The sequence below is a fragment of the Streptomyces sp. NPDC051987 genome (assembly GCF_040680735.1).
In the GTDB taxonomy this organism is placed as follows: Bacteria; Actinomycetota; Actinomycetes; order Streptomycetales; family Streptomycetaceae; genus Streptomyces.
The window spans coordinates 1-57671 of record NZ_JBFAXI010000049.1 but is presented as its reverse complement, the minus strand read 5'-3'; the positions used below and the strand labels follow the sequence as shown (position 1 = coordinate 57671).

The 57671-nt window shown below is 70.9% G+C and carries 49 protein-coding genes, 1 pseudogene and 1 riboswitch (1 of these 51 running past the window's edge); of the genes and pseudogenes, 30 read left to right on the top strand and 20 right to left on the bottom strand.

Going from position 1 to position 57671, the window contains the following annotated elements:
- Nucleotides 1-923: the end of a glycosyltransferase family 1 protein gene (locus AB0M11_RS25090; RefSeq protein WP_365709116.1), read on the top strand. Its footprint begins 1702 nt before the window's first position; 923 of the gene's 2625 nt are visible here — the last part of the coding sequence; its start codon lies off the left edge, out of view; it ends in the stop codon at nt 921-923.
- 91 nt (nt 924-1014) lie between these two features.
- Here AB0M11_RS25090 and AB0M11_RS25085 read toward each other — a convergent pair whose 3' ends face one another.
- The 7 genes from AB0M11_RS25085 to AB0M11_RS25055 all read right to left on the bottom strand — a co-directional run bounded on the left by AB0M11_RS25085 (nt 1015) and on the right by AB0M11_RS25055 (nt 13276).
- Nucleotides 1015-1530 carry a DUF1990 domain-containing protein gene (locus AB0M11_RS25085; protein WP_365709114.1) on the bottom strand — a complete coding sequence of 172 codons (516 nt, stop codon included), beginning with the start codon at nt 1528-1530 and terminating at the stop codon, nt 1015-1017.
- Between the two features lie 73 nt (nt 1531-1603).
- Nucleotides 1604-3250, bottom strand: a complete 1647-nt coding sequence (locus AB0M11_RS25080; RefSeq protein WP_365709112.1) for a M4 family metallopeptidase — start codon at nt 3248-3250, stop codon at nt 1604-1606.
- Nucleotides 3251-3500: 250 nt separating this feature from the next.
- Nucleotides 3501-5561 (bottom strand): M4 family metallopeptidase, encoded by a 2061-nt coding sequence (locus AB0M11_RS25075; RefSeq protein ID WP_365709110.1) that lies wholly within the window; start codon nt 5559-5561, stop codon nt 3501-3503.
- 329 nt (nt 5562-5890) lie between these two features.
- Nucleotides 5891-7678 (bottom strand): ABC transporter ATP-binding protein, encoded by a 1788-nt coding sequence (locus AB0M11_RS25070; RefSeq protein WP_365709108.1) that lies wholly within the window; start codon nt 7676-7678, stop codon nt 5891-5893.
- On the bottom strand, nt 7675-9480 hold the full coding sequence (locus tag AB0M11_RS25065; RefSeq protein ID WP_365709106.1) for an ABC transporter ATP-binding protein: 1806 nt from the start codon (nt 9478-9480) through the stop codon (nt 7675-7677). Before AB0M11_RS25065 ends, AB0M11_RS25070 begins: the two co-directional genes overlap by 4 nt.
- Before the next feature lie 23 nt (nt 9481-9503).
- Nucleotides 9504-11369, bottom strand: coding sequence for an ABC transporter ATP-binding protein (locus tag AB0M11_RS25060; RefSeq protein ID WP_365709103.1), 1866 nt, complete (start codon nt 11367-11369; stop codon nt 9504-9506).
- A complete protein-coding gene (locus AB0M11_RS25055; RefSeq protein ID WP_365709101.1) occupies nt 11366-13276 on the bottom strand; it encodes an ABC transporter ATP-binding protein in 1911 nt (636 codons plus the stop codon). The genes AB0M11_RS25060 and AB0M11_RS25055 overlap by 4 nt, the downstream gene beginning before the upstream one ends.
- Nucleotides 13277-13468: 192 nt before the next feature.
- Between AB0M11_RS25055 and AB0M11_RS25050 the strand changes: the two genes are divergently transcribed.
- From AB0M11_RS25050 to AB0M11_RS25035, 4 genes are read left to right on the top strand one after another with little or no spacing between them, the layout of a single operon-like run.
- A complete protein-coding gene (locus AB0M11_RS25050; RefSeq protein ID WP_365709099.1) occupies nt 13469-14377 on the top strand; it encodes an ABC transporter ATP-binding protein in 909 nt (302 codons plus the stop codon).
- Entirely contained in the window at nt 14374-15108 is a 735-nt protein-coding gene (locus AB0M11_RS25045; protein ID WP_365709097.1) for an ABC transporter permease, read from the top strand. The genes AB0M11_RS25050 and AB0M11_RS25045 overlap by 4 nt, the downstream gene beginning before the upstream one ends.
- 22 nt (nt 15109-15130) lie before the next feature.
- Nucleotides 15131-16387, top strand: a complete 1257-nt coding sequence (locus AB0M11_RS25040) for a sensor histidine kinase (protein ID WP_365709095.1) — start codon at nt 15131-15133, stop codon at nt 16385-16387.
- Nucleotides 16377-17021 carry a response regulator transcription factor gene (locus AB0M11_RS25035; RefSeq protein WP_365709093.1) on the top strand — a complete coding sequence of 215 codons (645 nt, stop codon included), beginning with the start codon at nt 16377-16379 and terminating at the stop codon, nt 17019-17021. The genes AB0M11_RS25040 and AB0M11_RS25035 overlap by 11 nt, the downstream gene beginning before the upstream one ends.
- 34 nt (nt 17022-17055) lie before the next feature.
- Here the strand turns inward: AB0M11_RS25035 and glgX are convergent, their stop codons facing one another.
- Nucleotides 17056-19227 carry a glycogen debranching protein GlgX gene (gene glgX, locus AB0M11_RS25030; RefSeq protein ID WP_365709122.1) on the bottom strand — a complete coding sequence of 724 codons (2172 nt, stop codon included), beginning with the start codon at nt 19225-19227 and terminating at the stop codon, nt 17056-17058.
- A gap of 336 nt (nt 19228-19563) precedes the next feature.
- Between glgX and AB0M11_RS25025 the strand changes: the two genes are divergently transcribed.
- From AB0M11_RS25025 to AB0M11_RS25000, 6 genes are all read left to right on the top strand, one after another.
- Nucleotides 19564-20799 carry an Ig-like domain-containing protein gene (locus tag AB0M11_RS25025; RefSeq protein WP_365709091.1) on the top strand — a complete coding sequence of 412 codons (1236 nt, stop codon included), beginning with the start codon at nt 19564-19566 and terminating at the stop codon, nt 20797-20799.
- 227 nt (nt 20800-21026) lie between these two features.
- Nucleotides 21027-22211, top strand: coding sequence for an Ig-like domain-containing protein (locus AB0M11_RS25020; protein ID WP_365709089.1), 1185 nt, complete (start codon nt 21027-21029; stop codon nt 22209-22211).
- Nucleotides 22212-22326: 115 nt separating this feature from the next.
- Nucleotides 22327-23094: an enoyl-CoA hydratase-related protein gene (locus AB0M11_RS25015; protein WP_365709087.1), complete on the top strand. Its 768-nt coding sequence runs from the start codon at nt 22327-22329 to the stop codon at nt 23092-23094.
- 287 nt (nt 23095-23381) lie between these two features.
- Nucleotides 23382-23885 (top strand): ATP-binding protein, encoded by a 504-nt coding sequence (locus AB0M11_RS25010; RefSeq protein ID WP_177232932.1) that lies wholly within the window; start codon nt 23382-23384, stop codon nt 23883-23885.
- A gap of 147 nt (nt 23886-24032) precedes the next feature.
- Nucleotides 24033-24791, top strand: a complete 759-nt coding sequence (locus AB0M11_RS25005) for a polysaccharide deacetylase family protein (protein ID WP_365709085.1) — start codon at nt 24033-24035, stop codon at nt 24789-24791.
- A complete protein-coding gene (locus AB0M11_RS25000) occupies nt 24791-25981 on the top strand; it encodes a beta-propeller fold lactonase family protein (protein WP_365709083.1) in 1191 nt (396 codons plus the stop codon). Before AB0M11_RS25005 ends, AB0M11_RS25000 begins: the two co-directional genes overlap by 1 nt.
- A 25-nt stretch (nt 25982-26006) precedes the next feature.
- On the opposite strand, the gene AB0M11_RS24995 is transcribed toward AB0M11_RS25000, so the two are convergent.
- Nucleotides 26007-26690, bottom strand: coding sequence for a GNAT family N-acetyltransferase (locus tag AB0M11_RS24995; protein WP_365709081.1), 684 nt, complete (start codon nt 26688-26690; stop codon nt 26007-26009).
- A 62-nt stretch (nt 26691-26752) separates the two neighbouring features.
- Between AB0M11_RS24995 and AB0M11_RS24990 the strand changes: the two are divergent.
- The 4 genes and pseudogenes from AB0M11_RS24990 (at nt 26753) to AB0M11_RS24975 (ending at nt 28711) form a co-directional block, all read left to right on the top strand.
- Nucleotides 26753-27426: pseudogene (locus AB0M11_RS24990) on the top strand (MerR family transcriptional regulator).
- Between the two features lie 60 nt (nt 27427-27486).
- Complete coding sequence (locus AB0M11_RS24985) at nt 27487-27699, top strand: EF-hand domain-containing protein (RefSeq protein ID WP_365709079.1); 213 nt, start codon at nt 27487-27489, stop codon at nt 27697-27699.
- Nucleotides 27700-27788: 89 nt separating this feature from the next.
- Complete coding sequence (locus AB0M11_RS24980; protein WP_365709077.1) at nt 27789-27977, top strand: FCD domain-containing protein; 189 nt, start codon at nt 27789-27791, stop codon at nt 27975-27977.
- Nucleotides 27978-28048: 71 nt separating this feature from the next.
- Nucleotides 28049-28711 carry an NAD(P)-binding domain-containing protein gene (locus tag AB0M11_RS24975; RefSeq protein WP_365709075.1) on the top strand — a complete coding sequence of 221 codons (663 nt, stop codon included), beginning with the start codon at nt 28049-28051 and terminating at the stop codon, nt 28709-28711.
- Between the two features lie 95 nt (nt 28712-28806).
- Here AB0M11_RS24975 and AB0M11_RS24970 read toward each other — a convergent pair whose 3' ends face one another.
- Both AB0M11_RS24970 and AB0M11_RS24965 read right to left on the bottom strand, forming a co-directional pair.
- The gene (locus AB0M11_RS24970; RefSeq protein WP_365709074.1) at nt 28807-29367 is read right to left on the bottom strand and encodes a glycoside hydrolase family 25 protein; all 561 of its coding nucleotides are present in this window, start codon (nt 29365-29367) and stop codon (nt 28807-28809) included.
- Nucleotides 29368-29467: 100 nt separating this feature from the next.
- On the bottom strand, nt 29468-30511 hold the full coding sequence (locus tag AB0M11_RS24965) for a phosphatidylinositol-specific phospholipase C domain-containing protein (protein WP_365709072.1): 1044 nt from the start codon (nt 30509-30511) through the stop codon (nt 29468-29470).
- 158 nt (nt 30512-30669) lie between these two features.
- On the opposite strand from AB0M11_RS24965, the gene AB0M11_RS24960 reads away from it, so the two are divergent.
- The 3 genes from AB0M11_RS24960 to AB0M11_RS24950 all read left to right on the top strand — a co-directional run bounded on the left by AB0M11_RS24960 (nt 30670) and on the right by AB0M11_RS24950 (nt 35533).
- Nucleotides 30670-31572, top strand: coding sequence for a PfkB family carbohydrate kinase (locus tag AB0M11_RS24960; RefSeq protein WP_365709070.1), 903 nt, complete (start codon nt 30670-30672; stop codon nt 31570-31572).
- Nucleotides 31573-32096: 524 nt separating this feature from the next.
- On the top strand, nt 32097-34994 hold the full coding sequence (locus tag AB0M11_RS24955) for a SpoIIE family protein phosphatase (protein WP_365709068.1): 2898 nt from the start codon (nt 32097-32099) through the stop codon (nt 34992-34994).
- Nucleotides 34995-35446: 452 nt separating this feature from the next.
- Complete coding sequence (locus AB0M11_RS24950; RefSeq protein ID WP_365709120.1) at nt 35447-35533, top strand: hypothetical protein; 87 nt, start codon at nt 35447-35449, stop codon at nt 35531-35533.
- A gap of 121 nt (nt 35534-35654) precedes the next feature.
- Here the strand turns inward: AB0M11_RS24950 and AB0M11_RS24945 are convergent, their stop codons facing one another.
- The 5 genes from AB0M11_RS24945 to gcvT all read right to left on the bottom strand — a co-directional run bounded on the left by AB0M11_RS24945 (nt 35655) and on the right by gcvT (nt 40786).
- Nucleotides 35655-36209 (bottom strand): Uma2 family endonuclease, encoded by a 555-nt coding sequence (locus tag AB0M11_RS24945; RefSeq protein ID WP_365709066.1) that lies wholly within the window; start codon nt 36207-36209, stop codon nt 35655-35657.
- A 222-nt stretch (nt 36210-36431) separates the two neighbouring features.
- Nucleotides 36432-37799, bottom strand: coding sequence for an L-serine ammonia-lyase (locus tag AB0M11_RS24940; protein ID WP_365709064.1), 1368 nt, complete (start codon nt 37797-37799; stop codon nt 36432-36434).
- A gap of 56 nt (nt 37800-37855) precedes the next feature.
- Nucleotides 37856-39118: a serine hydroxymethyltransferase gene (glyA, locus tag AB0M11_RS24935; protein WP_365709062.1), complete on the bottom strand. Its 1263-nt coding sequence runs from the start codon at nt 39116-39118 to the stop codon at nt 37856-37858.
- Nucleotides 39119-39157: 39 nt separating this feature from the next.
- The gene (gene gcvH, locus AB0M11_RS24930) at nt 39158-39535 is read right to left on the bottom strand and encodes a glycine cleavage system protein GcvH (RefSeq protein ID WP_365709060.1); all 378 of its coding nucleotides are present in this window, start codon (nt 39533-39535) and stop codon (nt 39158-39160) included.
- A gap of 123 nt (nt 39536-39658) precedes the next feature.
- On the bottom strand, nt 39659-40786 hold the full coding sequence (gcvT, locus tag AB0M11_RS24925; protein WP_365709058.1) for a glycine cleavage system aminomethyltransferase GcvT: 1128 nt from the start codon (nt 40784-40786) through the stop codon (nt 39659-39661).
- A 158-nt stretch (nt 40787-40944) separates the two neighbouring features.
- Nucleotides 40945-41042: riboswitch (glycine riboswitch) on the bottom strand.
- A gap of 188 nt (nt 41043-41230) precedes the next feature.
- On the opposite strand from gcvT, the gene AB0M11_RS24920 reads away from it, so the two are divergent.
- The 3 genes from AB0M11_RS24920 to AB0M11_RS24910 all read left to right on the top strand — a co-directional run bounded on the left by AB0M11_RS24920 (nt 41231) and on the right by AB0M11_RS24910 (nt 43834).
- Nucleotides 41231-41899, top strand: coding sequence for an AAA family ATPase (locus AB0M11_RS24920; protein WP_365709056.1), 669 nt, complete (start codon nt 41231-41233; stop codon nt 41897-41899).
- A 100-nt stretch (nt 41900-41999) separates the two neighbouring features.
- Complete coding sequence (locus AB0M11_RS24915) at nt 42000-42791, top strand: enhanced serine sensitivity protein SseB (protein WP_365709054.1); 792 nt, start codon at nt 42000-42002, stop codon at nt 42789-42791.
- Between the two features lie 245 nt (nt 42792-43036).
- Entirely contained in the window at nt 43037-43834 is a 798-nt protein-coding gene (locus tag AB0M11_RS24910; protein ID WP_365709052.1) for an enhanced serine sensitivity protein SseB C-terminal domain-containing protein, read from the top strand.
- A 50-nt stretch (nt 43835-43884) separates the two neighbouring features.
- Here AB0M11_RS24910 and AB0M11_RS24905 read toward each other — a convergent pair whose 3' ends face one another.
- Complete coding sequence (locus tag AB0M11_RS24905; RefSeq protein ID WP_365709050.1) at nt 43885-44448, bottom strand: hypothetical protein; 564 nt, start codon at nt 44446-44448, stop codon at nt 43885-43887.
- Between the two features lie 572 nt (nt 44449-45020).
- Here AB0M11_RS24905 and AB0M11_RS24900 point away from each other — a divergent pair.
- The 5 genes from AB0M11_RS24900 to AB0M11_RS24880 all read left to right on the top strand — a co-directional run bounded on the left by AB0M11_RS24900 (nt 45021) and on the right by AB0M11_RS24880 (nt 51353).
- The gene (locus tag AB0M11_RS24900; RefSeq protein WP_365709048.1) at nt 45021-46028 is read left to right on the top strand and encodes an ABC transporter permease; all 1008 of its coding nucleotides are present in this window, start codon (nt 45021-45023) and stop codon (nt 46026-46028) included.
- A 69-nt stretch (nt 46029-46097) separates the two neighbouring features.
- Nucleotides 46098-47891 (top strand): ABC transporter substrate-binding protein, encoded by a 1794-nt coding sequence (locus AB0M11_RS24895; protein WP_365709046.1) that lies wholly within the window; start codon nt 46098-46100, stop codon nt 47889-47891.
- A 110-nt stretch (nt 47892-48001) separates the two neighbouring features.
- The gene (locus tag AB0M11_RS24890) at nt 48002-49000 is read left to right on the top strand and encodes an ABC transporter permease (protein WP_365709044.1); all 999 of its coding nucleotides are present in this window, start codon (nt 48002-48004) and stop codon (nt 48998-49000) included.
- A complete protein-coding gene (locus AB0M11_RS24885) occupies nt 48997-50094 on the top strand; it encodes an ABC transporter ATP-binding protein (RefSeq protein ID WP_365709042.1) in 1098 nt (365 codons plus the stop codon). Before AB0M11_RS24890 ends, AB0M11_RS24885 begins: the two co-directional genes overlap by 4 nt.
- A gap of 23 nt (nt 50095-50117) precedes the next feature.
- A complete protein-coding gene (locus AB0M11_RS24880) occupies nt 50118-51353 on the top strand; it encodes a dipeptide ABC transporter ATP-binding protein (RefSeq protein WP_365709040.1) in 1236 nt (411 codons plus the stop codon).
- Nucleotides 51354-51440: 87 nt separating this feature from the next.
- Here the strand turns inward: AB0M11_RS24880 and AB0M11_RS24875 are convergent, their stop codons facing one another.
- Both AB0M11_RS24875 and AB0M11_RS24870 read right to left on the bottom strand, forming a co-directional pair.
- Nucleotides 51441-51740, bottom strand: coding sequence for a hypothetical protein (locus AB0M11_RS24875; RefSeq protein WP_365709038.1), 300 nt, complete (start codon nt 51738-51740; stop codon nt 51441-51443).
- A gap of 167 nt (nt 51741-51907) precedes the next feature.
- Nucleotides 51908-52432 (bottom strand): hypothetical protein, encoded by a 525-nt coding sequence (locus AB0M11_RS24870; RefSeq protein ID WP_365709036.1) that lies wholly within the window; start codon nt 52430-52432, stop codon nt 51908-51910.
- Nucleotides 52433-52736: 304 nt separating this feature from the next.
- On the opposite strand from AB0M11_RS24870, the gene AB0M11_RS24865 reads away from it, so the two are divergent.
- Together AB0M11_RS24865 and AB0M11_RS24860 are read left to right on the top strand one after the other, a co-directional pair.
- Nucleotides 52737-54128 carry a M1 family metallopeptidase gene (locus tag AB0M11_RS24865; RefSeq protein ID WP_365709034.1) on the top strand — a complete coding sequence of 464 codons (1392 nt, stop codon included), beginning with the start codon at nt 52737-52739 and terminating at the stop codon, nt 54126-54128.
- Nucleotides 54129-54175: 47 nt separating this feature from the next.
- Nucleotides 54176-54835: a trimeric intracellular cation channel family protein gene (locus tag AB0M11_RS24860; protein ID WP_351707400.1), complete on the top strand. Its 660-nt coding sequence runs from the start codon at nt 54176-54178 to the stop codon at nt 54833-54835.
- Here AB0M11_RS24860 and AB0M11_RS24855 read toward each other — a convergent pair.
- On the bottom strand, nt 54744-55967 hold the full coding sequence (locus tag AB0M11_RS24855) for an alpha/beta hydrolase-fold protein (protein WP_365709032.1): 1224 nt from the start codon (nt 55965-55967) through the stop codon (nt 54744-54746). The genes AB0M11_RS24860 and AB0M11_RS24855 overlap by 92 nt on opposite strands.
- A gap of 165 nt (nt 55968-56132) precedes the next feature.
- Here AB0M11_RS24855 and AB0M11_RS24850 point away from each other — a divergent pair, with 165 nt between their 5' ends.
- Nucleotides 56133-56984: a thioesterase family protein gene (locus tag AB0M11_RS24850; protein ID WP_365709030.1), complete on the top strand. Its 852-nt coding sequence runs from the start codon at nt 56133-56135 to the stop codon at nt 56982-56984.
- 203 nt (nt 56985-57187) lie between these two features.
- Nucleotides 57188-57550 carry a hypothetical protein gene (locus AB0M11_RS24845; protein ID WP_365709028.1) on the top strand — a complete coding sequence of 121 codons (363 nt, stop codon included), beginning with the start codon at nt 57188-57190 and terminating at the stop codon, nt 57548-57550.
- Nucleotides 57551-57671: the final 121 nt, after the last annotated feature.

Below are 57671 nucleotides of genomic sequence, written 5' to 3'. Positions count from 1 at the left end.
GGTTCGCCGACGATCCGCGGGTGCGCCACCGGATCGTCTTCCTGCCCGACTACGGCATGGCGATGGCGCAGAAGCTGCTGCCCGGCTGTGACATCTGGCTGAACAACCCGCTGCGCCCGCTGGAGGCGTGCGGCACGAGCGGAATGAAGGCGGCGCTCAACGGCGGCCTCAACCTCTCGGTGCTGGACGGCTGGTGGGACGAATGGTTCCAGCCGGACTTCGGCTGGGCGATCCCGACGGCGGACGGCGCCGGCACCGATCCCGACCGCCGGGACGACATCGAGGCGGCCGCGCTGTACGACCTGCTGGAGCAGCGGGTGACCCCGCGCTTCTACGAGCGCGGCCGCAGCGGTCTGCCGGACCGGTGGATCGAGATGGTCCGGCAGACCCTGACCCTGCTGGGGCCCAAGGTGCTGGCGGGCCGCATGGTCCGGGAGTACGTGGAGCGCCTCTACACCCCGGCGGCCCACGCCCACCGGTCGATGACCGCGGACACGGCCCGGGAACTGTCCGCCTGGAAGGGCAGGGTGCGGGCGGCCTGGCACGGCGTCTCGGTCGACCACGTGGAGACGGCCACGCCCACGGCCACCGCCGAACTGGGCACCACCCTCGTGCTGCGGGTCCGCGTCCGCCTCGGCGACCTCGGTCCCGACGACGTGGAGGTCCAGGCGGTCTCCGGCCGGGTCGACCCGGAGGACCGCATCACGGACGCGACGACCGTCCCGCTGAAGCCGGCCGCCGGCCCGGACCTGGAGGGCCACTGGACCTACGAGGGCCCGCTGTCCCTGGACCGCACCGGTCCCTACGGCTACACGGTCCGCATCCTCCCCTCCCACCGCCTGCTGGCGTCCGGCGCCGAGCTGGGGCTGGTGACGGCTCCGGCCGAGGGCGCGGTGGAGGGGGCGGGGGTGCTGCTGCGGTGAGGTCCCCGGGGGCGGGCGGTCTCCGTCCGTCCCCGTCTCCGTCCGCCGTTCGTGCGGCGCCCGCACGCCCGTGGGGCCGTCCGTCCCGTCGTCAGAATTCCGGCGCCGGGTCCGCGCAGAGGCGGCGCAGCACCTTGCCGCACCTGCGCGCGTACGCCTGCTGCAGCCCCCGGGTCGCCGGGCCGCCCGCGCGCGCGTACCACCGGGCGGGCCTGCTGAACGCCGCGACCGTGAGCCAGACCGTGCCGTCGCCCGTGCGGTCGACCACGAAGGCCTCCTCGCCGCTCTCGGGGTGGCCGGCGAGGGTGCCGTAGGCCCAGCCCGCGCGCCGGGACTCCTCGGCCGTCCAGACGACCCGGCAGGGAGCCTTGATGAGCCCGGCCAGGGTGACGGTGACGTCGACGCCGGGGGCCGCCCGCTCGGCGGCGGCCTCGATGCCCACGCCCAGGGCGCGGTGGAGTTCCCAGGTGAGGACCGCCTCGGCGGCCCGGTGGAAGACTTCCTGGCCCTCGCCTATGCGCGTGCGCACGTGCAGCGGGTGGAAGCCCGGCGGGCAGGCGGCGAGGTTCTCGCGGGTGGCGCCGACCGGCTCGTAGGTGAAGGACATGGGAGAGAGCGTAGGGCGGGCCCCCGGGGCAGCTGCTCCCCGGGGGCCCGCCCGTAGCGCTCGGCGCGCGGGGTCAGCTGACGTTGACCGCCGTCCAGGCCGCCGCCACCGCGTTGTACTCGGTGGAGCCGGAGCCGTACAGCGCGGCCGCCGCGGACAGCGTGCCGGTGCGGGCCGACTTGTAGTTCGTGGTCGACGTGAAGTACGTGGTCAGCGCCTTGTACCAGATCTGCAGCGCCTTGGCGCGGCCGATGCCGGTGACGGTGGAGCCGTTGTACGTCGGCGAGTTGTAGCTGACACCGTTGATCGTCTTGGAACCGCTGCCCTCCGAGAGGAGGTAGAAGAAGTGGTTCGCGACGCCCGACGAGTAGTGCACGTCGAGGTTGCCGACCGAGGAGGACCAGTAGTCGGCGCTGCCGCCGTCCTTGCTGGGCTTGTCCATGTAGCGCAGCGGGGTGCCGTCGCCGTTGATGTCGATCTTCTCGCCGATGAGGTAGTCACCGGGGTCCGAGGCGTTGTTGGCGTAGAACTCCACGCCGGTGCCGAAGATGTCCGAGGTGGCCTCGTTCAGGCCGCCGGACTCGCCGCTGTAGTTGAGGCCGGCGGTGTTGGCGGTGACACCGTGGCTCATCTCGTGGCCGGCCACGTCCAGCGAGGTGAGCGGGTGCGTGTTGCTGTCGCCGTCGCCGTAGGTCATGCAGAAGCAGCTGTCGTCCCAGAAGGCGTTGACGTACGAGCTGCCGTAGTGGACGCGGGAGTAGGCGCCGACGCCGTTGTTCTTGATGCCGCTGCGGCCGAAGGTGTCCTTGTAGAAGTCCCAGGTCTCCTGCGCGCCGTAGGCGGCGTCGGCGGCCGCGGTCACGTCGGTGCTGGAGCTGGAGGCGGTGCCGGTGCCCCACGTGTTGGTGGTGTTGGTGAACAGGGTGCCGGTGCCGGAGCTGGACGTGTGCTTCAGGTTGTACGTCTTGTGGCCGCCGCGGGAGGCGTCGGTCAGCGAGTACGTCGAGCCGGACAGCGTGGTGGTGAGGCTGACCGTGCCCGAGTACAGGGTCTTGCCGGTGCCGGTGGCGTTCTCGATGCCCTGGTACTCGAAGAGCTTCTTGCCGGTGGCGGCGTCGGTGATGACGTGCAGCTGGTTCGGGGTGCCGTCGTCCTGGAAGCCGCCGACGACCGTCTCGTAGGCGAGGACGGGGGTGCCGGAACCGGCCCAGATCACCTTGCGGGCGCCGTCGGCGGCCGACTTGGTGGAGCCGAGGGTCCTGGCGACGCTCAGCGCCGCCTTCTCCGCCTTGACGGTGCTGATCTGCGGCTTGAGGGAGGCCACCTTGATGGCGGCCTTCGTCGCCCTGGTGACGCCCTCGGTCTTGCCGGCCTTCGAGGTGTGCACGACGAGGTCGCCGCCGAGGACGGGCAGGCCCGCGTAGGTGCGCTCGTAGCGCGTGTGCACCGTGCCGTCGACGTCCTTCACGACGTCCTTGACGACCAGCTTCTCCTTGGCGCCGAGGCCTATCTCCTGAGCGGTCTCGGCGACGTTCGCCTGCGCCTTCTGGATCAGGGCGGTGCGGGCGGAGTTGGAGAGCAGAGTGGGTGCGGCGGCCAGCGGCTGCTTCGCGGCGGCGGTGGCGTTGGTGGTCAAGCCCGTGGTGAGGAGGGCGCCGGCGGCGACAGCGGTGGCGATGGCGAGCGTGGTGCGCTTGTGACGCGCGTAGAGGGGGCTCACTCAAGCTCCTTCAGGATGTGGGGAGTGCGGGGCGGTGTGGGGTTACCGGCCCGACTGTGGGGTGGTGAAGTTGCTGTGCTGTGCGACGGGTGAAGGAAGAGTGACATCAAGGTCGCGTACATGTCAGGACCCTGAAGTGATGTTGGCCGAAAAGCAGGTGTTGGGTGAACATTGCGGCCGTGTAAAACGGGCGCCGCCCGAGGGGATGTCCCCCTGGACGGCGCCCGGTGCGCACCTGTGTCACCTGTGCTTACGGGAAGGTCAGCTTCCACCCGTTGATCGTGCCGACGTCCTGCGCGGCCTGGTCCTGGACCTTCAGTTTCCAGGTGCCATTGGCCGATTCCGATGAGGCGTTCACCGTGTAGGTGTCCGTCACGTCGTCCGCGGAGTCGGACGAGCTGAAGTTCTTCAGGCGGTACGACGTCCCGGACGGACCGACGAGGTCGATCACCAGGTCGCCGCGCCACGTGTGGCTGATATTCGGCGTTACCTGGAGGTTGTTCGGCGCGTTCCCGGTGCGGCCGGAGACCGTGATCGACGAGGTGACCGCGGGCCCGTTGTCCGGGATCGACACCGGCGTGTTGCTCTCGTACGAGGTGCCCGTACCGCCGCCACCGCCGCCGGAGCGCGAGCCGACCGCGACGGCCGCCCAGGCGTCCTGCACCGCCTTGTACTCGGTGCTGGTGGTGCCATACAGCTCGCCCGCCGCGGCGAGGGTGCCGGTGCGGGCGCCCGCGTAGTTGGTGGTCGAGGTGAACTTGGTGGTGAGCGCCCGGTACCAGATCTGCAGCGCCTTGTCCCGGCCGATGCCGGTGACCGGAAGCCCGTCCTTCGTGGGCGAGTTGTAGCTGACGCCGTTGATGACCTTGGCGCCGCTGCCCTCGCTCAGCAGGTAGAAGAAGTGGTTCGCCACACCGGACGAGTAGTGCACGTCGAGGCCGCCGACCGAGGAGGACCAGTAGTCGGCGCTGCCGCCGTCCTTGCTGGGCTTGTCCATGTAGCGCAGCGGGGTGCCGTCGCCGTTGATGTTGATCTTCTCGCCGATGAGGTAGTCGCCGGGGTCGGAGGAGTTGTTGGCGTAGAACTCCACGCCGGTTCCCATGATGTCCGAGGTGGCCTCGTTCAGGCCGCCGGACTCGCCGCTGTAGTTGAGGCCGGCGGTGTTGGAGGTGACACCGTGGCTCATCTCGTGACCGGCCACGTCGAGGGCGGTCAGCGGGTCCGCGTTGCCGGAGCCGTCGCCGTACGTCATGCAGAAGCAGCTGTCGTCCCAGAACGCGTTCACGTACGAGTTGCCGTAGTGGACGCGGGAGTAGGCGCCGACGCCGTTGTTCTTGATGCCGCTGCGGCCGAAGGTGTTCTTGTAGAAGTCCCAGGTCACGGCGGCCCCGTAGTGCGCGTCGGCGCCCGCGGTGGCGGCGTTCGAGGTGGTGCCGTTGCCCCAGGTGTTGCTCGACTGGGAGAACAGCGTGCCGGTGCCGGACGTCCCGTGGTTCAGGTTGTACGTCTTGTGGCCGCCGCGGTCGCCGTCGGTCAGGTTGTACGTCGAGCCCGACTGGGTCGTCGACAGCGACACCGTCCCGCTGTACTGGGTGTTGCCGGTGCCGGTGACGTTCTCGACGCCCTGGTACTGGAAGAGCTTCTTGCCGGTCGTGGCGTCGGTGATGACGTGCAGCTGGTTGGGGGTGCCGTCGTCCTGGAAGCCGCCGACGACCGTCTCGTAGGCGAGGACGGGGGTGCCGGAGCCGGCCCAGATCACCTTGCGGGTGCCGTCGGCGGCCGACTTGGTGGAGCCCAGCGTCTTCGCGGTGGCGAGGGCGGTCTTCTCGGCGCTCGCCGCGCTCCTGGCCGGGGTGAGGCCGGCGACCTTGAGGGTGTGGCCGTTCGCCTTGATGACCCGCTCGGTGGCGCCCGACTTCGCGGTGTCGACGATCAGGTCGCCGCCGAGCACCGGGAGGCCGGCGTAGGTGCGCTCGTAGCGGGTGTGCAGGGTGCCGTCGGCGTCCTTGACGACGTCCTTGACGACCAGCTTCTCCTGGGCGCCGAGGCCTATCGCCTTGGCGGTGGCGGCCCGTGCGGCGCTCGCGTCGCGCAGCAGTTCGGCGCGCTGCGAGGGGGAGAGCCGGACGGCCGCGTGGGCCGGGTTGGCCCGGCCGGTCTGCGGGGCGGCCGGGGCGGCGCTGGCGGCGCCCGACTGGACGGCGGCCGTGATCAGGGCGGTGACGCCCGCGAGGGCGACGGCGGCGGTGCGCCGGTACGCGCGGTGGGGGGTGTTGTGGGGGGTGCGTCTGCGAGAGGAACTGCTTCTCAACACGGACTCCTTCTGCGTGGCCGCGGGTCGCACGGCCAGGGGAGATCCGGACGGCGGGTGGGCCGGCCGGGCAGAACTCGGCGGAACGCGGAACCATGTGCGGGTGCAGTGCAGTGCAGTGCAGTGCCGGGCTCGACAGCAGCGGTGGGGTGACTCTGTGGGGTTGCTGTGAGTCGGCCGTGGGAAGAGTGGCAGCAGAAAACGCCACCTGTCAGGACCGCGTCAGGAACTTGGCCGGAAATCGTCCGTTGACCGGATGTTCATGTTCGGTATGCGGAATGTTGAGGGGGTGTCCAGGGGGGTGGGGTGCTCGGCCGCGGGGCGGCGGCTCAGGGCGCCTTCTCGCCGTGCCAGGTCGCCCACAGCGCCGCGTACGCCCCGCCCGCCGCCACCAGCTCCTCGTGCGTGCCGAGTTCGGTGAGCAGGCCGTCCTCCATCACGGCCACCCGGTCGGCGTCGTGGGCCGTGTGCAGCCGGTGCGCGATGGCGATGACCGTACGGCCTTCGAGCACGGCGGCCAGGGCCCGCTCGGTGTGCCGGGCGGTCGCCGGGTCCAGCAGCGCGGTCGCCTCGTCCAGGATCAGCGTGTGCGGGTCGGCCAGCACCACGCGGGCCAGCGCCAGTTGCTGGGCGCGTGAGCCGTCGACGGCCGCACCGCCCGTGCCGCCGCTCGTGCCTCCGCCCGCACCGCCCGTGCCGCCGCCCGTGCCGAGCGGGGTGTCGAGGCCCGCGGGCAGGCCGCGCACCCAGTCGTCGGCGCCGACGGCGGCCAGCGCCGACCACAGGCCGGCGTCGGTCGCGGCCGGGTCGGCGATCAGCAGGTTGTCCCGGACCGTGCCGAGGAAGACGTGATGCTCCTGGGTGACCAGCACGATCTGGCGGCGCAGCCGCTCCGGTTCCAGTTCCGCGACCGGCACCCCGCCCACGGTCACCGTGCCCGAGCCCGGCGCGTCGACGCCCGCCAGCAGCCGGCTCAGTGTCGTCTTCCCGGCGCCGGACGGGCCCACCACCGCCAGCCGTTCCCCGGGCCGCACCGTGAGGTCCACCCCGCGCAGCACCTCGCCGCCGCGCTCGTAGGCGTACCGCACCCCGCGCACGTCGATCCGGTCGTCCGCCGGTGCGGGCGCCGCGCCGTCCAGCGTCGCCCGCGGGGCCTGCGCCAGCCCCTCCACGCGCGCGAACGAGGCGCTGCTCGACTGGAGTTGCTCCACCCGCATCAGGATCTGGTCCAGCGGTTCCGTGAACTGCCGCAGATACAGCGCCGCCGACACCGTCACGCCGACGCCGGCGTGCAGCAGTCCGCCGATCAGCAGCACCCCGGCCACCGGCACCGTGTACGACACCTCGACGGCCGGGAAGAACACGGTCCGCAGCCACAGGGTGTAGAACCGGGCCTTCCGGTTGGTCTCCAGCGCGTTGCGGCTCGCCGTGATCCGCTGCTCCTGGAGCCGGAACGCCTCCACCGTGCGGGCGCCCGCCACCGTGGCCGTGACGACCTCCGCGACCCCGGAGGTCGTCGCGCCCTCGGCGAGATAGCCGTCCCGGGCCCGGCGCAGGTACCAGCGCAGCGCGAACCAGACCGGGGCCAGCCCGAGCACCCCGAACCCGGCGAGCACCGGGTCCAGGACGAACACCGCGCCCATCACGAACAGCGCCTGCACGGTGTTGACCAGCAGCTCGGGGCCTGCGTCCCGCAGGGTGGTGCCGACGGTGCCCACGTCGCCCGTGCCGCGCGCGGTCAGGTCGCCGGTACCGGCCCGCTCCACGACCGACGCGGGCAGGGCGAGGGCGCGGTCCACGAACTCCTCGCGGACGCGGGCCAGGGTGCGTTCGCCGAAACGGTGGCCGAGGTAGCGGGCGGTGCGGGCGAGCAGCAGCTGGGCGAGGGAGCAGAGCAGGATCCACCGGGCGAGGTGGTCCACGGCGCCGACTCCGTGGCCGGCCCGTACCTCGTCCACGATCCGGCCGACCAGCCACGGGCCGGCGAGACCGGCGCCGGCGGCCGCGGCGTTCAGCAGCAGGGCGGCGGCGAACGGGCCGCGGTCCGCCTTCACCAGGCGGAGGGTGGCCCGGCGTACGTCGGCGCGGCCGGCGACCGGCAGCTGGCCCGTGGTCACCGTACGACCTCCTCGTCCTCCGTGTCCCGGGCCACGAGGGCCCGGTATCCGGGTGCGTGGTCGAGCAGCCCCTCGTGGGTGCCGGTCGCGGCGACCTTGCCGTCGACCAGGAAGAGCACGTCGTCGGCGTGGGCCAGCACCAGGGGGGAGGTGGTGGTGAGGAGGGTGGTGCGGCCGTCGCGGGCGGTGCGGAGGCGCTCCGCGACGAGGGCCTCGGTGAGGGCGTCGAGGGCGGAGGTGGGTTCCACGGCGAGCAGGACCTCGGGATCGGTGAGCAACGCCCTCACGAGGCGGATGCGTTGACGTTGCCCGCCCGAGAGGTTGCGGGCCTGGGCGGAGAGTTCGGAGTCGAGGCCGAGGGGGAGGGCCTGGACGATGTCGTCGGCCGCGGCCGTGTGGAGGGCTTGGGTGAGGTGCGCGTCAGCAGGTGCGGCTCGGGGTGCGTCGGCGGGTGCGGCGCCGCTGTGGCTGATCGCGCAGTGCCCCGCGCCCCTGTGGGGCGCGTCGTGGGCGCCCCTTTCATGCGGTCCCGCACCGATCGCATCGCGCAGGGCGCCGGCGAACAGGTCGGCATCGTTGTCGGCCACCAGGATGCGGGCGCGCACCTCCCGGAGCGGTACGGCGTCCAGACGTACCCCTCCCCAGGTCACGTCCGAGGGGGTGTAGCGGCCCAGGCGGTCCACCACCGCTCCTGCCTCTGCCGGGTCGGCGCTCACCAAAGCTGTCAGGCGGCCGGGGCGGACCCGTACGCCCGACTCCGGGTCGTGGAGCACGGCCGGGTCGGCCGGGGGCCGCTGGGTGCCCTCGTCCGGTTGCGGCTCGTGGCGCAGCAGGCGGACGACCCGGCGGGCGGCCACCACGCCCCGGCTGAGCTGGTAGCCCATGTCGAGGAAGAAGGCGACCGGGCCCACCAGGACCGCGACATAGCCGTAGACCGAGACCAGCTGGCCCACCGTGATCTCGCCGCGGGCCGCCATGCGGGCCGCGAGCCAGGTGACCACGGCGAGGAAGACCGTCGGCAGCCCCATGCCCAGGGCCTGGACCCAGCTGGCGACCGCGCCCACCCGGTACCCCTGGGCCCGCAGGTGCTGGGAGTCGCGGCGGAAGGCGTCCGCGAACAGCCCCTTCCCCCCGAGGCCGTTGAGGACGCGCAGGCCGCCCGCGAGGTCGCCGATGCGGGCGGTCAGCACGCTCTGGCGTTCCCGGTACTCGGTCTCCCTGCCCTGCAGCCGCCTGGCCAGCGGGCCCGCGATCAGGGCCACCACCGGCACCCCGAGCAGCACCACACCGGTCAGCAGCGGCGAGACCGTCAGCAGCAGTCCTGCCACCACCGCGTACACCACGACCGCGCCCACCCCCGGGCCGACCACGGTCAGCGCCTGGGCGATGGTGTGCACGTCGGAGACGCCGATGGTGACGATCTCCCCGGCGTCGGCCCGGCGCGGCAGTTCGGCGCCGAGCCGTACCGCCTGCCCGACGACCACCTTGACGGTGCGGAAGTAGGCGTCCATCCGCACCCGGGTCATGGTGCGGTGGCGCATGATGCTGAGCCAGGCGTTGACCGCGCCGAGGAGGAAGATCGCCGCCGTCCAGCCGGCCAGCACCGCCATGCGGCCCGGCACCAGGCCGTCGTCCACGGCCCGCGCCATCAGGTACGGCGTCCCGGCCATCAGCGTCAGCCAGACGCTGCCCAGCAGCGCCCCGGCGAGCGAGCGCCCCGGCTGACAGGCCACCAGCCACCACAGATACGACCACCCACCGCGCGCGTCGGGCGTACCCGGCTCCTCGTACGCGTCGATCACCCTGCGCACCCCTGTTCTGTCGGCTACGCCAGACTGTCCCGCCACGCGCGGTGCAGATCCGCGAAGCGGCCGGTGCCTGCGATGAGGGCGGACGGGGGGCCGTCCTCGACGATGCGGCCGTGCTCCATGACCAGTACCCGGTCGGCGATCTCCACGGTGGACAGCCGGTGCGCGATCACCACCGCCGTACGGCCCTTGAGGACGGTCGCCATCGCGCGCTGCACGGCCCGTTCGCCGGGGATGTCCAGGGAACTGGTCGCCTCGTCGAGGATCAGCACCGCCGGGTCGGCCAGCAAGGCGCGTGCGAACGCGACCAGTTGGCGCTGTCCGGCCGAGATGCGCCCGCCGCGCTTGCGGACGTCCGTGTCGTAGCCGTCGGGCAGCGCCGCGATGAACTCGTGGGCGCCGATGGCCTTGGCCGCCTGCTCGATCTCCTCGCGGGTGGCGTCCGGGCGGCCGATGGCGATGTTCTCGGCGACCGTGCCGGAGAACAGGAACGCCTCCTGGGTGACCATCACGACCCCGCGCCGCAGTTCGGGCACGGTCAGCTCGCGCAGGTCGACGCCGTCCAGGAGGACCCGGCCGTCGGAGGGGTCGTAGAAGCGGGCGAGCAGTTTGGCGAGCGTGGACTTGCCGGCGCCGGTGGAGCCGACGACCGCGACCGTCTGCCCCGCCGGGAGGGTGAGGTCGAAGGTGGGCAGCACCTCGCCGCCGGTGCGGTAGGCGAACCGGACGCCGTCGAAGACGACCTCGCGGCCGGGGAGTTCGGTCACCGGCGGGGGCAGTTCCCGCGGGACCGAGGGCTCCGGGACGGACGGCGTCTGGGCGAGCAGGCCCGCGATCTTCTCCAGGGAGGCCGCGGCCGACTGGTAGGAGTTGAGGAACATGCCCAGGCGGTCGATCGGGTCGTACAGCCGCCGCAGGTAGAGGACGGCGGCGGCCAGGACACCCAGTTCCAGCGAGCCGGACGCCACCCGGTAGGCCCCCCACAGCACGATCACCGCGACCGAGGTGTTGGCGACCAGCCGGGAGCCGACCACGTACCGCGCCATTTCGAGGAGCGCGTCGCCGTTCGTGCGCTCGTGGCGGCGGTTCAGGACGGCGAACTCGGCGTCGTTGGCGGCCTCCCGGCGGAACGCGCGCACCGGGCGGATGCCGTTCATCGTCTCCACGAACTTCACGATCACCGCCGCGATCGCCGTGGACCGCGCCTTGTACACCCGCACCGCGCGCCGCTGGTACAGCCGGACCAGCAGGTACAGCGGGACGAAGCTGGCCACCGCGACCGCGCCGAGCCCCAGGTCCAGCCAGAGCAGCATGGCCGAGATGTAGAGGAAGGAGAGGATGACCGTGACCAGTTCCTGCAGACCCTCGGTCAGCAGTTCGCGCAGCGACTCGACGTCCGTGGTGGAGCGGGAGATGAGCCGGCCGGACGTGTAGCGCTCGTGGAAGTCGATGCTCAGCGCCTGCGCGTGCCGGAAGATGCGGCCGCGCAGATCGAGCAGGACGTCCTGGTTGACGCGGGCGGAGGCCCTGACGAACGCGTACTGGAGGCCGCCGGAGAGCACCGCGCTCAGGCCGTAACCGGCCGCCACCGCGAACAGGGGACCGTGGTCGTGGCGGCGGAACGCCGGTACGGCCGTGTCGATGGCGTACGCCACCAGCAGCGGGCCCGCCTGGACCGCCGCCTGCTGGAGCAGCAGCAGGAGCGTGGTCACGGCGACCCGCGCCCTCATGGGGGCGAGGAGCGAGCGCAGCAGCGTGGCCGTGGCGCCCGGCGGGGTGGGCAGGACGTCCCGGTCGAAGGGGTCGCCCGGTCCGGCGGTGGGCTTCGGACCGGTGAGTTCGTCGTCCTCGTCGGGCGCGGGGAGGGAGGTGGCTGCGGTCATCGGCGGTGATCCTCCCCGGACATCAGGTGGGCGTACTCGGCGTTGCTGCGCAGCAGTTCGTGATGGGTGCCGACGGCGGTGACCCGGCCGCCGGAGAGCAGGGCGACGCGGTCGGCGAGCAGGACGGTGGAGGGGCGGTGGGCGACGATCAGCGCGGTGGTGTCGGCGAGCACGTCGCGCAGCGCCGCCTCCACGGCGGCCTCCGTGTGCACGTCCAGGGCGGAGAGCGGGTCGTCCAGCACGAGGAAGCGGGGGCGGCCGACGACCGCCCGCGCGAGCGCGAGGCGCTGGCGCTGGCCGCCGGAGAGGCTCAGGCCCTGCTCGCCGACCTGGGTGCCGGTGCCCTGGGGGAGGGCGTGCGCGAAGTCGGCCTGCGCGACGGCGAGGGCGCGGGCCAGCTCGGGTTCTCCGGCGCCGTCCGCGGCTCCCATGAGCACGTTCTCGCCGACGGAGGCGGAGAACAGGGTGGGCTCCTCGAACGCCACGGCCACCAGGGAGCGGAGTACCTCGCGGGGCATGGCGGTGATGTCCACGCCGTCGAGCGTGATCCGCCCGGAGGTGACCTCGTGCAGGCGGGGGATGAGCGCCGTGAGCGTGGTCTTGCCGCTGCCGGTGGCGCCGACCAGGGCCATGGACTCGCCGGGGCGGATGTGCAGGTCGACGCGTTCGAGGGTCGGGGCGGAATCGGGGGCGGCGTCGGGGTAGCGGAAGGAGACGGAGTGGAAGCGGATGCCGTCGGGTTCGGGGGCCGGTCCGTTGTCGGGTGCGGCGCCGTGGTGGCTGGTCGCGCCGTTCCCCGCGCCCCTTACGCCAGGGGCCGGTCGAGGAGCGCCCCGCAGGGGCGCGGGGAACTGCGCGCTCAGCCCCCGCGCACCCGCACCCGACAACGAACCGGCGTCCTCCTCCACCGCGTCCTCCTCCACCGCGTCCCGCACCTCGAAGTACCGCTCGGTGGCCGTGGCGGCCTCCTGACTCATCGCCAGCAGGAACCCGATCGACTCCACCGGCCATCTCAGCGCCAGTGCCGTCGACAGGAACGCCACCAGCGTCCCCGCGCTCAGCTCGTGCTCCGCGACCTGGATCGAACCCCACAGCAGCGCCGCCCCGATCGCCACCTCCGGCAGGGTGACGATGACGCCCCAGATCATCGCCAGCATCCGCGCCTTGCGCAGCTCCGTGCCCCGCAGGGTCCGTACCAGTTCGCGGAACGCGTGCGCCTGGCTGCGGTGGCGGCCGAAGCCCTTGATGATGCGGATGCCGAGCACGCTCTCCTCGACCACCGTCGTCAGGTCGCCGACCTGGTCCTGGGCGAGCCGGGCGACGTCCGCGTACCGCTTCTCGAAGATCACGCAGGTCCAGATCACCGGGATCGTGGGCCCGAGGATGACCAGGCCCAGCGTCCAGTCCTGGGCCAGCATGATCAGCACGCCGACGAGGATCGTCACCCCGTTGACCAGGAGGAAGGTCAGCGGGAAGGCGAGGAACATGCGCAACAGCATCAGGTCGGTGGTGGCCCGGGAGAGCAACTGGCCGGAGGCCCAGCGGTCGTGGAAGGCGACCGGCAGGCGCTGGAGGTGGCCGTACAGGTCCGCCCGCATGCCCGCCTCGACACGGGACAGCGGCCGGGCGACCAGCCAGCGGCGCAGGCCGAAGAGGAGCGCCTCCGCGATGCCGAGCAGCAGCAGGTACAGCGCGCCCAGCCACACCCCGGCCGGGTCGCGGTCCGCCACCGGGCCGTCCACCATCCACTTGAGGACGAGGGGGATGACGAGCCCTGTGCAGGAGGCGACGATCGCCACGAACGCGGCGACGGACAGCCGCACCCGCACCGGCCGTACGTACGGCCACAGGCGCAGCAGGGTGCGGACGGCGGAACGGTCCTTGGTGGTTGCACGTGTCGGAGGCATCAGGGGCGAGCCTACGGATCGCCACTGACAACGCCCACCGAGTTTTGGCCGGACCGGAATCCGTCGCTGGTCCTACGACCTGCGCGTTCGAGGCATCGTACAGGTGGATGCGGGACATCAGCCGATCGGTTGATGCCAGGACGAGCGGGGCGGGCGATGCGGCGGGCCGGGTCCGGACGGGACCCTCGGAGCATGCCAACCGTCATCGAAGTGACAGACCTGCGCAAGTCCTACGGCGGTCGCGCCGTCGTGGACGGGGTGAGTCTCGCCGTCGAGGAGGGCGAGATCTTCGGGATCCTCGGGCCGAACGGGGCCGGCAAGACCACCACCGTGGAGTGCGTGGAGGGGCTGCGGACGCCGGACGGGGGACGGGTCCGGGTGACCGGGCTCGATCCGGTCGCCGACCACGAGAAGGTCTCCCTCGTGCTCGGCGCGCAGCTCCAGCAGAGCGAGCTCCAGGCCAAGCTCACCGTCCGCGAGGCCCTTGAGCTGTACGCCTCCTTCTACCCGAACCCGCTCGACTGGGCGCCGCTCGCCGAACGCCTCGGCCTCGCCGACCGGCTCGCCACCCGGTTCGGCAAGCTCTCCGGCGGTCAGCGGCAACGCCTGTTCATCGCCCTCGCGTTGATCGGGAACCCGCGGGTCGTCGTCCTCGACGAGCTGACCACCGGACTGGACCCGCGGGCCCGGCGGGACACCTGGAAGCTGATCGAGGACGTCCGGGACCGCGGGGTCACCGTTCTCCTCGTCACCCACTTCATGGAGGAGGCGCAGCGGCTCTGCGACCGGATCGCGGTGATCGACAAGGGTCGGGTGGCCGCCCTGGACACCCCGGCCGGGCTGATCCGCCGCAGCGCCGGCGCCACCGTGATCAGCTTCACCCCGTCCGCCCCCCTGGACGACCACGACCTCGCCGCCCTCCCCGCCCTCGCCTCGGTCGCGCGCAAGGACGGCCGGATCACGCTCTCCGGCACCGACGAGACCGTCAACGCCGTCATCACCCTGCTCGCCCGGCACCGCGTCACCGCGCACCAGCTCCGGGTCGTGGACGCCACCCTCGACGACGCGTTCCTCGACCTGACGAAGGAGGAAGCAGCATGAACACCGCCGTCCTGCGCACCGAGTTCCGCCTGTTCCGCCGCGAACCCGGCGCCGTCTTCTGGGTCTTCCTGTTCCCGACCCTGCTGCTGGTGATCCTCGGTTCGATCCCGTCGTTCCGGGAGGCCGACACGTCCCTCGGCGGGCTGCGCCCGGTCGACGCGTACGTGCCCGTCGCCGTGCTGATCGCCCTGATCATGTCCGGGGTGCAGACCCTGCCCCAGGCGCTCACCGGCCACCGGGAGCGGGGCATCCTGCGGCGGATGCGGCTCACCCCCGTACGGCCCGGCGCGCTGCTGTCCGCGCAGATGACGGTGCAGGGCACGGTCGCCCTCGGCTCGGCGCTGCTGGCGCTCCTGGTCGGCCGGCTCGCCTTCGACGTACGGCTGCCCCGGCAGCCCGGCGGCTACCTGCTGGCCCTGCTGCTCGCGGCCGCGGCCGCCCTCGCCCTCGGCTCCGTCGTCTCGGCGCTGTCCCGCACCACGAGGATCGCGGGCGCGATCGGCTCGGCGGTGTTCTTCCCCATGATGTTCTGCGCGGGCGTCTGGATCCCGGTCCGGGAGATGCCGCACGCCATGGCCCGGGTGGTGCAGCTGACGCCGTTCGGCGCGGCGGCCCGTGCCCTGGACCAGGCGGCGGCCGGCCACTGGCCCGGCTGGGCGCACCTCGGCGTGCTCGCCGCCTGGACGATCCTGCTGACCGCCGGGGCCGCCCGCTGGTTCCGCTGGGAGTAGGCGGCCCGTGCAGACTGGGGACATGAGCGCGGTGGACACGCGGATCGAACGCCGCTGGGAGCAGTTGCACACCTGGGGGCCGTACGGGCTGCTCGGTGTCAGTGTCGTCCCCGCCCTCGCGACCGCCGACCCGCACGCCGGTCCGGCCAGGTGGTACTCCGCCTGGGCCCTGATCGGTGCCGCACTCGCCCTCCAGCTGTGGTGGCACAGCACCCGGCCCGGCGGGCCCGACCGCCGCCGCACCCCGTCGCGGGCCGGCACCGTGTACTACGTCGTCCGCTGGGGGCTGGCCTTCGCCCTCACCTGGCTCAACCCGTTCTTCGCGTTCTACGCCGCCGCCGGGTACATGGACGCCGACGAGACCCTGCCCGGCAGGTGGCACCGGCTCGGACTGTTCGCGAGCGCCGTCGTCGTGGCCGGTGCGCAGGCCGGCGGAATGCCGTTCGGGAGCCTGGTCCAGTGGACTGTCTTCGCCGTGCTCCTGGTGGTCAACTCCGCCCTGCAGTTCGTGGTGGGCCATCTCACCGAGGAGGAGACGCGGCGGTCCCGCGAGCGCACCGAGACCATCGCCGCCCTGCGGCAGGCCCTCGCCGAGAACGCGGCCCTGCACGCCCAGCTCCTGGTCCAGGCGCGGGAGGCCGGGGTCGCCGACGAACGCAGGCGGCTGGCCGCCGAGATCCACGACACCATCGCCCAGGGCCTGGCCGGGATCATCGCCCAGCTCCAGGTCGTCACCAACACCCCCGATCCGGAGGTGGCCGAGGAGCACGTGGGCCGGGCCCTGGCGCTGGCCCGGCACAGCCTGGGGGAGGCCCGCCGCTCCGTGCACAACCTGGCCCCCGTGGCCCTGGAGCACGACGGGTTGCCCGAGGCGTTGCAGAAGACGGTCGCCGAGTGGAGCGAACGGACCGGTGTCCGCGCCGACTTCACCGTCACCGGCACCGCCGAGCACCTGCACGAGGAGGTCGCGGCCACCCTGCTGCGCATCGTCCAGGAGGCCCTCTCCAACGCCGCCCGGCACGCCCGCGCCTCCCGCGTCGGCGTCACCCTCTGCTACCTGGGCGACTTCCCGGGCGGCGAGGTCATCCTCGACATCCGGGACGACGGCACCGGCTTCGACCCGCTCGCCGTGCCCGCCCGCAGCCGGGCCGGCGGCTTCGGCCTGGACGGCATGCGGGCCCGCGCCGAACGCATCGCCGGCTCCCTGACCGTGGAGTCCGAACCGGGGCTCGGCACCGCCCTGTCGGCGCGCGTACCGTTGGTCCGCCATGACACCTGAGTCCCCGATCTCGCTGCTCATCGTCGATGACCACCCCGTGGTCCGCGACGGGCTGCGCGGCATGTTCGAGTCCGCGCCCGGCTTCACGGTCCTCGGCGAGGCGTCCGACGGCGCCGAGGCCGTCACGCTCGCCGGCACCCTGGATCCCGACGTGATCCTGATGGACCTGCGGATGCCGGGCGGCGGCGGGGTCGACGCCATCCGCGAACTCACCCGGCGGGGCGCCCGCGCCCAGGTCCTCGTCCTCACCACGTACGACACGGACTCCGACACCCTGCCCGCGATCGAGGCGGGCGCGACCGGCTACCTGCTCAAGGACGCCCCGCGCGAGGAGCTGTTCACCGCCGTCCGCGCCGCCGCCCAGGGTCGCACCGTCCTCTCCCCGGCCGTCGCCTCCCGCCTGGTCTCCGCCGTCCGCACCCCCGGCGCCCCCGCCAACGAACCCCTCTCCGCCCGCGAACGCGAAGTCCTCACCCTCGTCGCCCGGGGCACCTCCAACCGCGAGATCGCCCGCGAGCTCTTCATCAGCGAGGCCACGGTGAAGACCCACCTCACCCACCTCTACGCCAAGCTGGGCGTCAACGACCGCGCGGCGGCGGTCGCGGCGGGGTACCAGCGGGGAATCCTCGGGTGACCCGTCATGGCCGGCTGACCCGTCGTGGCGCCCCTCAGCCGGCCACCCTCAGCAGCAGCACCGCCCGTGCCGGCACCGTGATCGTCGTCCCGGCCTCGTGCACCACCCCCGGCTCGGCGCCCTGTTCCTCCAGGGACGTGTCCACCAGCACCTCGTAGCGCTCCGCCCACGGCGGTCCGGGCAGGACGAACCGGACCGGGCGGTCGCCGGCGTGCAGGACCGTCAGGAAACTGTCGTCCAGGACCGGGGCGCCCCGCTCGTCGCGGCCCGGGATGTCCCGGCCCGAGAGGTACATGCCGAGGGTCGCGGCCGGCGCGTACCAGTCGCCCTCCGTCATCTCCGTGCCGCGGGCCGTGAACCAGGCCAGGTCGCGCAGCCCGTCCGCCGAGTGCGCGCGCCCGGAGAAGAAGGCGCGGCGGCGCAGCACCGGGTGGCGGTGGCGCAGCCGGATCAGGCGGGAGGTGAGGTCGAACAGCGGCCGCCAGGCCGGGTCGTCCAGCAGACTCCAGTCCAGCCAGCTGATGTCGTTGTCCTGGCAGTAGGCGTTGTTGTTGCCGCGCTGGGTGCGGCCCAGTTCGTCACCGGCGACCAGCATCGGCACGCCCGTCGACAGCAGCAGGGTGGTCAGCAGGTTCCGCAACTGGCGCCTGCGCAGCGCCCGTACGCCCTCGTCGTCGGTCTCGCCCTCCGCCCCGCAGTTCCAGGAGCGGTTGTCACCCGAGCCGTCGCGGTTGTGCTCGCCGTTCGCCTCGTTGTGCTTGTGCTCGTACGACACCAGGTCGCGCAGGGTGTAACCGTCGTGCGCGGTGACGAAGTTGACCGAGGCGTAGGGGCGGCGGCCGCCCCAGGCGTAGAGGTCGCTGGAGCCGGAGAGGCGGTAGCCGAGGTCGCGCACGTCCGGCAGGGCGCCGCGCCAGAAGTCGCGGACGGCGTCGCGGTAGCGGTCGTTCCACTCCGTCCACAGGGGCGGGAAGGCGCCGACCTGGTAGCCGCCCGAGCCCACGTCCCACGGTTCGGCGATCAGCTTGACCCGGCGCAGCACCGGGTCCTGGGCGATCACCGCGAGGAAGGGGGAGAGCATGTCGACGTCGTGCATCGAGCGGGCCAGCGCGGCGGCGAGGTCGAAGCGGAAACCGTCCACGCCCATCTCCGTCACCCAGTAGCGGAGCGAGTCGGTGATGAGCCGCAGCACGTGCGGTCGGACCACGTGCAGGGTGTTGCCGCACCCCGTGTAGTCGGCGAAGCGCCGGGCGTCGTGGTCCTGGAGCCGGTAGTAGCCCCGGTTGTCGATGCCCTTCAGGGACAGCGTCGGGCCCAGCTCGCCCGCCTCCGCGGTGTGGTTGTAGACCACGTCGAGGATGACCTCGATCCCGGCCGCGTGCAGCGCCCGCACCATCCGCTTGAACTCGCCGACCTGCTGTCCCGTCGTACCGGAGGCGGCGTAGGCCGCGTGCGGGGCGAAGTAGCCGATGGAGTTGTAGCCCCAGTAGTTCTTCAGGCCGCGCCGGAGCAGGTGGTCCTCGTGGGCGAACTGGTGGACGGGGAGCAGCTCCACCGCCGTGACGCCGAGGCCGACCAGGTGCTCGATCGCGGCCGGGTGGGCCAGTCCCGCGTACGTGCCGCGCAGCTCCTCGGGTATCCCGGGGTGCAGTCTGGTGAAGCCGCGCACGTGCAGTTCGTAGATGACGGAGTCCGCCCACGGGGTCTTCGGGCGGTGGTCGTCCGACCAGTCGTCGTCATCGTGGACGACCACGCCCTTGGGGACGAACGGCGCCGAGTCCCGGTCGTCGCGGACGGTGTCGGCGACCTGCTGGTCCGGCCAGTCCCGGACGTGCCCGTACACCTCGGGCGGCAGCGCGAACTCGCCGTCCACCGCCCGCGCGTACGGGTCCAGGAGCAGCTTCGCCGGGTTCCAGCGGGCACCGGTCCACGGGTCCCAGCGGCCGTCGACGCGGTAGCCGTACCGCTGTCCGGGCAGCACACCGGGGACGAACCCGTGCCAGATCTCGTGCGTGAGTTCGGTCAGCGGGATGCGGGTCTCCCGCCCCTGCTCGTCGAAGAGGCACAGCCGGACCGCCTCCGCCCCGGCCGCCCACAGCGCGAAGTTGGTGCCCGCCACCCCGTCCGGACCCACCCGGAACCGGGCGCCCAGCGGTGTCGACGCCCCCGGCCACGCCGACGGGACGGGCAGCGCCGTCCCGGTCACGGCGGGCCCGTCCACCGCGGGGGCGGGCACCGCGGCGCCGTCCGCCCGCGGGGCCCGCGCCCGTGCCCCCTGCTGCTCGGCTGCGCTCGTCACCTGTCGGCCCCTTTTTGTGTCCCGCGGCTCGCCGACCACCGGGGCGCACGCACCCGCGTCCGAGCGGCCGACGGCGCCCGGACTCCCGGTCCCGGGCACGGTCGGCGGCTCCCTACGGACGTGTCCGCGACGGCTCGCGCGCGGGCACGGCGGCTCCCCAGCTCGTCGTCCTTCCCTCTGTTCTGCCCAGTGCCGGCGTCGCACTCACGTTTCCCAGGGGCATGCCCGCTCGTTGAGCCGCGCGTGAGGCATGCACAAGGGCGCGCACGGCGCGCGGGGGCCGCGTTGACCGCGGTACTGACATGGGCGGGGCTGCTGGCGGGAGCCGCCGGCTGCTCCTCGGACAGCACGGACGGGCTCGGCATCGACCGCGTGCTCGGCGGTAGACCCCCGGCACCCGCGGACGTCATCCGCGTCTCCCCGGACGACGGCACCAAGACCGTACGGCCCGGCGACCGGCTGACGGTACGCGTGCCGAGCGGTCACCTGGAGTCCGTCAGCGTCGTCAGATCCCAGGACGCCCAGGACTCCCCGGTCCCCGGCCACATCGCCGCGGACGGCAGGAGATGGCGGCCCGACGACCCGAAGCTCGCGCTCGCCGCCAAGTACACCGTCGACGCGGTCGCCGTGGACGGCGAGGGCCGCCGCTCCGCCCGCCACACCACCTTCACCACGCTCGTCCCCGGCGAACGCTTCATCGGCTACGTCACCCCCGAGAACCGGGCCACCGTCGGCACCGGCATGATCGTCTCCCTCGCCTTCAGCCGGGACGTCGACAACCGCGCCGCCGTCGAACGCGCGATCTCGGTCACCGCACGGCCCGCGGTCGAGATCCGCCCGCACTGGTTCGGCAAGAACCGCCTCGACTTCCGGCCCGAGCGCTACTGGCGGCCCGGCACGGTCGTCACCGTCGGCCTGAACCTGCGTGACGTCGAGGGCGCCCGCGGTGTCTACGGCCTGCAGTCCAAGACGTTCACCTTCACCGTCGGCCGCAGCCAGGTCTCCCTCGTCGACGCGGCCGCCCACACCATGGAGGTCCGCCGCGACGGCGCGTTGCTCGCCACCGTGCCCATCACCGCGGGCGCGCCCGCGCACACCACCTACAACGGGAAGATGGTGGTGATGGAGATGCACGACGTGACGCGCATGAACAGCCGCACGGTCGGCTTCGGCGGCGAGTACGACATCCCCGACGTCCCGCACGCCCTCAAACTCACCGACTCCGGCACCTTCCTGCACGGCAACTACTGGGCGCCGGACGCCCCCGGACACGTCAACGTCAGCCACGGCTGCGTGGGTCTGCGCGACGTGAAGGGCGGCAGCTCGGACACGCCCGCGGGCTGGTTCTACGACCGCAGCCTCATCGGTGACGTGATCGAAGTCGTGAACAGCCAGGACAAAATGGTCGCTCCCGACAATGGCCTCGGGGGATGGAACATGGGGTGGAAGGAGTGGAAGGCGGGCAGCGCGGTCAAGTAACCAGGTGGGAGGCGGTCCCGTGGGGGCGGGAAGTTGCGACTCAACGGTGACATTCGCCCAACACCAACCTCAAAACCCTGCGGTTACGATGCGCCAATGCGCGCGGCTGACGCGCCAGGGTGGGCCTGACCTGGCCCTGGGAGGGGAGTACGACTGTGAACGAGCGGCCGATATCGGGGGCGTCGGTTCGGGGGGCGTCGGTTGGGGGGACGCGGAGGAAGCAGGGCATGGCGGTCGTCGCCGGCGTGCTGCTCATGGCCGTCACCGCCTGCGGCGGGGGCGGCTCCTCCGCCAAGGGGGCGGACGGCGGCGACGGCAAGGCCAAGGACGCCACCACCCAGGCGAGCAAGCAGTCCGTGGCCACCGTCAGCATCAGCCCCAAGTCCGGTGCGACCGGCGTGGACACCAGCGGGGCGCTCAAGGTCACCGCGGCCAAGGGCAAGCTGACCGACGTCGAGGTCAAGGACGCCAAGGGCAAGGAGATAGCCGGGGCGATCGCGGCGGACGGCGCCAGTTGGACGCCCGCCACGCACCTCGCCAACTCCACGAAGTACACGGTGCACGCGGTCGCCAAGGACGCCGACGGCCGTGAGGCGGCGGAGGACTCCAGCTTCACGACGCTCACCCCGAAGAACACGTTCATCGGCTACTTCACGCCGGAGGACGGTTCCACGGTCGGCGTCGGCATGCCGTTCTCCATCCACTTCACCCGGGGCATCACCGACCCGGCCGCGGTGGAGAAGGCGATCACCATCAAGACGGAGCCCGCGGTCGACGTCGAGGGCCACTGGTTCGGCAACGACCGGCTCGACTTCCGCCCCGAGAACTACTGGAAGTCCGGCACGAAGGTCTCCGTCTCCCTCAACCTCAACGGCGTCGAGGGCCGTGACGGCGTCTACGGCGAGCAGGCCAAGACCGTGAAGTTCACCATCGGCCGCAACCAGGTGTCCGTCGTCGACGCCAAGAAGCACACCATGAAGATCATGCAGGACGGCAAGGTCGTGAAGACCCTCGCGGTCACGACCGGCAAGCCGGGCTACGACACGTGGAACGGCCAGATGGTCATCAGCGAGAAGCTGCGCGTCACGCGCATGAACGGCGAGACGGTCGGCTACGGCGGCGAGTACGACATCAAGGACGTCCCGGACGCGATGCGGCTGACCACCTCCGGCACCTTCATCCACGGCAACTACTGGGGCGGCGACGCCTTCGGCAACTACAACGCCAGCCACGGCTGCGTCGGCCTGCGCGACATCCGGGGCGGCGGCGACCGGTCGGTGCCGGCCGCCTGGTTCTTCGACCACTCCATCATCGGCGACGTGGTGACGGTGAAGAACTCGCACGACCGGACGGTGTCGCCGGACAACGGCCTCAACGGGTGGAACATGTCCTGGGCCGAGTGGACCAAGTAGTCCGTCGGCCGGCGGGTGCGTGGGGGCTGGTCGCGCCCGCGCGCCGGCAGCCGCACATCGATACGGCCCCACGCCCCTGAGGCAGGGGGCGTGAACGCCCGCTAACCTGCGGGGCATGACTGTGACCCTCGAAGTCTCCGCAGGTGTCGGCACGCTCCGTCTCGACCGGCCGCCCATGAACGCGCTCGACGTCGCCACCCAGGACCGGATCAGGGAACTGGCCGGCGAGGCCACCCGGCGCGAGGACGTCCGCGCCGTCGTCATCTACGGCGGCGAGAAGGTCTTCGCGGCCGGGGCCGACATCAAGGAAATGCAGCACATGGACCACGCCGCCATGGTTCTGCGCGCCCGCGACCTCCAGGACTCCTTCAGCGCCGTCGCCCGGATCCCCAAGCCGGTCGTCGCCGCCGTCACCGGCTACGCGCTCGGCGGCGGTTGCGAACTCGCCCTCTGCGCGGACTACCGGATCGCCGCCGACAACGCCAAGCTCGGGCAGCCCGAGATCCTGCTCGGGCTCATCCCGGGAGCCGGCGGCACCCAGCGGCTGCCCCGGCTGGTCGGCCCGTCCAGGGCCAAGGACCTGATCTTCACCGGCCGTATGGTCAAGGCGGACGAGGCGCTCGCCATCGGCCTCGTCGACCGGGTGGTGCCCGCCGCCGACGTCTACACCGAGGCGCACGCCTGGGCGGCGAAGCTGGCGCAGGGGCCGGCGATCGCGCTGCGGGCCGCCAAGGAGGCGATCGACACCGGCGTCGAGACCGACCTGGAGACCGGGCTCGCCGTCGAACGGAACTGGTTTGCCGGGCTGTTCGCCACCGAGGACCGGGAGCGCGGGATGCGCAGCTTCGTGGAGGAGGGGCCGGGCAAGGCCAAGTTCCTGTGATCTTCGCCCTGCTGTGAAAGCCCGGAATCACTTGCAGTTGACGCGGTGTCTGATTCCAGGTCCCTCGATGGGGCGGTTCGCGGGAGCCTCGCGGCGCCCTGGGTCCGCCCGGTCGAGGGGGCCTGGCGACTGCCCGAGAGGGGACGTCTTCGCAGGTCGGCCCTGGTTCCGAAACCCCTTTCATGCCTACGGCATATGCCGTTCGCCGGGTGTTCGGTGGAGGCTTTGCGGGGGCGTATTCCTCAGGAACGGCCCCGGAGGGCGCGTGAGGCGGCCATGATGGGGGCATGGCGGGGCTGGAGGGCATCGAACAGCCGCGGGGACACAGCCGTGCGGCCGCGGCGCGCTGGTCGCCTGCGGTCGAGGACGAGCGGGCACTCAAGGCGATCGAACTGTTCGGCAACCCGACGGACGCGGAGGTTCCGCTCCCGTCCCGCCCCGAGTCCGCGGCGACCGCCCGCCGGCTGGCCCAGGTCGTGGTCCTCCGCCAGTGGCGGCTCAGCCCCAAGATGACCGAGGACGCGGTCTTACTCGTCTCGGAACTGGTGGGCAACGCCGTACGGCACACGGGCGCCCGGGTGTTCGGCCTGCGCATGCGCCGCCGCCCCGGCTGGATCCGGGTAGAGGTGCGCGATCCCTCGCGGGGGCTGCCCTGCCTGATGCCGGTTCAGGAGACGGACATCAGCGGCCGCGGCCTGTTCCTGGTGGACAAACTCGCTGACCGGTGGGGCGTGGACCTGCTGCCCCGCGGCAAGACGACGTGGTTCGAGATGCGGGTGGCTGACCGCTAGGGGCCCGAGAAGGCGCCCTGTCAGGGCCGCGGGCTGTGTCCGTCCGCTACTGCCGCCGCGTGGGCGCGACCAGCCCTCACCGGCCACGACTTGCAAAGACATCCCTTTTCGGGTCAATGGCCCACTTTCTTACCTGTGCACCCTTAAATGGTGCGAGTGACCCCTACCAACCGCCGCGACCTCCTCCGCGCAGGCGCCGCCCTCACCGCCGGTGGCACCCTCGCCGCCGGATGCGGCACCCCAGGTACGGCCACGGCAGCACCGCCCACCACCAGCCCCACCTCACCGTCGGCTTCCCCCCGCCGGCTCCCCTTCCAGGTCACCCACGGCCCCCGCACCACCGCGTCCGTCGCCCTCACCTTCCACGGGCAGGGCGACCCCGCCCTCGCCGAAAAGCTCCTCGCCACCGCCGAGCAGCACGGCGCCCGCCTCACGGTGCTGGCCGTCGGCAGCTGGCTCGACGCGTATCCCACCATGGCCCGCCGCGTCCTGGACGGCGGCCACGACCTGGGCAACCACACCCAGCGGCACGTCTCCATCAACGCCATGGCGGAGACGGACGCCCGCAAGGAGATCACCGACTGCGCGGACCGGCTGAAGCGGCTCACCGGATCGATCGGGAGCTGGTTCCGCCCCTCCAGGGCGCCGACCGCCTCCCCGCTCGTCGCCCGGCTCGCGGCCGAGGCCGGCTACCCGCACGTGCTGTCGTACGACGTCGACTCGCTCGACTACACCCGGCCCGGCGCGCCGGCCATCACCCGCAAGGTGCTCGCGGAGGTCACGGGCGGCTCGGTGGTGAGCATGCACTTCGGATGTCCCGACACGGTCGCCGCCCTCCCCGCCGTCCTCCAAGAACTGCACCGCCGTGGACTGCGCGCGGTCACCACCACGGAGCTGCTCAGCTGATGCGAACCACCAACGCCGTCCGTCTGCTGTCCACCGGTGCCGTCCTCGCCGCCCTGGCGCTGCTGCCTGCCTGCAGCGGCGGATCCGAGAACCCCGGAACGGCCGCCGGCACCACCGCGGCCGTGCAGCCGCCGGCGAAGAAGGCGGAGCCGGTCGTCGACGGACTGCCGGGCATGCCCCCGGTCCTCGATCCGAAGGACGTGTACGCCGCCGACCGCCCCGGCAACCTCTCGCCCGTGGTGAAGGGCTTCCCGTCCCTGGTCTACGTCCCGAACACCAACTCCGACACGGTCTCGGTCATCGACCCGAAGACCTACCGGGTGATCGGGACCATCCGGGTCGGCCGGCAGCCGCAGCACGTCGTGCCCTCCTGGGACCTGAAGACCCTGTGGGTCAACAACGACCTCGGCAACAGCCTCACCCCCATCGATCCGCGGACCGGCAAGGCGGGCAAGCCGGTCGCCGTGCACGACCCGTACAACCTGTACTTCACGCCCAACGGCAAGTACGCGATCGTGATGGCCTCCAACGACCGCCAGCTGGTCTTCCGGGACGCGCACACCATGCGGACCGTCAAGGCCGTCCCGGTCAGCTGCTACGGCGTCAACCACGCCGACTTCTCCCTGGACGGCCGGTACTTCATCGTGTCCTGCGAGTTCAGCGGCGAAGTGCTCAAGGTGGACACCGAGCAGATGAAGGTGCTCCGGCAGGAGAAGCTGCCGTACCACGGCGCCATGCCGCAGGACGTCAAGGTCTCGCCGGACGGCAAGCGGTTCTACATCGCCGACATGATGGCCGACGGGGTGTGGGTCCTGGACGGCGACGCCTTCACCAGGCCGACCTTCCTGGCCACCGGCAAGGGCGCCCACGGGCTGTACGTCAGCCGGGACTCCCGCGTGATGTACGTCTCCAACCGGGGCGAGGGCACCATCTCCCTCTTCGACTTCGCCCAGAACCGGCTGACCGGCAAGTGGCGGCTGCCGGGCGGCGGCAGCCCCGACATGGGCGGGGTCTCGGCGGACGGCAAGGTGCTGTGGCTGTCCGGCCGGTACAACTCCGAGGTGTACGCCATCGACACCCGCACCGGCACCGAACTGGCCCGCATCCACGTCGGCAGCGGTCCGCACGGCCTCGCCGTCTACCCGCAGCCGGGCCGCTACTCGCTCGGGCACACGGGCATCTTCCGCTGACCGGCTTCCGCCGGCCTGTGCGAGGTCAGGTCTTGAGCAGCAGCGCCTCGGCGCCCACCGGCACATAGCCGGCCGCCTGGAACGCCCGCAGGCTGCGGGCGTTCCCCGGCGCGACCTGCGCCCACAGGGGTTCGTCCGCGAGCTGCCGGGCCGCCGACACCAGGGCCCGGCCCAGCCCTCGCTGCCGTACCCCCTCGTCCACCTCCACCGAGACCTCCAGGCGTCCCGCGACCCCCCGGCCGAGCACCACCACCCCGCCGTCCGCCGCCCAGGCACGCACCTCGTCGCGCCGGTCGCGGGCGTAGGCGACCCGGGAGTGGTCCGGCCCGGTGAGCGCGGTCAGCGGGAGCTCCGGGCGGCCGGGGAGCGGGTCGGCGACCAGCAGCGCGTCGATCGTCTCGTGCTCCCGGCCCGTGCGGTCCATCAGGGCGGTGAGGAAACGCGCGTTCATCGTCGCGCACAGGGGGTCGCAGGGGACCGCGCGCAGGGTGTCGTACACCCACCCGGGGTCCTCGTCGACGAAGACGACCGAGTGGGCGGTGAAGGAGAGAACCCCGGCGTCCCGGGGGGAGGGCTGCGGCACGACCGTCGTACGGCCGTCGGGCGGCGGGAAGACACCCCGGGCCGCCGCCTCCAGTATGTCCCGCAGGGTCGCTGTCACCGTGCTCCTTGAGTCTCCACCCACTGGAAGGCCCACACTCGCAGACATGCTGCACTACCCGGGGGGCGGCCCCCCAGACCCCCCGGGTCGACGGCACCGGACTTTTCACCATCGGCGAGCTGGCGAAGGCCACCGGGCTGACCGTGCGCACCATGCGCTACTGGTCCGACGAGGGCGTGCTCACCCCGGTGACCCGCTCCGCGGGCGGCTACCGGCTCTACGACGCCGAGTCGTTCGCCCGCCTGGAGCTGATCCGCACCCTGCGCGAGCTGGGGCTCGGCCTCGGGCACGTGCGTGCGGTGCTCTCCGGTGAGCAGACCGTGGCCGAGGTCGCGGCCGCGCACGTGGCGGCGCTGGACGCCCAAATCCTCCCCCAGAGGGGGGACCCCCACCTCAAGGTGACCCGAGCGGTGCTGTCGACCGTGGCGCGACGCGGTTCGAACGGGCGGCGATGCGCAGGGTGATCGAGTTCAACGCGGCCGACCGGGGGCCGGACACCCCGGCCGGCGCCTCGCAGTGGTTCTTCCGCAAGCTGGTCGACGTCGTCGGCGCGGCCCGGGAGCGCGGGGTGACGCCCGAGTCGCGGGAGGCGGACGCCGTGCTGACCGAGGTGTTCGGCGAGGGCACCGACCGGGCGGCGGTGCTGCGCCGGATCGACCTGGGCAACGAGGTCGCCCGCTACCGGGAGTTGGTGAACGCGATCAAGGGCGCTCCGGCGCCGCCGCAGTACCAGGAGGAGTTCGACTGGGTGGTCGCCGCGCTGAAGGCCTGGCCGGGCCGTTAACCTGACCTGCGGCACTACGCCGGTACGGCAATGGAAACACGGACATAAAGGGGCGGATCGGTGGCGGACATCGACGAGGCACGCGAGCACTTCCAGCGGATCGACGCGGACGGTGACGGTTTCATCACCGCTGCCGAGTTCAAGACCGCTCTCGCGCAGGGGGGCGACTGGAACGTCACCGAGGCGGTGGCCGAGGCCATCATCAAGACCCGCGACCTCAACGGCGACAAGGTCCTGTCGTTCGACGAGTACTGGGCCTACCTGAACAAGTAGGTTCCACGAGCGGAGGGGCGCCCGGCACCCGGAGTGCGGGCGCCCCTTTCTCATGCCCCGGCTTCGACACGGACCGTCCAGTGGCCGCCGTGCCGTTCCAGGATCAGCGGCAGGCCGAAGCACGTGCCGACCTGGCCGCCGGGCCCTGGAGGATCGGCCGTCCGGCTTTCGTCGACGCCGACATCGCCTTCCACGCGGCCGTGGTCGCCGCGGCGCACAACCCGGTGCTCAGCGATCCGTTCGCGAACCCTCACTCGTCCGGCCCGGCTGCGGAATAGGTCGCGCAGCCCCGAGGTTGTCGCCGCACAGCAGCGTGCATGCAAGTGCATGAACTCTCGAAAGGCATGTCATGAAGATCGGCATCATCGGCGCGGGCAACATCGGCGGCAACCTCACCCGGCGGCTGACCGCCCTCGGCCACGACGTGTCCGTGGCGAACTCGCGGGGCCCCGAGACGCTCGCCGGGCTGGCCGAGGAGACGGGAGCGACGGCGGTACGGGCCGAGGAGGCGGCGCGCGGTGCGGAGGTCGTCGTGGTCACGGTCCCGGTGAAGGCCGTCCCCGACCTGCCGTCCGGTCTCCTGGACGGGGCCGCGGAGAACGTCGCGGTGATCGACACCAACAACTACTACCCGCGGGAGCGGGACGGCCGGATCGCCGGCATCGAGGACGAGGGCATCACCGAGAGCCGGTGGACCGAGCGGCAGATCGGCCACGCCGTGATCAAGGCGTTCAACGGCACCTTCGCCCAGGACATCCTGGACCGCGGCCGCCCCGCCGGTGAGCCCGGCCGCCAGGCCCTCCCGGTCTCCGGCGACGACGAGGCCGCCAAGCGGGTCGTCCGCGCCCTGATCGACGAACTGGGCTTCGACACGGTCGACAACGGCGGCATCGACGACTCCTGGCGCCAGCAGCCGGGCACCCCGGTGTACGGCCTGCGCGGGGACGTCGAGGCGGTCCGCAAGGCCCTGGCGGAGGCGTCCCCGGAGCGCCCGGAGAACTTCCGCGGCTGACGGCTCCGCGATCCGCCGCGCCGCGGCTGACGGCTCCGCGGGGTGACCGGCGGTGGGACCGAAGCGGGGAACCCGGTCCCGCCGTCGCGCCCGGCTCAGTCCTCCTTCGACGCCCAGGCCTTGAGGGCGGCCTTGCCGGCGAAGTGCGCCACGTTCTTGTCGTACGGATCGCTGGTGTACTGGTGGAACACCCAGTCGGCCTTGATGCGGGGGTGGCCGGCGGCGACGTAGTCGGCGATCCAGAGGCCGTCGCCGGCGTACGAGGTCCTGTCGACGGTGAGCCAGTAGTCGCGATTCGTGTAGAGAACCACCCGGTTGTTCGGCCGGAGCGCCTTCACCTTGCGGATGAAGGAGTCCTTCTCGGCGTTGCTCGCGTGGGTGCCGTCGCCGGTGGTCTCCCAGTCGACGGCCAGGATCTCGCCCGCCTTCTCGGGGGCGTGCCGGACGAAGTACTCGGCCTGGGCGGTGAGGTTGCCGGGCCAGAGGAAGTGGTAGAAGCCGACGACCAGTCCGGCGTCCCGTCCGGTCTTCGTCTGGGCGGCCAGCTTGGGGTTGACGTACGAACGCCCCTCCGTCGCCTTGATGAAGACGAAGGAGAGGCCGTCCGTGTCGTAGGCCGATGACTGGTACGCGCTCACGTCGATTCCGTGCAGCATGTGCGGGGGCTCCCTGGTGCCAGTGGGGTGACACGAATTGCAACTGCGTATGTCGTATTCCCCGACACGCCGGGAGGGATCCGCGTGGGCGCGTGAATTGTCAGCCGCGGGCCGCCACTTCGCCGAGCACGGCCGCCGACTTCGCCGACCAGTCGGAGGTGATGATGCTGGCGTGGTCCGCGGCGAGCAGCGCCAGCCGGGCGGCCACCTCGGCGTCGGTCGGAGCGGTCGACGAGATCGCCGGGGAGACGTTGTTGGCGTCCGTCATGATCAGGATGTAGTGGTTCCTGGCGTAGAACGACGTGTCGTAGCCGTTGTTCACGTACGTCGCCGCGTCGCCGTCGAAGAACACGAACCAGGGCTGGATGGAGGCGTCGTACCTGCTGGTCCGCGGATCCCCGGCGGCGGCGCCCAGGACCGCCGGGAAGGCCTGGGCCTGGGAGATGTTCCCCGCCGCGTACAGGTCGCGCAGGTGGTCGCCGTACTCCTCGTCCGTCCAGTAGTGGTCGAACGGGTTGGCCTTCTCCACCGTGCCCGGGATCAGTTCGAAGATGAACTTGCCCTTGAGCTGGTCACGGGTCGGCCAGGCGTCGGCCTTGGCGGCGGCGTCCAGGGTGGCGTACGAGGAGCCGAGCAGGTCGGCCGGCCTGTAGACGCTGCTGCCGAGCTTCTGGGAGACGAGCGTGTCGAACGCGCTGGGTCCGAGGCCGATGGTCTGGTTGAAACCGACCTTCATCTCGACCTTGACGACGACGGGTGCGTGGTTCGGGTGCAGTTGCTCCCAGGCCGCCATGTTGTCCAGGCAGCTGCCGAGGTCCTGGCTGGTGCTCTGGCTGTACAACTGGCTCGGACTGCTGGTGTGTTCGCAGTTGTTGTCGTCGCCCCACGGGTTGCTGTGGCTGACCCGCCACCGCTTGCTGATGCTGTCGACGTACACGTCCAGCTCCAGCAGCGAGGCTCCGGAGTCCAGGGCCTGCGCCCAGTAGGTGTACTTGGCTCTGTCGTACGCGTTGTGCGTGCCGATGGCGGTGGTCGCGGAGAACTTCGCCGCGCTCGGGTCCGTGTCCGCGTGCGCGGTGGGGCCCGCCATCAGGAACAGGACACCGGCCCCCAGTACTGCCGCCAGCCGTCTCCGTACCCGCATGACCCAACTCCCTTGGGTTGGTGGTGAGTTGGCGGCAGCGTAGGAGCAAGTGGTTACTGAGCGGTAGCCCCTGGGGGAACATCGGTCTCCGGAACTTCCGCAGGAGTCGGCAGGTCGCACGTACGCTGACCGCATGCCGAGGCCGTGAGGAGGCGCTGGTGGGGACGGGTCCGGTGGCGGGGCGGCGGCCTGCGGGCCTCTTCGTGGGGCTGTGCACCCTGGACGTCGTCCAGCTGGTGGACCATGTGCCCGGTCCGGACGAGAAGCTGACGGCGCGGGACCAGGTGGCCGCCGCGGGCGGCCCGGCCACCGGCGCGGCCGTCGCCTTCGCCCGTCTGGGCGGCCTGCCCCGGCTGCTCACGGGTCTCGGCTCCCATCCGCTGGCGCACGGGGTCCGGGCGGACCTCGACGCGCTCGGCGTCCGGATCTCGGACCTGGCCGCCGAGCGGGTGGAGCCGCCCGCCGTCTCCTCGGTCCTGGTGACCGCGTCGACCGGCGAGCGCGCGGTCGCCTCGACCAACGCGACCGGGCACCGGCTGCGGGCCCCGGCGGACCTGGCCGAGCTGGTGGCGGCGTGCGACATCGCCGAGTTCGACGGGCACCACATGGACCTGGCCGTCGACGTCGCCGCCGCGGCGCGGTCGGCGGGCCGGCCCACCCTCCTCGACGCCGGCAGCTGGAAGGACGGCACGCGGCGGCTGCTGGCCTGGACCGACGTCGTCGTCTGCTCGGCGGACTTCCACCCGCCCGGCACCGCCACGCCGGCCGAGACCCTGGAGTTCCTCCGGGACCACGGGGTGACCTGGGCGGCGGTCACGGCGGGCGGCGCGCCGATCGTATGGGCGGGGCCCGGCACCGGCGGCCGTGTCCCCGTTCCGGAGACCCGCGTGGTGGACACACTGGGCGCGGGCGACGTCCTGCACGGTGCCCTCGCCTACCACCTGAGCGGACTCGCCCCCATCGACGGCCCGGCCTTCGCCGACGCCCTGTCCCGAGCCGCCGCGGTGGCCTCCCGCGCCTGCGCCTCCTTCGGCACGCGCGCGTGGCTGACGGCGGGCTGACCGGCGGCCACGCGCTGACGGGCAGGTCAGCGGCCGTCCGTCAGCACTCGATGATGTTCACCGCCAGCCCGCCCCGGGCCGTCTCTTGTACTTGACGGACATGCGGTCGGCTGTTGATCAGGTGGTTGACCTGCAGTTTTGACATGCCCGGAGTTGCCTTGGATCACGTCGGGGACTTTTTGGGGGGACTTCCTGTCGAGAGCTGATGGCAACGCATCCCATGCCACCCCGCTCGGCCGGAGGTTCGGCAAAGTCCGACGTTTCCTGGGCCGGGCGAGCTCGTGATCACACGCTTGGTGATGTTACTCAATGTGGTCGTCCGTGCACCGAAGGCTTCCCGGGGCTCTCTTGAGCGGCTACCGGGACCGTGCCCGGCGGAGCGGTACCGCCGGTTTCGCGAGGACCTTCGGTCTCCGCGTCTTCCACCGCGATCCGCGCATAATGGGATTAACGACACAGCGGTGGGAGGGCATCCCTGAAGCGGCCCGAAAGGCGGCCCGCGACAGGGCCTCCAGGTGAGGGAAGTGAGCACGGTGTCGGTCGCCTGGGACGACATCGGCGGACTCGCCGATGCCCATGAGCGTTTTCTGGCCGGTGCACGAGTCGAGACGAACGTACGGGGCTCGGTCCTCGAATCCTGGATGCGGTCCAGGTCCGAAGGGGTCGAACCGCACCGGGTGCAGCTTCCGTATGCCTCTGGCCTGACGCTGGACGACCGCCTCATGCGTGCGAGCGCCCCGGTGCTGAAAGACCTGACCGGGGTGCTCGCCAACGTGAGCATGGCGGTCGCGCTCTGTGACGCCCAGGCCCGCATGGTCCATCGGTACGGCACTGGCCGGCAGCTGCTCGAACGCCTCGACGACATCAACTTCGCCCCCGGTTTCGACGCCTCGGAGCGGGTCGCGGGCACCAACGGTGTCGGCACGGCGCTGGCCGGGCGGGGCCCGATCTATCTTGCCGGCCGTGAGCACTTCGCCGACTGCCTGCAGCCGTTCACCTGCGCGGGCGCGCCCATCCGCGACCCCCTCAGCGGGCGTATCGAGGCCGTCCTCGACCTCACCTGCCTGCGTGGCGACGGCGACCCCGCCATGCTGGCACTGGTGCGGAAGGCTGCCCGCGACATCGAGGCGCGGCTGTTGGAACAGGCCACGGAACGGGAACGGGCGCTTCTCGCGGCGTACCGGCGGGCCCGTCGCGACACGTGCGCCGGTGGCCTACCGCAGCAGCCCCCGCAGGCACTCCCGGGGCCTGGCCCCGAGGGCGGCGGCCTCGGGGCGATCGATCTGGCCGTGCTGCGGGAGAAAGCCGAGGAGCTCATCGCCTCACCGAAGCGCACCCTCGACGAGGTGGTCCTCTCGGGCGGGCGGGTCGCCACACTGCTGAGCCGCCAGGTCACGGGAGCGGCGGGTGAGACGGGTACGGTCGTGGAGGTCCGTGTCCTCGGCGGCCCGAACCTGCGTCATGTCGGACTCACCGCGCCGGCCGAGCGGACCCAGCCGGCGCCGGTGACCGTGTCGCCCCTGACCATCCCGCTGGGGCCGGTCTCCGCGGTATCGAGGCAGACGGGGACATACCCGGCCCACCCGCATGCTGCCGGACCACCGCTCCCACAGACGGCAGCGGCGACGCCCGTGGTCGGCACGCAACCCCGGATCCAGGCCGGAACCGACGGGAACGGCAGCGGCCCCGGCACAGCAGACGGCTGGGTGTTGCTCGTCGGCGAGCCCGGCGTCGGCAGGCTGGCCGTACTGGCCCGCAAGCGGCTGGAACTGCTGCACGACGCCAGTGTGCGTATCGGCACCACCTTGGAGGTCACCCGCACCGCGGAGGAACTGGTGGAGGTGGCGGTTCCCCGGTTCGCCGACCTCATGGTCGTCGATCTGCCCGACCCCGTGCTGCTCGGCGAGGAGCCCGGGCCGCTCGGTGGGGATACTCCGCTGCGCCGTGTCGCGATCGGCACCGTGCGTGCGGAACTGCCCGTGTACGGCATCGGCGACTCCGTCGAGTACGTTCCGTCCACCCCGCAGGTCCGCTGCCTGGAGACCGGGCAGTCTGTGCTCGAACCCGTCCTGGCCGACGCCGAGGGCTGGGTCGCCCAGGATCCGGCACGGTTCGGGCAGGCCCTCGCGCAGGGCATCCACTCCCTGATCACGGTGCCCCTGCGGGCCCGTGGCACGATCCTCGGCGTGGCGAGCTTCTACCGCTCCGAGAAGCCCGCCCCCTTCGAGGACGACGACCTGTCCCTCGCCCAGGAGCTGGTCGGCCGCGCCGCGATCTGCATCGACAACGCCCGCCGTTACACGCGCGAGCACAACACCGCCCTGGCGCTGCAGCGCAGCCTGCTGCCCCGGGGTCGGCCCGAGCCGACCGCCGTCGAGGTCGCCTGCCGCTACCTGCCCGCGCAGGCCGGGGTGGGCGGCGACTGGTTCGACGTCATTCCGCTGTCCGGCGCCCGCGTGGCGTTCGTGGTCGGCGACGTGGTCGGGCACGGCCTGCACGCCGCGGCCACCATGGGCCGGCTGCGCACCGCCGTGCACAACTTCTCCTCCCTGGACCTGCAGCCCGACGAACTCCTCACGCAGCTGGACGACCTGGTCGGGGGGCTCGACCGGGGCGAGGGCTGGGCGGTGGAGCCCAGTTACCAGGACTCCGGAATCGTCGGTGCGACCTGCCTGTACGCCGTGTACGACCAGGTGTCCCGGCGCTGCACCCTCACTCGTGCCGGTCACCCGGCCCCTGCGGTGGTCACACCCGACGGCGCGGTGGACTTCGTCGATCTGCCGTCGGGACCGCCGCTCGGGCTGGGCGGGATGCCCTTCGAAACAGTCGAGTTGGAGCTGGCCGAGGGCAGTCAACTGGTGCTGTACACCGACGGCCTGATCGAGGACAGGGGCCGCGACATCGACATCGGCCTGGACAAGCTTCGCGCTGTCCTGGCCTGTGCCGACCGGGCGCCGGAAGACACCTGCGACGCGGTCCTGGACGCACTGCTCCCGTCCCGCCCGAGTGACGACGTGGCCTTGCTCGTCGCCCGTACGCACGCCCTGGGGCCGGAGCAGGTCGCCGAGTGGGAGTGGCCCAGCGACCCGGCGATCGTCTCCCGCTCCCGCGCGGCCGTCACCAAGCAGCTGGCCGCCTGGGGGCTGGACCAACTGGCCTTCACCACCGAACTCGTCGCCAGCGAACTGGTCACCAACGCCATCCGGCACGCGAGCGGCCCGATCCGGCTCCGGCTGCTCTGCGACCGCGCACTGATCTGTGAGGTCTCCGACGGCAGCAGCACGTCGCCTCGGCTGCGCCGCGCCCGGAACACGGACGAGGACGGACGAGGACTCTTCCTCATCGCCCAGTTCACCCAGCACTGGGGAACCCGCTACACCACGGACGGCAAGATCATCTGGACCGAACAACCCCTGCCGTGACGGGCAGGGATGGTTCGCCACCTGGCTGGACAGGATCGCCGCCGACGGCACCCTCACCCGTCTCGTACGCCGGGGGACGCGCCGTTCCTCGACGCGGCGGTACGCATGCTCGAAAGGCTGGCCGACGACTTGGAACGGATCCCCGGACACGCGGCCGGCGCCCTGCCGCTGCGGGTCCTCGCCGGGGGTGGGCCAACGGTGACACCAAAGCCCTCGTCCCCGGCACCCCGCTCGAAAAACTGCTCGGTGACGCCGCACGCGCGGGAGCCGGCCGAACTGGCGCGCCGACTTCGACCGGGCCGGCCTGAGCATCACCGCGGACGCCGTGGCCCACCACGGTGCCCGCCCCTGGCGGATGACGGCCGCCGACTACCGATTACACGGCGGCACTCGGCGAGGGCGAGTCCACACCGCTCGCGGGACCGCCCGCGGCCAGCCCCTGGGATCCTGGACTGGCCCGCGCCACGGAGGCGTCGGGAAGCGCGGTCCTGGAGGAACGCCTCCTGCTCGCGCTCCTGTCCGACCTCACCCGCACCTGACCCGGCGTCCGGTGGTGGTCGGATCGATCTGTCCACCACCACGGTGCGTCGTTCGGCATCCGCCGCGAGTCGGTGGCGGTTCCCGGGCCCCCGGGGCCGACCGGAACGGGGCCCCGTCTTCTCAGCGAGCGTCGGCTTCCGGTTCCGGTACGGGGAGTTCGTCGAGGTCGAGGGTGAAGGTGCGGCCGTCGGCCAGGGGGATGGGGAGCTTGCCCGTGCCGTATGCGCGGGTGTGTGCGGTGCTGTAGCCGCTCGAGGTGGGCTCGGTGTGCAGGACGACCTCCCGGGCGTAGGGGTCCACGACGAGGTAGACGGGGATGCCGTACCGGCCGTACTTCGCGGTGCAGTCGTCGTAGTCCTTGCGGGCGGAGGACGTGGAGACGACCTCCGAGATCAGCAGGACATCCTCGAAGCTGTAGCGCTTGCCTTCCTTGCGCGCGTCCTCGCGCAGGATGGCCAGGTCGGGGGCGGAGTTCTCATCTGCGGGGAAGTCGATGTAGACGTCCGAGGGTGTCTTCGCGTGTCGTCCGAGCGACAGGATCGTGTCGTACTGCATCGACTTGATCGTGCTGGAGTGCTCGAAGCTCTGCGGGGTCAGGATCACCTTTCCCTCGGCCCCGAACAGGACCGTGTACCCCTTGGGGAACTCGGTGTGCATGATCGAGTCGACGCTCATGGAGGGCTCCTTCCCGTGTGCCGCCATGATACGGCGGTGGACGCCGCACAACTGGACGGAACGGCAGGTGGGCGGATCCGGCGCCGCGGGGTACGGACCTCCTCCGCCCGCCGTGATCGACAATGGCGACTTCGACGCGTACCGGGAAGTTCACGGTCAACTCAGCAGGGAAGGCCCTGACAGCACTGAAAGGCGCCAACGCGCTGGTCAGGGTCCTTTTCCCTAGCACTCGATGATGTTCACCGCCAGCCCGCCCCGGGCCGTTTCCTTGTACTTGACGCTCATGTCGGCGCCCGTGTCCTTCATGGTCTTGATGACCTTGTCCAGAGACACCTTGTGGGAGCCGTCGCCGCGCATGGCCATGCGGGCCGCGGTGACCGCCTTGACCGCGGCCATGCCGTTGCGTTCGATGCAGGGGATCTGGACCAGGCCGCCGACCGGGTCGCAGGTCAGGCCGAGGTTGTGCTCCATGCCGATCTCGGCGGCGTTCTCCACCTGTTCCGGGGAGCCGCCGAGGACCTCGGCGAGCGCGCCCGCCGCCATCGAGCAGGCCGATCCGACCTCGCCCTGGCAGCCGACCTCGGCGCCGGAGATGGAGGCGTTCTCCTTGAAGAGCATGCCGATCGCGCCGGCGGCGAGGAGGAAGCGGACCACGCCGTCCTCGTCGGCGCCCGGGACGAAGTTGATGTAGTAGTGCAGGACCGCCGGGATGATGCCGGCCGCGCCGTTGGTGGGGGCGGTGACCACGCGGCCGCCCGCCGCGTTCTCCTCGTTCACGGCCATCGCGTAGAGCGTGATCCACTCCATCGCGTGGGCCAGCGGGTCGCCCTCGGCCCGCAGCTGGCGGGCGGTCACGGCGGCCCGGCGCTTGACCCGCAGTCCGCCCGGCAGGATGCCCTCGCGGGACATGCCGCGCGTCACGCACGCCTGCATCACCCGCCAGATGTCCAGCAGCCCCGCGCGGATCTCCTCCTCGGTGCGCCAGGCCCGCTCGTTCTCCAGCATCAGCGCGGAGATCGACAGACCCGTGTCCTTCGTCAGGCGCAGCAGCTCGTCGCCGGTGCGGAAGGGGTACTTCAGGACCGTGTCGTCCAGCACGATGCGATCCGCGCCGACCGCGTCCTCGTCGACGACGAACCCGCCGCCGACCGAGTAGTACGTCTTGGAGAGGAGTTCGGCGCCCTGCGCGTCGCGGGCCCACAGGGTCATGCCGTTCGCGTGGTAGGGCAGGGCCTTGCGGCGGTGGAGTTTGAGGTCTTCGTCGAAGGAGAAGGCGATCTCGTGCTCGCCCAGCAGGGACAGACGGCCGGTGCTCCTGATCGCCTCGACGCGGTCGTCGGCCGTCTCCACAGCCACCGAGCGCGGCGAGGCGCCCTCCAGGCCGAGCAGCACCGCCTTCGGGGTGCCGTGGCCGTGGCCGGTCGCGCCGAGGGAGCCGTACAGCTCGGCGCGTATCGAGGCGACGGACTCCAGCAGCCCCTCGTTGCGCAGGCGGCGGGCGAACATGCGGGCCGCGCGCATCGGGCCGACGGTGTGGGAGCTCGACGGGCCGATGCCGATCGAGAACAGGTCGAAGACCGAGATGGCCACGGGAACTCCTCCGAAAAGGGTGGGGGCACACGTCCTCGGGTGCCCCCACCAGGGAACTACTTGTTCAGACCCGGGTACAGCGGGTGCTTGTCGGTCAGCGCCACCACGCGGGCCCGCAGCGCCTTCGCGTCGTACGACGGCTTGAGCGTCTCGGCGATCACGTCCGCGACCTCCGCGAAGTCCTCGGCCGTGAAGCCGCGCGTGGCCAGCGCCGGGGTGCCGATCCGCAGACCCGAGGTCACCATCGGGGGCCGCGGGTCGTTCGGGACGGCGTTGCGGTTGACCGTGATGCCGACCTCGTGGAGCCGGTCCTCGGCCTGCTGCCCGTCCAGCTCGGACTCGCGCAGGTCGACGAGGATCAGGTGCACGTCCGTGCCGCCGGACAGGACGTTCACCCCGGCCTCGCGGGCGTCGGGCGCCGTCAGCCGCTCGGCGAGGATGCGCGCCCCGTCCACCGTACGACGCTGCCGCTCCTTGAAGTCCTCGCTCGCCGCGACCTTGAAGGAGACCGCCTTCGCCGCGATCACGTGCTCCAGGGGACCGCCCTGGAAGCCCGGGAAGACGGACGAGTTCAGTTTCTTCGCGAAGGCCTGGCGGGCCAGGATGATGCCGCCGCGCGGGCCGCCGAGGGTCTTGTGGGTGGTGGAGGTGACCACGTCGGCGTACGGCACCGGGTTCGGGTGCAGCCCCGCCGCCACCAGGCCGGCGAAGTGCGCCATGTCGACCCACAGGTACGCCTCGACCGCGTCGGCGATCCGGCGGAACTCCGCGAAGTCCAGCTGCCGCGGGTACGCCGACCAGCCCGCGATGATCACCTTCGGGCGGTGCTCCTTGGCGAGCCGCTCCACCTCGGCCATGTCGACGAGACCGGAGTCGTCCACGTGGTAGGCGACCACGTCGAACTGCTTGCCGGAGAAGTTCAGCCGCATGCCGTGGGTCAGGTGGCCGCCGTGCGCGAGGTCCAGGCCCAGGATGGTGTCGCCGGGCTGGGCCAGCGCGAACAGGGCCGCCTGGTTGGCGGAGGCACCGGAGTGCGGCTGCACGTTGGCGTACTCGGCGCCGAACAGCTCCTTCACCCGGTCGATGGCGATCTGCTCGGTGACGTCGACGTGCTCGCAGCCGCCGTAGTAGCGGCGGCCCGGATAGCCCTCGGCGTACTTGTTGGTGAGGACCGAGCCCTGCGCCTCCATGACCGCGAGCGGAGCGAAGTTCTCCGAGGCGATCATCTCCAGGGTGGACTGCTGGCGCTCCAGCTCGGCGTCGACCGCGGCGGCTACCTCCGGGTCGAGTTCGTGCAGGGGCGTGTTCAGAACGGACATCTGTTTCTACGACTCCTAGGCCGGGGTCCGCGGCGGCTCTCAGCCGGCGGTGAAGGCGGTGTACTCGTCGGCGGAGAGCAGCTCGGCCGGCTCCTCCGTGACGCGCACCTTGAACAGCCAGCCGCCCTCGAAGGGGGCCGAGTTCACCAGCGAGGGGTCGTCGACGACGTCCTCGTTGACCGCGGTGATCTCACCGGTGACCGGCGCGTACAGGTCGGACACCGACTTGGTCGACTCCAGCTCGCCGCAGGACTCGCCCGCGGTCACCGTGTCGCCGACCGCCGGGAGCTGGACGAAGACGACGTCACCGAGCGCGTTGGCCGCGTGCTCCGTGATGCCGACCGTGGCCACGCCGTCCTCGGCGGCCGTCAGCCACTCGTGCTCCTTGCTGTAACGCAGCTGCTGGGGGTTGCTCATGGCCTGAATTCTCCTGTACGCGGGGGAGTGCTGGTGAATGGGGGACTGCTGGGAACGCTTGTGACCAGCGGCGATGTGCGCCAGGTCACGCCCGGTGGCGGGTGCCGACGCCGGTAGCGGCGGTCACTTCTGACGCTTGTAGAAGGGCAGCGGCACGACCTCGTACGGTTCGTGACTGCCCCGGATGTCCACGCCGACGCCCGCCGTGCCCGGCGCCGAGTGCGCCGCGTCGACGTACGCCATGGCGATCGGCCTGCCCAGAGTGGGGGAGGGGGCACCGGAGGTGACCTCGCCGACGACCTCGCCGCCGGCCACCACCGAGTACCCGGCGCGCGGCACCCGGCGCCCCTCGGCGACCAGGCCGACGAGCACCCGCGGCGGGTTCTGCGCCGCACGGGCGGCGGCCTCGGCGAGCGCCGCGCGCCCCACGAAGTCGCCCTCCTTCTCGAACTTCACCACCCGGCCGAGCCCGGCGTCGAAGGGGGTCAGCTCCGTGGTCAGTTCGTGGCCGTACAGCGGCATGCCCGCCTCCAGGCGCAGGGTGTCCCGGCAGGACAGCCCGCACGGCACCAGGCCCACCGGGGCGCCCGCCTCGGTCAGCGCCTGCCACAGCTCCACGGCGTGCTCCGGCTTCACGAACAGCTCGAAGCCGTCCTCGCCGGTGTAGCCGGTGCGCGCGATCAGCGCCGGCACGCCCGCGACCGTGCCGGGCAGGCCGGCGTAGTACTTCAGGCCGTCCAGGTCGGCGTCGGTCAGCGACTTCAGGATCCCCGGCGCCTCCGGTCCCTGGACCGCGATCAGGGCGTACGCGTCCCGGTCGTCCCGCACCTCGGCGTCGAACCCGGCGGACCGCTCCACGAGCGCGTCGAGGACGACCTGGGCGTTGGAGGCGTTGGCGACGACCAGGTACTCGGCCTCGGCGAGCCGGTAGACGATCAGGTCGTCCAGGATGCCGCCGTCCGCGCGGCAGATCATGGTGTAGCGGGCGCGGCCGACGCCCACGGCGGCGATGTCGCCGACCAGGGCGTGGTTCAGCAGCTGGGCCGCCTGGGGCCCGGTCACGGTGATCTCGCCCATGTGGGAGAGGTCGAAGAGCCCGGCCCTGGTGCGCACCGCGACGTGCTCGTCGCGCTCGGAGCCGTAGCGCAGGGGCATGTCCCAGCCGGCGAAGTCGGTCATGGTCGCGCCGAGCGAGCGGTGCAGGGCGTCGAGCGCGGTGTGGCGCAGTGCGGCGGAATCGGTACTGCTCATCGGTCGGTCGTCTCCCGGAGGTCCCAAGGGCATGACAGGCGAGGTCTGTCCTCCCCATCTGTCATCGGAACCTGAGAGGTTCGCCCTGACCACGAACGTGGGCACGGCTTGCACCTTGGGTGGAGCCACTGACACAGCGGCCCGCTTTTCAGATGTGCCTCGCCCGCGCGGTAACGGGGCCTGAGAGATTCAAGGGAGGGACTTGCTCCTTCGGCGCCCCAGCGACGACGGCTGGGGACTCTCCCGCGCGGATTCAAGCGGCCGGTATGCAGTTGGCGCGGACATCATTGCACGCCGCCCGGCCGCACGGCAGCCGGACTCGGTTCCCGCCGCTGTGACACGGCTGTGGCACGCCGCGCACCGAACCGCGAGACATCGTGCATTACCTTCTCTTTACATTAAGTGGGGAGAACCTTTCCTGAACCCCCAGGGAGGACGGTCACGGTGACAAGGACCACGGCATACGCGACGACCACGGGCGTCGCCCTGCCCCAGCAGCGGACGGCCCGGACCCGGGAGCGCTGCGGAGCGGGCCCCGCGCCGGTCGTCCGCGACCTGCGCGACCGCGCCGGGCACAGCCCGCACGGACTGCTCTTCGGCGCCCGTGATCTGGTGGTGGTCACCGGGCTGCCCGGCAGCGGCAAGTCCACCCTGATGCACCGCACCGTCCAGGGCCTGCGCATCGACTCCCAGGACACCCGCGACCGCTGGGACGCCCGCCTGGCCCGCCTCCTGCCGTACGCCGTCTACCGCCCCCTGGTCCGCCTGGCCCACTACGCCGGGCTGCGCCGGGCCCTCGGCACCGGCGAGGGCGTGGTCGTGCACGACTGCGGGACCCAGGCCTGGGTCCGCGACTGGCTGGCCCGCGAGGCCCGCCGCCGCGGCGGCACCCTGCACCTGCTCCTCCTGGACGTCACCGCCGGCACGGCGCTGGACGGCCAGCGGGAGCGCGGCCGGGGCGTCTCCCGGTACGCCTTCCTGCGCCACCGCCGGGCGGCCGGCCGGCTGCTGCGCGCGGTGGAGAAGGGCGACCTGCCCGCGGGCGTCGGCTCGGCGGTCCTGCTGGACCGGGCGGCGGCGGACGCACTGCGCCGGATCGCCTTCGCGTGCTGAGACCGCCGGCCCGTCCCGAACCGGCTGGTGGGGTGGCGTCGTCGGTGCCACCCGCTAGCCTTTCCACCCTCAGCAGCGGTTTCCAGCAGGTGGTAGGCAGATGGACTTCCCGGCGGACATTCCCGCGGACTTCCCGGCACAGGCGCACCCCCACCCCCACGGCGGGTGGCCCGGCAACGAACTGGAGGAGGTCCTGTCGGCCTCCCTCGGCGTGCCCGCGGCGGCGGGCCGGCTCATCGAGGTACTGGGCCGGAGCTTCCTGTGGATCCCGCTGCCGGAGGGCGGCGGCCCGCACAGCGGCCCGCTGGACCTGCCCACCACGCAGATCGAGGGCCAGGTGTACGTGCCGGTCTTCAGCTCCGAGGAGCAGTTCCGCCTGGTCGCCGGCTCCCACCTTTCGTACACGATCGCCCCGGCCGTCGAGTTCGCCCGCGGCCTGCCCCCGCAGGTCGGCATCGCCGTGAATCCCGGCGGGGTGGTCGGTCTCCCGCTGCCGCCGGGAGCGGTCGCCGAGCTCTGCCGGACCGGGCGCACCGAGCTGGACGGCCCCGCCTCCGGCGGCCGGGTCCGCCTCTTCGAACCGGACTGGCAGGACGAGCCGATGGACTTCCTGGCCGCGGCGTCGGCGGAGTTCGCGGCGATCGGCGTGGTCGCCTCGGCCCGCCGCTGCCTGGCCGCGATCGAGACGGCGGACCCGGTGATGTTCGTGGGCGTCGAACTCTCCCAGTGGGAGGGCGACCTGCGGGCCCTGCCCCTGGACGCGCTGGGCAAGGCACTGGGCCGGGCCCCGGTGCAGTGGCCGGTGAACCTGGTGCTGCTGGACGTCGCGGACGACCCGGTGGGCCACTGGATGCGCGAACACGTCCGGCCCTTCTACCAGTACGGCCACTGAACGCGCCCGTCAGGGGCGCGGGACCGGATCGGTGGGCGGGCTGCGCCACGTGGGTGCGGCCGGCCATCGCGTGGGCGCGGCCGGCAACCGCGTGGGTGCGGCCGGTCACCGCGTGGGGGCGGCCGGCCACCACGAAGCCGCACCCGCGCACGGACAATCGGCCCCGGCCCCCTGGGCGCATAAGCTGTCTCCGAACGCGGGGCAACCCTCATACGCGGGGTAACTCAATGAAGGGGCGGTAACACGTGAGCGCCAGCGGCACCGCGGCGACCGGACAGGTCGAGCACATGCTGCGCCAGGTAACCCCCGGGCGCTACGACGCCTATGAGGCACTCCTCCGCGCCCTCGCCACGCCCTCCTCCGGCCAGATCTGGATGCTGCTCTGGCACGGCCAGGCCGGCTCCCCCGACGCCCAGTACGGGAACATGGAGGTCGACGGCCACGGCTACGCCCCGTGCGTGACCTCGGCCCAGGAGCTCTCCGCGAGCGGCTGGAACCGGTCGTACGAGGTCGTCGACGGCATCGACGTGGCCCGCACGCTCTACCCCGACCACTTCGGTCTCTGGCTCAACCCGCACGCCCCGGGCGGCGGCGTCGGCATCCCCTGGCTCGACCTGCGCCGCATCGCCACCGGCCTGGACCGCCAGCCGGCCGGTCCGCTGCGGCTCACCGAACCGGCCGTCGAGGTCCCGCAGTTCTACGCCCTGCTCACGCAGAACGCCCACCGCACCCCCGCGGTCCGCTCGCTGCGCCGCGCGTGGGTGCAGCCGGCGCTCGGCGCGCCGTACCTCGCGATCGGCCTGGACGTGTACGACACGTCGCCGCCGGCGGTGGACTCGGTGCGGGCGATGATGCAGCAGTCCATCGGGGCGGTGCCGGACGGGCTGCCGGTGTCGACGGTGGCGATGACCGACGAGTACGACCCGGTCGTGATGTGGATGCGGGCGACGGCACGGCCGTTCTACGACCGCGAGGCCCACGCGGCACTGCCCCCGGCGCCGGCGTCGGGGTACGGGTATCCCCAGGCACCCAGCGCCTTCTGACAGCGCTGTGCCCGCCTCTCGTCCGAGAGGCGGGCACAGTTGTCACGGGGTCACGGCTTGGGAGTGCACTGCGACTTCCCGACACACGTGGAGTAGAAGATCTTCGCGGTGACGGCCTGGAAGACACCGTAGTCCTTGTCGACGACGGTCTTGCAGTTCACTCCGTAGTGCGCCTTGACTATGTGGAACTTCTGAAATTCCACCTTCGGCGTGATGTAGCCGTAGCGCTTTCCAGGAACGCTGAGGTTGTGTTCCACGGAGATGCCCGTGGTGTTCGACTTGGATACCGTGTAGTTGGTGTTCCCGTTGATTTCGGCCACGGCGACCTTGACGCTCAGGCCGCCCCCGGTGGTCCAGCCGGACGTACGCGACTTGGTGATGCTGAGGGTGTACTTGAGCGTCGAGGTCTGCGAGCTGGAGTTGTACGCGCCCACGGCGCCGCCCGATGCTTGGTAGTACCGCGGGCCCACCGTGTCGATGTCCCAGAAATGTCCGGTGCCGCAGTTCCCCCGGTGCGCCTCGGTCGCGGAGGCGGACGTCGGCACCGCCAAAGCGGCACCGACCAGAATTACTGCGGTGGCCGCGGCACGGCCGGTCATTCCGATGCTTGTCATTCTGTTTTCCCCGTTTCCCCTTGCAGTCGCGGTTCTTCCGCTGACGGGGCATGAAGTTATCGCCGTGGCGTGTGCGCTACAAGCGAGAAAAGGGGAACGTGAAAGGGGTTCCTCAAGGCATCCTCAAATTGGTCTTGTGGAATCCCGGTTCCGGATGGTGAATGCCGCGATTGTCGGTCCTGTGACGGGGTGTGAATCGCTCACGGTCAGGCAAGGTGGGGCAAGCATCCACCGGATTGTGGTCTGCATCACACACCTCTGGCGGATGGTTCAATGGTGGGGTTGAGTCCGGGGGGAGTCTCTGCGCGTAGATGAGGGAAGTTGGGCAGCCTGTGTGACGACTTGTCGCATTTGAACCTGTCCGACATGCGTTACCCGTCGTTCGGATAACGAAACACCTTGCTCGTATCACGGTTGCGCATCCATTCGCCGTCAACTCTGGTAACCGGTCGCCGCAGCGTTGAAGACTCGCGCTCCAAGGGGTGTTCATCCCTGCCCAGGAGAGAGTGATCATGCCGCTACCAGCGGCAAGTGCAAGCCGGCTACCGCCGGTTGAGAGGGGTCCCTGCCAGATGACGGCACCATTGCACGAGCCGACCGCAGAGGCGGCCCCGAGCGCGGCCGAAGAAGCGGCGGCTGCCAACGCCGGCGACAAGGCCGTGCAGGGACGTTCCCTGGGCCGGATCGCCTGGGAGCGGCTCAAGCGCGACAAACTCGCCCTCTCGGGCGGTGTCGTCGTGCTTCTCCTCATCCTGGTCGCCGTCCTCGCCCCAGTGATCGCCAACCTGATCGGGCAGGATCCGGACACCTTCCACGAGAGCCTGATCGACCCTCTGTTCGGCACCCCCAAGGGGTCGTTGGGCGGCATCAGCGGCGACCACCTGCTCGGCGTCGAGCCCGTCAACGGCCGCGACATCTTCGCGCGGATCCTCTACGGCGCCCAGATCTCCCTCCTCGTCGGCTTCCTGTCCGCGATCGTCGCCGTCGCCCTCGGCACTGTCCTCGGCATCCTGGCCGGCTTCTTCGGCGGCTGGGTGGACTCGGTGATCAGCCGTGTCATGGACGGTCTGCTGGCCTTCCCGCAGCTGCTCTTCATCATCGCGCTGGTCTCCGTGATGCCGAACGACATGCTGGGGCTGAGCGGATCCAGTGTGCGTGTGTTCGTGATGATCCTCGTCATCGGATTCTTCGGCTGGCCGTACATCGGACGCGTGGTGCGCGGACAGACCCTCTCGATGCGTGAGCGCGAGTACGTCGAGGCCGCCCGATCGCTGGGCGCCGGGCGCTTCTACATCCTTTTCAAGGAACTGCTGCCCAACCTGGTCGCGCCGATCATCGTCTACACGACGATGATGATCCCCACCAACATCCTCACCGAGGCGGCACTCAGCTTCCTGGGTGTGGGCGTCAAGCCGCCCACCTCCTCCTGGGGGCAGATGCTCTCCACGGCGATCGACTACTACGACTCGGACCCCATGTACATGGTCGTCCCCGGCGTGGCGATCTTCATCACCGTTCTGGCCTTCAACCTCTTCGGCGACGGCGTGCGAGACGCGCTGGACCCGAAGGGCTCCCGCTGAACCGCCTTACCCAAGCGTCCCGTGCCCATCTACACGGGGTCTCTCATCAAAACCGGAGGATCCGAGATCGTGACTACCCAACGCACCTCAGGGCGGCGTAAGCAGGCGCTGGCCGCTGCTGCTGCGGTCGCCGGCATGCTGGCCATGGCGGCGTGCGGCGGCGGCAACAGCGACGACAGCGGTTCGAAGAACGGCGCGGCCGGCTTCGACGCGGCGAACAACAAGGTCGCCCAGGCCTCGCTGGTCAAGAAGGGCGGCGAGCTGAAGTTCGTCTCCCCTCAGGACGCCGACTTCTGGGACACCACGCGCGGTTACTACGGCTTCATGTGGGACTTCTCGCGCTACTACAGCCGTCAGCTGCTCACGTTCAAGACCGAGCCGGGTGCCGCGGGCGCCGAGCTCACGCCCGACCTGGCCACCGACATGGGGCAGGTCTCGGCCGACGGCAAGACGTACACGTTCCACCTGCGTGACGGGATCACCTGGGAGGACGGCAAGACCATCACCTCCCAGGACATCAAGTACGGCATCGAGCGGGTCTGGGCGCAGGACGTGCTGTCCGGCGGCCCGATCTACCTCCAGCAGATGCTCGACCCGAAGAACACCTACAAGGGTCCCTACAAGGACACCTCGGCGGACCATCTCGGCCTGAAGGCGATCTCCACGCCCGACGCCAAGACGATCGTCTTCCATCTGCCCGTCGCGAACTCGGACTTCCGGCAGGTCCTCGCCATGGTCACGGCGTCCCCGGTCCGTCAGGACAAGGACACCAAGGCGAAGTACACGCTGCACCCCTTCTCCTCCGGTCCGTACAAGTTCCAGTCGTACAGCCCCGGCAAGAAGCTGGTGCTGGTCCGCAACACCAACTGGAAGGCGTCGTCCGACCCGGTGCGCAAGGCGTACCCGGACAAGATCTCGCTGACGATCTCCTCGAACCAGTCCGACATGGACCAGCGCCTGATCAACGGCGACTACGACATCGACGCCAGCCAGACGGGCCTGGGCCCGCAGGGCCGCACCATCGCCCTGAAGCAGCACAAGGCCAACCTGGACAACCCGGTCTCCGGCTTCATCCGCTACGCGGTCTTCCCGCAGAGCGTCAAGCCGTTCGACAACATCGAGTGCCGCAAGGCGGTCATCTACGCGGCGGACCACGTGTCGCTGCAGACCGCGCGCGGTGGCCCGATCGCCGGTGGCGACATCGGCACCAACATGCTCCCGCCTGCCATCGCCGGCGGCGAGGGCCAGAAGTACGACCCGTACCAGATCTCCGGTGCCAACAAGACCGGCAACGACGACCTGGCCAAGAAGGCGCTGAAGGCCTGCGGTCAGCCGAACGGCTTCAAGACCACCATCGCCGTCCGCAACAACAAGCAGCAGGAGGTGGCCACGGCCACGTCCCTGCAGGAGGCCCTGAAGAAGGTCGGCATCCAGGCCGACATCTACCAGTACGACGGTTCGCAGACCTCCGGCATCATCGGCTCCCCCTCGAACGTCGCGAAGAAGAAGCTCGGCATCATCATCATGGGCTGGGGCGCGGACTTCCCGACCGTCCAGGGCTACGGCGCCCCGCTGTGGGACAGCAAGTACATCCTGCAGAGCGGTAACAACAACTTCGCCCTGATCAAGGACAAGACGATCGACGGGCTGTTCGACCAGTACACCACCCAGCAGGACGAGGCGAAGAAGACGCAGATCGCCACGGAGATCAACCACAAGGTCACCGAGGGCGCGTACTACCTGCCCTTCACGTTCGAGCGACTCCTGAACTGGCGCTCCTCGCGTATCGGCAACGTGTACACGACGAACGCGTACAGCGGCTACTACGACTTCGTCAACATCGGTCTGAAGTCCACGAAGTAATCCCGGCACACCCGCCGTACGGCACGAAAGGCAGGTGAAGGCCGGCGCGGCAGGACTGTGGGCCACCGGAAGACCTCCGGTGGCCCGCGTCCCGCGGCGGGCCGTTAGCTGTGCTCGCTTACCTCATCAGGCGGCTGTTCGCCGCCGCAGTGATGCTGGTCGTCATCATCCTGGTGGTCTTCAGCATCTTCTTCCTCGTCCCCAAGTGGGCGGGCGTGGACATCGCCACGAGCTTCGTGGGCAAGCAGGCCGACCCGCACGCCGTCGCGGCGGTGCGGGAGAAGCTGGGTCTGAGCGACCCGATCTTCGTGCAGGTCTGGCACTTCTTCAAGGGCATCTTCGTGGGCCGCACCTACGCGGCCGGCGGTGACGTCACCCACTGTGCCGCGCCGTGCTTCGGCTACTCCTTCCGTAGCGAGCAGGCCGTCTGGCCGGTGCTGACCGACCGCTTCCCGGTGACCCTGGGTCTCGCGCTCGGCGCCGCCGTGCTGTGGCTGGTCTTCGGTGTCGCGGCGGGTGTGCTCTCCGCGCTCAAGCGGGGCAGCATCTGGGACCGCACGGCCATGGTGGTCGCGCTCGGCGGTGTGTCCCTGCCCATCTACTTCACTGGTCTGCTGTCGCTGGCGGTCTTCAGTTACGGACTGAACTGGATCAACGGCCAGTACGTGCCGTTGGCCCAGAGCTTCTCCGGCTGGCTCGGCGGCATGATCCTGCCCTGGATCACCCTCGCCTTCCTCTACGCCGCCATGTACGCCCGCATCACCCGCGCCACCATGCTGGAGATCCTCGGTGAGGACTACATCCGCACGGCACGCGCGAAGGGCCTCAAGGAACAGGTCGTCATCGGCAAGCACGCCATGCGCTCCACGATGACGCCGATCCTGACGATGCTCGGTATGGACCTCGGTGCTCTCATCGGCGGCGCCATCCTGACCGAGACGACGTTCAGCCTGCCCGGTCTCGGCCAGGCGGTGCTCACCGCCATCAAGAACCAGGACCTTCCCATCATCCTGGGCGTCACCCTGATCACTTCTCTCGCGGTGCTGATCGCCAACCTCGTGGTGGACATCCTCTACGCCGTGATCGACCCCCGAGTGAGGCTGTCATGACCGAATTGAGCAAGAGCGGTGCGGCCGTGGGCGAGCCCACGAGCGCCTCGCCCGCTCCGACGTCGTTCCTGGAAGTACGCGACCTGAAGGTGCACTTCCCGACCGACGACGGTCTGGTCAAGTCCGTCGACGGGCTGTCCTTCCAACTGGAGAAGGGCAAGACCCTCGGCATCGTGGGCGAGTCGGGTTCCGGCAAGTCGGTGACCTCGCTCGGCATCATGGGCCTGCACACCGCCGGGCAGTACGGCAAGCGCAAGGCGCAGATCTCCGGCGAGATCTGGCTGGACGGCACCGAGCTGCTGAGCAGCCCGCCGGACGAGGTGCGCAAGCTCCGCGGCCGCCAGATGTCGATGATCTTCCAGGACCCGCTGTCCGCGCTGCACCCGTACTACACGATCGGCCAGCAGATCGTGGAGGCGTACCGCATCCACCACGACGTGGACAAGAAGGCCGCCAAGCGGCGCGCGGTCGAGATGCTCGACCGGGTGGGCATTCCCCAGCCGGACAAGCGGGTGGACAGCTACCCGCACGAGTTCTCCGGCGGTATGCGCCAGCGTGCGATGATCGCGATGTCGTTGGTCAACAACCCTGAACTGCTCATCGCGGACGAGCCGACGACGGCCCTGGACGTGACCGTCCAGGCGCAGATCCTCGACCTGATCCGGGACCTGCAGAAGGAGTTCGGCTCCGCGGTCATCGTCATCACCCACGACCTGGGCGTCGTCGCCGAACTCGCGGACGACATCCTGGTGATGTATGGCGGCCGCTGTGTGGAGCGCGGGCCGGCCGAGAAGGTGTTCTACGAGCCCCGCCACCCCTACACCTGGGGTCTGCTCGGCTCGATGCCGCGTCTCGACCGTGAGCAGCAGGAGCGCCTGATCCCGGTGAAGGGCTCTCCGCCCTCGCTGATCAACATCCCGTCCGGCTGCGCCTTCAACCCGCGCTGTCCGTACGCGGACGTCCCCAAGGACAACGTCACCCGCACGGTCCGCCCGGAGCTGACCGAGGTCGGCGGCCGGCACTGGGCCGCCTGCCACATGACGCAGGAGCAGCGGGAGCGGATCTGGACCGAAGAGATTGCGCCGAAGCTGTGAGCGAGAACCCCAAGGACACCGCAGTGACCATCCCTGCGCAGAGCGCCGCTTCCGCCGCGGGCACGGCCCAGGGCGAGACCCTGCTCAAGGTGACCGGGCTCCAGAAGCACTTCCCGATCAAGAAGGGTCTGCTCCAGCGGCAGGTCGGCGCCGTGCACGCGGTCGACGGGCTCGACTTCGAGGTCAGGGCCGGTGAAACCCTCGGTGTCGTGGGCGAGTCCGGCTGCGGCAAGTCGACGATGGGCCGGCTGATCACCCGGCTGCTGGAGCCGACCGGCGGCAAGGTCGAGTTCGAGGGCAAGGACATCACGCACCTCGGTGTCGGCGGCATGCGTCCGCTGCGCCGCGACGTGCAGATGATCTTCCAGGACCCGTACTCCTCGCTGAACCCGCGCCACACCATCGGCACGATCATCGGAGCCCCCTTCAAGCTCCAGGGCGTGACGCCGGAGGGCGGGATCAAGAAGGAGGTGCAGCGGCTGCTGTCGGTGGTCGGTCTCAACCCCGAGCACTACAACCGCTACCCGCACGAGTTCTCGGGCGGTCAGCGCCAGCGCATCGGCATCGCCCGCGCGCTCGCCCTGAAGCCGAAGCTGGTGGTGGCCGACGAGCCCGTCTCCGCGCTGGACGTCTCGATCCAGGCGCAGGTCGTGAACCTCATGGACGACCTCCAGGAGGAACTGGGCCTGACCTACGTCATCATCGCCCACGACCTCTCGGTCGTCCGGCACGTCTCGGACCGCATCGCCGTGATGTACCTCGGCAAGATCGTCGAACTCGCCGACCGGGACTCGCTGTACAAGGCGCCGATGCACCCGTACACCAAGGCGCTGATGTCGGCGGTGCCGATCCCGGACCCGAAGCGGAAGGAAGCCAAGAGCGAGCGCATCCTGCTCAAGGGCGATGTGCCCTCGCCGATCTCCCCGCCCAGCGGTTGCCGGTTCCACACCCGGTGCTGGAAGGCGACGGAGATCTGCCGTACGACCGAGCCGAAGCTTGTCGCGCTGAAGCCCGGACAGCAGGTCGCCTGTCACCACCCGGAGAACTTCGAGGACCAGGCCCCGCAGGACACCGTCCTGCTGACCGTGGCCAAGGAGGCTGCCGAACTGGTCGCCGACGAGGTCCTCGCGGAGTCGGCGCAGACGTCGGCGGCGGTCGCGGCGGAGACTTCTGCCAAGGGGGCCGATGACTCCGAGGGGATCACCGATGCCACCAAGGCGGAAGCGGGTGACCAGGAGTCGGCTGACGGGCCGAACTGAACGTTCACCGCACGACACGCGCCGGGACCGGCAGGGGTACCCCTGCCGGTCCCGGCCTGTTCCGCGCCTGGCGGAAGATCGCCCGGGTCAGCCCCAGACCAGCAGACGCCATGCCACGGAGGGCTTCACCCCGAGCCGCATCACCCGGTCACTGTTCGTCCCGGTGAATCCCGTGGTGTACGCCGCCGTGGCGTTGCACCCGGCCACGTCCAGGACGGAGCCGCCCGATCCGTCGGTCACCTTCGCGGCACCGGGCCCCAGGCAGATCAGGCGCAGCGTGACGGTGGAACCCGCCTTCGCCAGCGGCACGTCGAACCGCTCGGCGCCCCGCCCGCTCCGTGCCACCAGCAGTTTCCCCGACGGAACCGGAGACTTCAGAGATTCCATCGTCGGCAAGCTGGTTTCCGCGGGCGCCGAATCATGCACCGCCGTTCGATGCGTCGGCGGCTGCGCCGAGGAATCCGCGTCACCGCAGCCGGCCGCGGATATCAGAGCCGCGGACAGTACGGCTATGTGCGCCGCGCATTGCGGGAATCGGACGCCGGCGACAGAAATCATCCCTTGGTGCTCCAGAACGCCGGAATGTGGTACGGATATTTTGCGACGCCCTTACGCAGGACGACCCACTTGCAATTCGCGCCGTAGTGACCGACGTCCCAGTTCATCACCTTCCGGTCGGCGCCGGCGTGGAGGTATCCCTCCCGCCAGGAGGACGGCACCTTCCAGCTGTCCGAGTAGGAGACCGACGCCGTCATCGAGACCGCGATGGAGACGCTCACGCTTGCCTTGGCCTTGGCGAAGATGACGCCCTCTTCGGTCGATATGGCGCCGGTGACGGTGCCGGTGACCGATGTGCCCGCGGTGAGGGTGATGCCGAGGGTGTGCCCGCCCGGCGCACTGGAGGGCGGCACCATTCCGATCCGGTCGGAATGCACGTTGCTGGTTTCGTATACCGATTCCGTGCCGCAGTTGTCCGGATGCTTTGTTCCGGACGTGGCAGCCTGGGCCGAGGTCGTGCCCACGGCGATCAGAGAGAGCAATGCCGCGCCGACGGTCAGGGTTCTCGTGTACTGCTTCAAGATTCTGGCTCCTGGTCGAGGAGCGGGGGAGATCTGTCAACCACCCCGTGTGCTTGACTCCCCCGTAAGCGTGAACCTAGCGCCTGGGGTGTTGGTGCGACAGGAAAGCGGCGATCTCATTGCCATGGTTTTATTGATAACCTCAAATAAAGCTCAGATGGAATTCGGAATATCGGATTCTGTACCCCTATTTGGCGGAGCTGTCGTTTTGTGACGGATTGGCAAAGTCATGTACATGACTGAACCGGAAGGTGCAGGGTCGGGTGCATCTGCCTGATCGGAGCATGCACCGAAGGGACGACCCATGCGCCTCTCCCGTTCGGCACGTCTGGCGGCTGTCGCGACCGCGGCAGCCGCCTCCTTCGTCATCGCGGCCGCGCCCGCCCCCACCCCGGGCGCCGACGGCATCGGCGACCCCTACTTCCCCCAGCTGGGCAACGGCGGCTTCGACGCCCGCCACTACGACCTCGACGTGGCCTACGCCCCGGACACCGGCCGCCTCGACGGCCGCACGACGATCACCGCGCGCGCCACCCAGAACCTCTCCGCCTTCGACCTCGACCTGCAGAAGCTGGACGTCACCAGGGTCGAGGTGAACGGCAGACGCGCCCAGTTCACCCGCGCGGGCGACGAGATCACCGTGACGCCGAGGGACCCGCTCGCCAAGGGCCGGGAGTTCAGCGTCTCCGTCACCTACGGCGGGACACCCCTGCCCCTCAACGGCCCCATCGTCTTCGGCTCCGACTACGGCTGGATGAAGACCCCCGACGGCGTCTTCGTCGCCTGCGAACCCAACGCGGCCTCCACCTGGTTCCCGTCCAGCGACCACCCCTCCGACAAGGCCACCTACGACATCCGGATCAAGGCGCCCGAGGGCCTGACCGCGGTCTCCAACGGCCGGCTCGTCTCGACGTACGACAAGGGCGGTTCGACCTACACCCACTGGCACGAGGGCAGGCCGATGGCGACCTACCTCGCCACCGCCACCATCGGGAAGTTCGACGTGCGGACCGGGAAGACCCCCTCCGGCATCCCGATCTACGTCGCCATCGACCCCGTCCTCGCCAACAGCAACTCCGTCGACGTGTACGCCGTCACCGCCGCCGCCACCGACTACTGGTCGCAGCTCTTCGGGCCGTACCCGTTCGAGGAGACCGGGGCCATCGTCGACGACATGCCCGAGGCGGGCTTCTCGCTGGAGGTGCAGAGCAAGCCGGCCTACTCGGCGGTGCGCAGCGAGACGACGATCGTGCACGAGCTGGCCCACCAGTGGTTCGGAGACTCGGTGAGCGTGGCGCAGTGGAAGGACGTCTGGCTCAACGAGGGCTTCGCCACCTACGCCCAGTGGCTGTGGGCGGAGCACCAGGGCACCCGGTCCGCCCACGACTCGTTCCTCGCCGCCTACAACTCCCGGGCCGCCGACAACCCCTTCTGGCAGATCACCGTCGCCGACCCGCAGCGCGACACCATGTTCGCCTCGGCCGTCTACCAGCGCGGCGCGATGACCCTGCAGATGCTGCGCGAACGCATCGGCGACACCGCGTTCTTCAAGCTGCTCCCGGCCTGGACGAAGCTGCACCGCTACGGCAACGCCGACACCGCCGACTTCGTCCGCCTCGCGGAGCGGGTCAGCGGGCAGCAGCTGGACGACCTCTTCCGGACCTGGCTGTTCACCACAGGGAAACCCGCCCTGTGACCCTGGGTTTGTAAGGTGCAGGCACCCTGGCGGGTCACAATGTCAGGGTGCAGCTCCAGCAACTCTTCTCTCCCTCCGTCCAGCACACGCTCGACGTCATCGGCATCTTCGTGTTCGCCATCTCCGGCGCGCTGCTGGCCGTCCGCAAGAACTTCGACGTCTTCGGCATCGGCGTGATGGCCGAGGTCACCGCGCTGGGCGGGGGGATCTTCCGGGACGTGATCATCGGGGCCGTCCCCCCGGCCGCCTTCACGGACCTCGGGTACTTCATCACCCCGCTCATCGCCGCCCTGGTGGTGTTCTTCCTGCACCCGCACGTCGAGCGGATCCAGTCGGCGGTCCTGGTCTTCGACGCGGCCGGCCTCGGCCTGTTCGCCGTCAGCGGCACGACGAAGGCGTACTCCTACGGCCTCAACCTCACCGCCTCCGCCGCCCTGGGGCTCGCCACCGCGGTCGGCGGTGGCGTGCTCCGGGACGTGCTCGCCAACGAGGTTCCCTCGCTGCTGCGCTGGGACCGCGACCTGTACGCGGTCCCGGCGATCGTCGGGGCGACGACCGTGGTGCTGTGCATCCACTACGACGCGCTGAACCCGTTCACCAGCGGGCTCGCGGTCGTCACCGCCTTCGTACTGCGCCTGCTCGCGATGCGGTACCACTGGCGAGCGCCGCGTGCGTGGAACCGGCGCTCGACTGTTCGAGAGGAGTAGTGGAGCGGCCCCTGACGTGGCTCTGGCCCATGTTCACCGTGAGCCACTCGAACACCGTCGTCACCTGGGGCCGCCACAGCGCCATGTTGTGGCCGCCGTCGCTGCGCGGCAGGAACACCACGTGCACGGTGGTCGGCGCCTTGGCGATCTGTTCGAGCGCCACCCCGGCCTGGTAACCGTCACCGGACTCGCCGGACAGGTAGAGGGCGATCCGGGGCGGGCTGGCCGCCTTCCTCAGCAGCAGGTAGGGGTTGTTCTGCTCGCGCAGGGTCACGTTCTGCGCGGCGAGCGAGTTGCGTTCGCCGATCGGGTCGTTGTAGCCGGACAGGCTGACCGCGGCCCGGTAGCGGTCCGGGTGGGCGACGGCCAGCTTGACCGCGCAGTGCGCGCCGGCCGAGTAGCCGGCGGTGGCCCAGTTCGCCGGGGCGGGGGCGGCCCGGAAGTTGTCGGTCACCATCTTCGGGACGTCGATGCTCAGCCAGCTGTCGGCGTTGACCGTGCCCGGGATGTTGGCGCAGCCGGTGTCCACGCCGGCCATCAGGTTGGTGCGCGGCGCGACCAGGATGAAGGGCGCGACCCTGCCGCTCCTCATCAGCGGCTCCAGCTGCTGGGTCACCTTCATCGAGCCGAACCAGGCCTTGGCCGAGCCGGGGTAGCCCGGCAGCAGTTCCACGACCGGGAACCTGTGGTTCCTGTACTTCGGCTCGTTGTACTGCGGCGGCAGCCACACGTAGACCTCGGCGTTCACCCCGGAGATCCGGCCCTTGAGCTGGGTGACCCGCACTCCGCGCATGCCCGGTCCGCTGGCCGCGGCGAAGGTCTGCTTCACCTTGGGCAGCGTCTTCAGCGCTATGCCGCCGGTGCCGTCCTGGCCGAGGTTCGCGGCCTGCTGCACATGGTTGCCGGTACCGAGGAGGTCGGCCCAGTTGTCGTACAGGTTGTTCTCGTTGTTGACCAGTACGAAGATCAGCGTCACCGCCGTGGCCTGGGCGAACAGCAGCATCAGGACCCGGGCCGCGGTACGCACGACCTTGGGTCCCCGCATCCTCGACCACAGGAGGAGCGGCAGTATGAGGGCGACCACCGACAGGACGATGGACGTGTAGAGGAACGGAGTCCCGGTGAGGCTCATGTCCCCATAGAGGGGAATGAAGGGGCCCGGGTTACGGACGTGTCCGGACACTTACCTAGAAATTGCCGGAACCTCACTCGGTGGGGGGATCCCTTACCGGCGGGCACCCTGGTGCGTGGATCACAAAAGCTACCGCTTAGTAATCACTTCTTGTACTGTTCAGGCATGCCTGAAGCAGCATCCACGCGGGCCCTGATCGGCGACAGCGAGTTCGACCGCGACACCGCGGTGACCCGGCGTGCCCCCGGGGTCTACGACATCGAGCTCTCGGCCGGCTGGACCATCATCAACGCGGTGAACGGCGGCTACCTCCTCGCCGTGCTCGGCCGGGCGCTCGCGGACACGCTGCCGCACCCGGACCCGTTCACCGTCTCCGCGCACTACCTGACCGCCTCCCAGCCGGGCCCGGCCGTGATCCGCACGGACACCGTCCGCACCGGCCGCACCCTCTCCACCGGCCAGGCCTCGCTCTTCCAGTACGACGAGGAGGGCAACGAGGTCGAACGCATCCGCGTCCTCGCCTCCTACGGCGACCTCGGCGCCCTGCCCGACGACGTCCGCACGACAGCGGTCCCGCCCGCGTTCCCGGCCATGGCGCACTGCTTCGGCCCCGAAGACGGCCCGGCCCCGGTCGAGGGCAGTTCCGCCATCACCGAGCGCCTGATGCTCAAGCTGGACCCCGCCACCCTCGGGTGGGCCCTCGGTGCCCCCTCCGGCAAGGGTGAGATGCGGGCCTGGTTCGGCCTCGCCGACGGCCGGGACGCCGACCCGCTCTCCCTGCTCCTCGCGGTGGACGCGCTGCCGCCCACCGCGTTCGAACTCGGCCTCCAGGGCTGGGTCCCCACCGTCGAACTGACCGTCCACGTCCGCCACCGCCCCGCTCCGGGCCCGCTGCGCGTCTCGCTCACCACCCGCAACCTGGCCGGCGGCTTCCTGGAGGAGGACGCCGAGGTCTGGGACAGCGCCGACCGCCTGGTCGCCCAGTCCCGCCAACTGGCCCGGGTCCGTCTCGGCTGACCTCGCAACGTCCGTACCGTGTCACGGAATCGCACCAGCGGGTAGGCGGTGGTCGCCCGGGAAACCGCAGCTCGGAGCGGTCTCTTGGGTTTCCCGTTACCCGAATCACAGGCCGGGGACAGGGCGGTCCCAAGAGCGCCCTAAGTGCCGTTGGTTGAGTGCCACGCCTCAGGACTCCCTCATCCTCCACGGAGTTGTCTCTCATGAAGCGTGTACGCCTCGTCCCGGCCGTCGCTCTGCTCGCCGTGTCCCCGCTGCTGCTGACCGCGTGCGGTTCGAGCGACTCGTCCTCCTCCGGCACCGGCAACTCCGGCCAGGCGCAGTCCTGTCAGCGGCCGTCCGGGATGCCGGCCGGCAACGCGTCGGGCCGTCCGAGCGGCGCCCCCTCGGGCGCTCCCACCGGCACCGCCAAGCCGACCGGCACCCCCACCGGCATGCCGAGCGGCGCGCCCGCCGGCGGTCAGGGCGGCGGCCCCGGCGGCGGCTGCGGTGGCGGCCAGGGCGGTCCCGGTGCCGGCGGGGCGGCCCCCAGCGGCGCGCCGACCGTGCAGGCGACGAAGAGCTGACCGCAGGGGTCGTACGACAGGGGCGGGGGGGCGGGGGGCCGGGCGCGCCCCCCCCGCCCCCCGCGCCCCCCCCCGGCACCACGGGGGGGGGGGTGGCGACCGAGGGTGGGGGGGGGGGGGT

Coding starts and splice junctions, on each gene's coding strand:
- AB0M11_RS24875 (WP_365709038.1), bottom strand. CDS start 51,740: ATGGAATCTCTGAAGTCTCCGGTTCCGTCGGGGAAACTGCTGGTGGCA.
- AB0M11_RS24945 (WP_365709066.1), bottom strand. CDS start 36,209: ATGAGCGTCGACTCGATCATGCACACCGAGTTCCCCAAGGGGTACACG.
- AB0M11_RS25060 (WP_365709103.1), bottom strand. CDS start 11,369: ATGACCGCAGCCACCTCCCTCCCCGCGCCCGACGAGGACGACGAACTC.
- AB0M11_RS25005 (WP_365709085.1), top strand. CDS start 24,033: ATGGTGCGAGTGACCCCTACCAACCGCCGCGACCTCCTCCGCGCAGGC.
- AB0M11_RS24995 (WP_365709081.1), bottom strand. CDS start 26,690: ATGTCTGCGAGTGTGGGCCTTCCAGTGGGTGGAGACTCAAGGAGCACG.
- gcvT (WP_365709058.1), bottom strand. CDS start 40,786: ATGAGCAGTACCGATTCCGCCGCACTGCGCCACACCGCGCTCGACGCC.
- AB0M11_RS24885 (WP_365709042.1), top strand. CDS start 48,997: ATGACCGAATTGAGCAAGAGCGGTGCGGCCGTGGGCGAGCCCACGAGC.
- AB0M11_RS24845 (WP_365709028.1), top strand. CDS start 57,188: ATGAAGCGTGTACGCCTCGTCCCGGCCGTCGCTCTGCTCGCCGTGTCC.
- AB0M11_RS24975 (WP_365709075.1), top strand. CDS start 28,049: ATGAAGATCGGCATCATCGGCGCGGGCAACATCGGCGGCAACCTCACC.
- AB0M11_RS25015 (WP_365709087.1), top strand. CDS start 22,327: ATGACTGTGACCCTCGAAGTCTCCGCAGGTGTCGGCACGCTCCGTCTC.
- AB0M11_RS24915 (WP_365709054.1), top strand. CDS start 42,000: ATGGACTTCCCGGCGGACATTCCCGCGGACTTCCCGGCACAGGCGCAC.
- AB0M11_RS25000 (WP_365709083.1), top strand. CDS start 24,791: ATGCGAACCACCAACGCCGTCCGTCTGCTGTCCACCGGTGCCGTCCTC.
- AB0M11_RS24905 (WP_365709050.1), bottom strand. CDS start 44,448: ATGACAAGCATCGGAATGACCGGCCGTGCCGCGGCCACCGCAGTAATT.
- AB0M11_RS24965 (WP_365709072.1), bottom strand. CDS start 30,511: ATGCGGGTACGGAGACGGCTGGCGGCAGTACTGGGGGCCGGTGTCCTG.
- AB0M11_RS25010 (WP_177232932.1), top strand. CDS start 23,382: ATGGCGGGGCTGGAGGGCATCGAACAGCCGCGGGGACACAGCCGTGCG.
- AB0M11_RS24855 (WP_365709032.1), bottom strand. CDS start 55,967: ATGAGCCTCACCGGGACTCCGTTCCTCTACACGTCCATCGTCCTGTCG.
- AB0M11_RS24850 (WP_365709030.1), top strand. CDS start 56,133: ATGCCTGAAGCAGCATCCACGCGGGCCCTGATCGGCGACAGCGAGTTC.
- AB0M11_RS25020 (WP_365709089.1), top strand. CDS start 21,027: ATGGCGGTCGTCGCCGGCGTGCTGCTCATGGCCGTCACCGCCTGCGGC.
- AB0M11_RS25050 (WP_365709099.1), top strand. CDS start 13,469: ATGCCAACCGTCATCGAAGTGACAGACCTGCGCAAGTCCTACGGCGGT.
- AB0M11_RS24865 (WP_365709034.1), top strand. CDS start 52,737: ATGCGCCTCTCCCGTTCGGCACGTCTGGCGGCTGTCGCGACCGCGGCA.
- AB0M11_RS25055 (WP_365709101.1), bottom strand. CDS start 13,276: ATGCCTCCGACACGTGCAACCACCAAGGACCGTTCCGCCGTCCGCACC.
- glyA (WP_365709062.1), bottom strand. CDS start 39,118: ATGTCCGTTCTGAACACGCCCCTGCACGAACTCGACCCGGAGGTAGCC.
- AB0M11_RS25085 (WP_365709114.1), bottom strand. CDS start 1,530: ATGTCCTTCACCTACGAGCCGGTCGGCGCCACCCGCGAGAACCTCGCC.
- gcvH (WP_365709060.1), bottom strand. CDS start 39,535: ATGAGCAACCCCCAGCAGCTGCGTTACAGCAAGGAGCACGAGTGGCTG.
- AB0M11_RS24900 (WP_365709048.1), top strand. CDS start 45,021: ATGACGGCACCATTGCACGAGCCGACCGCAGAGGCGGCCCCGAGCGCG.
- AB0M11_RS25035 (WP_365709093.1), top strand. CDS start 16,377: ATGACACCTGAGTCCCCGATCTCGCTGCTCATCGTCGATGACCACCCC.
- AB0M11_RS24970 (WP_365709074.1), bottom strand. CDS start 29,367: ATGCTGCACGGAATCGACGTGAGCGCGTACCAGTCATCGGCCTACGAC.
- AB0M11_RS25045 (WP_365709097.1), top strand. CDS start 14,374: ATGAACACCGCCGTCCTGCGCACCGAGTTCCGCCTGTTCCGCCGCGAA.
- AB0M11_RS25040 (WP_365709095.1), top strand. CDS start 15,131: ATGAGCGCGGTGGACACGCGGATCGAACGCCGCTGGGAGCAGTTGCAC.